This window comes from Candidatus Pelagibacter bacterium nBUS_25 (assembly GCF_051200975.1).
Taxonomy (GTDB): Bacteria; Pseudomonadota; Alphaproteobacteria; order Pelagibacterales; family Pelagibacteraceae; genus Pelagibacter.
The window spans coordinates 689,185-746,855 of sequence record NZ_CP172846.1; the positions used below are offsets into that span (position 1 = coordinate 689,185).

Here is a 57,671-nt window from a genome sequence, read left to right on the forward strand (position 1 = left end):
GAGTTAAGTTTTCATTTTTAAATATTTCTTTATAAGCATCATTTAAAGTCAATATTTCTTTATTTGGAATATTTTTTCTTCTAAGGCCAATTAGATTTAAACCTTGTAATACACTTCTATTGCCATGTGCTATTCCATATGGGATTATGTCTCTCACAACACCGCACATTCCACCAATCATTGCAAATTTACCCACTCGAGTAAATTGTTGCACTGCAGAATTGCCACCGATAATTACATTATCTTCAATTTCAGCATGTCCACCTAATGGAACATTATTTGCTAAAATAACATTATTGCCAACTATACAATCATGAGCAATATGAGAAGAGACCATAAATAAACAGTTATTACCAATCTTTGTTAGCGCGCCACCTCCTTTTGTGCCAGGATTAATGGTAACATACTCTCTAATCTTATTATTGTCTCCAATTTCAAGCCTTGTTTCTTCGCCAGCAAATTTTAAATCTTGAGGATCATTTCCAATAGATGAAAAAGGATATATTTTGTTATTTTTGCCAACTTTAGTATTACCAATAATACTTACATGAGATTGTATTTCTGAATTTTCATCAATTTCAACATTAGGACCAACTATTGAATAAGCTCCTATTTTTACATTAGATGAAATTTTTGCTTTAGGATCTATAATTGCTGTTTTATGTATCATCTATTTTCTCTCAAAAAATCTCTGATATTTTTTGCGGGATAACCCATCACCTTTGTATTATCAGGAATATCTTTTATAACCCCAGATCCGCCAGCTATTTCAACATTATTACCAATTTTTAAATGTCCTGAAATGCCTGCTTGACCACCAATTTTTACATTATTACCAATTATTGAGCTGCCAGCAATTCCTACTTGACCAGCTATAATTGAATTTTCACCAATCTTTACATTATGAGCTATATGAATTTGATTATCTAAATAAGTATTTTTTCCAATGACAGTATTAGACATGGAGCCTCTATCTATAGTGGAGCTACATCCAATTTCACAATCATCTTCAATGATAACAATTCCCATATGTGGATATCTTAAATTTTTGTTTGTGTTTGGGTAAAAACCAAATCCATGTTTTCCTATAATGCAGTTGTCTAAAATTTTGACATCATTTTTAATTAAACTATTTCTGATAATGTTATTAGAGCCAATAGAACAATTGTCTCCAATAACAACATTTTTTTCAATAATGGTATTATGACCAATTAAACAATTCGCCCCAATTGATACATTATGACCGATTAATACGTTTTTACCAAATTTAACTTTGTCATTAAATTTAGTGTTATAAATTTCTTCAATAGTATTATCAAAATCATCGTTTATGGAGTCTGGATAAAATTTAGCAGTAATGGCAGAAGTTGAAACTAAAACGTTATCAACAATTATTGGTTTACAACTTTTGGGTAATTCATTTTTTAAATTTTCTGTAGTTATGCAGAAAGAAGCTTTGGTAGCATTTGCAGCTAATCTATATTTTTTTGAATGAAAGAAAGTAATTTCATTCATGTTTGAATTCTGTAAATCTTTAATGTCATTAATAATTAAATTGTTACTATTTTCCTTTATTTCAAAATTCAATTCATTTAATATTTGATTAAGTTCAAAAGGACCATTATTTTTAAAAAAAGGATTTGACATATTTGCTTTTAACAAAGCAAAATAAAATTAGTTATCAATATTTATTGCTATTTATTTCTTATCTACAATTGTAGCAGACCATATTGCGTCAGCCATTTTTATATCATCAACAAATGCTTCACCTTTATACTTCCAAACTCTACCATGGGATCTTATTGCTTCAATTTTTAATAAGAGTTTACAATCTGGTATAACTGGGTTTCTAAATCGAGCTTTTTCAACACCCATAAGAAAAACAAGCTTATTTTCATAAGTAGATTTATCTATACCATGGGCGGTAAGAGCTGCGGCTGTTTGACCAAAAGCTTCAACAATTAAAACACCTGGCATTACAGGTTGTCCAGGAAAATGGCCCTGAACAAAAAAACTGTCTTTCTTTACATTAACAACACCAGTAGCAGAGGTTAATTTTTCAATATCATGAAGCTCATCTATTAACAGCATAGGATCTCTATGAGGCAGTAAATTTTCAATTTCTTTTTTATTTAAATTTATCATTTATTTAATTTCGATAGTCTTAATTTGATTATCAATAAGTTCAATCAAATTATTTGTAATGTCATAATCTCTACTGGCTATAAAAACATTTTTTTTATCTAATAACATGTATATAGAGTTATCTTCCATATATTTTTGTATTATTGGATTAATTAAATTTATAAAATTCATAATATTTCTATTTTTTTTAACTTTAAAATTGTCAATTTCTTTAATCTTTTCTTTTCTATATTTTTGAAATTTTAACTGCAATGATTTTAACTCTTTATTTATTTCTTCTTGTGAAATTAAATTTTTTTTTGCTAATATAATTTTTTCTTCATTTTTAAAATCTTTATCACTAGATTTAAATTTACTTATCTTTAATTCTTCTTCCTCTTTAAGTGAGCTCAATAGTGATTTTCCAGTCAGAGTATTGGTAATGATATAATCCATATCTACATAAAAAACTTTTTCTTCAGCATTTAATGAATTTAAAGAAAAGGTTAAGAAAATTAAAAAAATAAAAATTTTTTTAGAAACGTTCATTAAAAAGTTGTTCCAAGATTAAATCTAAAGGTTTCAGTTTTGTCTCCAGTTTTCTTTGTAATTGGATAAGCTAAAGTAAAATTCATTGGACCTACTGGACTCATCCAATCAAGCGCAACACCAACAGAAGATCTAATACCCTCACCTTCGACAGATGATTTATAGTCAACACCCCAAATATCTGCTGCATCAGCAAAAATCAAAAAGTCTAAATTTTGTGACTCTGCAAGTATTTGTGGAATGTTTGATGTAAAATTGATTGAGTAGGCATAATTTCCACCAATATAATCATCACCATCTTTTGGACCAACTCTACCAGCTTCAAATCCTCTTAGCCTACTTGATGGAATAGTAATTCGTTCAGATAATTTAATGTCTTTGTTGTTTATAGAATTTGCTGTTTCAAGATAGAATGAAATAGATGAGAAATTTTTTTCAAAAAAATCAAAATAATGAGAGTAATTATAATAATTTTTTAATGTATTGGTGTCACTGATAATTGGCAAATCTAATGAGTAAAAAGATTTAAATCCTGAACTAGTTTGAAATTTTTGATTTCGTTTGTCGTAATTCATATTAAATTTAATAAAAGAGTCATAATAATTGCCTTCTTGAGCTTGCTGTTGTGCTGACGCAGTACTGTTTGTTTCAATTACTTCATAAAAATTTGAACTATTAACACCTAAATAAAAATCATTAAGATATTCGAAATTTGTACCAATACTTACGCCTGTTTTATTAGATTTGTAACCAAATGTTTGATAGTAATCGTTTTCAATTGCTTCAGCAGAGACATAAAGAGATTTATCAGAATTTTTATAATTTGGATTTGTAACAGAAAATTTACCTTTAAACGTACTACTTGATAAATTAAAATTTGCATCAAGTCCAATTCCATTACCTAAAAAATTATTTTCCTTCACACCAAAACCAAATGAGCCCCCGGATGTACCCACACCTGCTGCTGCAAAAATTTCACCTGTAGCTTTTTCATCTACAAAAATATTAATTGTTTTTGTTTTATTGTCACTATTGTCTAATATTTTAGAACTCACAGATTTGAAAAAATTTAGACTTTTAATATTATTAATTGATTTATTTGTTAAAATATCACTAAACGGGTCACCTTCATCAAGCATTAATTGGTTACGAATTACATTTTCAGAGGTAATAGTATTTCCATAAATATTTATTCTATCCACATAAAATTTTTCACCTTCTTTGACTGAAAATTCTAAATTGATCAAGTTTTTGTTAATAGATTCAGACACGCTAGCTTTTATAAACTGATACTGCTCAAGACTTGTTATTGTATCAATTTCATCAAGAATCTTATCAATCATATTTATAGAATAAGGTTTTCCTTCAATTTTCTTGAACAATTTTTTAATTGAGATGAAATTTTTTTCATCAAAGTCGGTAGGTAGTAGTAAATTTAAATTACCAAAAAAAATTTTTGGACCAGCATCAATATTAAATATAAGCTCAAAACTATTGTCATTAATAAGTTTTGCATAAGATGAATTAATTTTAACATTATAATAACCATTATTCTTATAAAAATTTTTTAAAAGTCTTTCATCAAATAGTACCGAATTTTGATTTAAATACTTTCTGCCTGAAATAAATTTCCAGAATTTATATTCTGTACTTGTTACAACTCTACTTAGCTTTTTATCTTTAAAAACTTTATCGCCAATGAAAATAATCTTTTTAATTTTTGATTTTTCCCCTAAATCAATATTGTAAGTAATATTTACCAAATTATTTTTTGTTTGTTCGACTAATATTTCCAAATTAGAACTATAATAACCTAAATTTTTTAAAATATTATCAATCTTAAACTTCTCTTTCTTAATAATGCTTTCATTATAAGAGGATCTAGACTTAACAGATGTTTCTTTCTCAATTATATTTAGGATTTATCGCTTTTTACACCGTTATAATAAATGTTTTCGATGATAGGATTTTCCAAAACATATATAGATAAAATTTTATTTTCAAACTTTACATTAATATCCTTAAAAAAATTTGTTTCATAAAGATCTTTTAAAATTTTATTTAATTCAGCATCATTTATTTTGTCATTTACATTTTTTGAAATAAATAATTTAATTGTTTCACTAGAAACACGGTCATTTCCAGTTATCTTAATTTCATTTATGGTGTTTGAAAAAACATTAGATGAAAAAAATAATAAGATCAAAATAACTAATGAAAAATATTTGCGAATTGATTTCATGATATTTAATTAATCATTTTGTTGATTTTTTTTTTAATAAGTGTTTTTAAAGAAATTATTGAGTCAATATTACCTGGTTTTTTATAATAGTAAATTTTAAATTCTTTCATATTAATTAATCTTTGAAGTAGTATAAATATATCAGTAAAATCAATTTTTTTTAGTAAAAAAAGATTCACTAATTCGTCGTTAGCCAAAACAATAATTGTCTCTAATAAAGTTTCTTTATTATGAAGTTTTTTAATCATTTTGATTGAAGGAAATTTTCTTGTATCAACCTTTTTAAAATTAAGAAAATTTAATTTCTTTATGTTTAATTGATCTGTTTTGATAGTTTTAACATGAGAATCATATAATGAATTAAATATTGGTATTTTCATATCTGTATCATGTGCAATTATTTTTATCATACCATCATTGAATTTGGTTATTGCGTGAACATATGATGAGGGATGAACCAATATGTCTAATTGTTCATATTTAAGATTAAATATTTTTTTTGCTTCAATAATTTCAAAAACTTTATTCATCATTGTGGCGGAGTCTACAGAAATTTTTTTTCCCATATTCCAGTTAGGATGTTTTATTACTTCAGAAATTTCAACAGCTTTAAATTTAGATTTTGGAATATTATTTAATGGTCCTCCTGAAGCTGTTAGAAAAATTTTGTCTATATTTGAAATTTTATTTATACCTAATGAGTAAAAAATTGAAAAATGCTCAGAATCCACAGGAATAAAAGACGTATTATATTGTTTGAGATTTTTTTTAATAAGATGCCATCCACAAATAATTGACTCTTTATTTGCAATTGCAATTTTTTTTGTATGTTTAATAATCTTTACTGTTGGCTCTAATCCATAAATTCCAGATATCGCACTCATTACATAATCAATTTTTTTTTTAAAAATAATATTAAAATCATTATAATTATTAAAAATTTTTATTTTATTTAATTTCTTTTTTTTTAATTCTAGATATGATTTTTCATCAGTTATTATTAAATTTTTAACATTAAGAATTTTTGCTTGTTTAAATAATTCTTTATAATTTTTATCAGCGGTAAGTAGTATTGTATCAAAGTTTTTTTTGTCTTTTTTAACTATATTAATCAACGATTTGCCAATTGAGCCAGTTGATCCAAGTATTGCTATTTTTTTCTTCATCTAAATTAATTTTAATAAAAAATAAGATAATGGCACAGCAAAAATAATTCCATCCATTCTATCCAAAATTCCTCCGTGACCAGGTAAAATTTTTCCTGTATCTTTAACTTTTGCTTTTCTTTTTAAAAATGAGATAGATAAATCACCTAGTTGACTGGCTAAGGAAACTGTTAAATTAAACATAATAAAACTTAAATTAAATTCTAAATCAAAGTATTCAAAATTTAAAAAAATCATTAGTGGGATAATAGAAGATATAAAAGAGCCTATTGTACCAGATATTGTTTTATTAGGACTAATTTTAGATAATTTTTTGCCACCTATGGTTTTACCAAATACATAACCACCAATATCAGTAAAAAAACATATACTGATGATATAAAGAAAAAAAGTGGGGCCTTTCAATACATGTATTATGTATGAAAAATTACAAAATATAAAAAAAATGTAACAAAAGGTTAGTAAATTTAAAATTAAAAATTTAAAATTAAATTTTTTAATAGCATATTTTTTTTCTAATGAATTATGACATGATAATTTTGAATACATTTTATTGGCTTCAATACAAATTATAGTGCTTATAATTAATAAAGATAAATTAAACACATATTGATGACCAAAATTAATAATAAGAAATAAAATTAACAAAATAAATGAAGTGAAAATTCTTTTTGATAAATTTTGTGACATTAAATATTTCCAAAATTTCTTTTTATTTTTTTAAATTTTTTGATTATTCTTAAATAATCTTTCTCACTAAAATCTGGCCATAATTTTTTTTCAAAAAAAATTTCTGTGTAAGCCAATTGCCATAATAAAAAATTGCTCAATCTTTGTGTATTACCTGTTCTGATTAATATCTCAGGGTCTGGGGTATTTTTTGTTTGCAAATATTTTGCTAAATTGTCTTCATTAATTCTATCTTTATTTTTACTTATTTTTTTAAACGCGTTTATAATTTCAGTTTTTGAACCATAATTTAATGCAAGATTAATTTGAAGAATTGAGTTTTTAGATGTTTTTTTTTCAGAAAAGTTTAAAAGTTTATTTAATTTTTTTGAAAAGTTTTTTTTTCCAATAATATTAAGTTTTATATTTTGTTTATCTAGATCGTTAATTTTACTAGTTAAGAAATTTTCAAGCAAACTTAATAAATAGTTAATTTCTTGTTTTGGTCTACTCCAATTCTCTGTAGAAAAAACATATAATGTAAGATGTTTAATTTTCTGTTTAACAAACTCTTTAATAATTTTCTCTACAGTTTTTAAACCAGCTTTATGACCTTCGTTTCTTGAACTTTTGTGTTTTAAACCCCATCTACCATTACCATCCATTATAATAGCCACGTGATTAAGTGGGTTCATCTTATATGGTCATTATTTCTTTTTCTTTTAAAGAAACCTTTTCATCAACAATTTTAATATGTTCATCTGTAATTGTTTGAACATTTTTTTCTGATGATTTTTCTTCATCTTCACCAATTTCTTTAGACTTTAAGAGTTTTTTTAATTCTTCATTTGCTTCTCTTCTAATATTTCTTATAGAAACTTTGCATTTTTCACCAATAGATTTAATTAATTTTTTTATTTCTGTTCTTCGCTCTTCATTAAGTTCTGGCACAGGAAGCCTAATTAATTGACCGTCTATTTGTGGATTTAAACCTAGGTCAGACTTTTTAATTGCTGCATCTATTAATGGCACATTGCTAGCATCCCAAACTTGAATATTTATCATTCTAGGTTCTGGTGTAGTTATGCTTCCAACTTGGTTTATAGGCATTTGTTGACCATAAACATCAACTTTAACTAAATCTAACATCGCAGCATTTGCTCTGCCTGTTCTTAAGGAAGATAGTTCTTTTGAGAATACCTCAATGGCTTTATCCATTTTGACATTGTATGACTTTTCGTCAAACATTTATTCTCCAATCTTTATTCTATAAAACTCTTTTATTTTTAAATCAGCAATTGAAAGTTCTTTTACTATATCTTGCACTTTCTTTTTAGGTTCCATAACCCATGCTTGAGATAGAAGAGAATTTTCTTCTTTAAACTTATTCATCTTACCTAAGCTAATTTTTTTTGCAATATCCTCTGGTTTTCCTGAATTTTTTAATTCTTCAGTTACAAGTTCTTGTTCTTTATCAATAACTGATTGGTCAATTTGGTCAGATGTAAGTGCTAATGGGTTAGAAGCAGCAATATGCATTGATAATTGTTTACCAAAATTTTTAACTGTATCTGAATTATCTTTTGTTTCTAATGAAACAATTACTGCCAACTTTGAAATATTATCTTTCACAACTGTATGTAAATAATGATTATTTACAGTTCCAGCGTTCTCTATTGTTTTTGCCTTACCAATTGTAATTTTTTCACCAATTTTAGCAATTAAAGATACCACATTATTTTCTACAGTTTCACCATTTTTCATTTTAGAACTTTTAAGAGCATCTAAATTAGAGTTTTTTTCGTTATTTAAATCACTAAGTTCTTTAACAAAATTTGTAAAATCCTCATTTTTAGCAACAAAGTCTGTTTCACAATTAACCTCGATAACTGATGTTTTGATATCGTTACCACTCACAGCAACAACTCCTTCTTTAGCATCTCTAGACATTTTTTTTGAGGCTTTTGAAATTCCTTTTACTCGTAAAATTTCTATTGCTTTATCAATATCACCACCCGACTCTTTTATTGCAAGGTTGCAATCTTTAAATCCGGCACCAGTTGCTTCTCTTAATTTCTTAACATTTTCAATATCACTCATATTAATTTAAAGTCTCCTTTTTATCTTTAGAAAATTTTTGTTCTAGTTTTTCTCTGTCAATTTCTTGAACTGTTTTCCCTTGAGTTGTTTCTTTAGTTTCCTGAAAAGTTTCCTTTTTAGGTTCAGAAGCTGGAATTGAGCTCTTAGCATTATTAATAGTTTCCTTAATTAAATTGCAATAAAGATCTATAGATCTACGAGCATCGTCATTTCCTGGTATTGGATAATCAATATTGTCTGGATTAGAATTACTATCAAGAATAGCAATTATAGGTATTCCTAATTTAACCGACTCTGCAATCGCTAGTGACTCATAATTTGTATCGATTATAAAAACCAAATCAGGAGTTTTTTTCATTTCAGCTATGCCACCCAATGATCTTTCAAGCTTATCTTTTTTGACACTCATTTTAAGAAGCTCTTTTTTTGTGAAACCTCTATTTTCAGCAACCAAATCAGCTTCATATTTTTTCATTTTTTTAATTGAACCAGATATAGTTCCCCAGTTAGTAAGCATACCACCAAGCCACCTGTAATTTACAAAGTACTGGTCTGTTTCTTTGGCTACTTCAGCGATAGCTTCTGATGCTTGTTTTTTTGTTGAAACAAATAAAATTTTGCCATTATTCGCAATTGTTGAATAAATTTTCTCTAAAGCTACTTTAGTTAGCTCTAATGTTTGGGTTAAATCCATTATATGGATTGAGTCTCTTTTTCCAAAAATGTATTTTTTCATCTTTGGATTCCATCTTAAAGTTTTGTGACCAAGATGTACGCCTGCTTCTAATAATTGTTGTATTGTTATGTTAGGTATTTTCATATTTATTCCCGGTTAAGCCACCACAGTAATTTCCAATTAAGGACCGGAGGTATAAAACCAACAACTGTGTGCGTGTTAATTTAAATTAGGGACTATTTACTAATAATTGATGAAATTAACAAGTTTTATTTAGCTTATAGAGCTAGATATTTTCCTTTTTCTCAAAAGATTTAAGGATTTTCGATCAAGATTCCTTGTGTTTTTAAGTTTAAATTTCAAGATTTTGTCATCAACACAAATATTAATATTTACCTCTGTTTTACCATCTTCTATCAAAATTGTTGAAATTGCCTCAAGATTTTCTTCGGAATTAACCTCTAATGACACTTCGTTAATTGGACTATTAAACATATCCATCATAGATCCTATTTTTTGGACATTAATTCTTTTAAATCTATTTTCATCATTTGATATACTTTTAATTAAAGTTAGTAGTAAAGAATTACCTTCTTTTAAAATTTCACGATTTAATTCTAAAATATCTGAAAAAATAAATATTTCAAAAACGCTAGTTAAATCAGTTAATTTTAAAACAGCATAGGAATTACCTTTGGCAGTTTTTCTTTCTTGAACTTTTAATAAAGTGGCAGCAATATTTGCATCTTTAATTTCATCGCTAGAATTAAAATTTGAATAATCGATGATTTTATAATCATCAAAAATTTCTATAAATTGATTTAAAGGATGATCTGAAATAAAAAAACCTACTGCCTCAAATTCTTTAGACAATCTTTCTTCAAACTTCCAATCTTCTATTTCGTTAATAATATTATTTTGTGATGTTTCATCCTCAGAAAATAAATCTATTTGATTTGCTGATTTATTTTCAAATATATTTTTAGTCTTTAGAATAAAATTTGGAATAGAGTCAAAAAGTGATTGTCGGTTATTATTAATATTATCGAAAGCACCAGCTTTAACTAAACCCTCTAACTGTAATTTATTCATATCTTTTGGGTTAACTCTGTTTAAAAAGTCATTTATAGATTGAAATTCACCATTTTCAGTTCTTTCCTTAACAACATTTGATATAGCTTCAAATCCTACAGCCTTAATACCTCCTAAAGCGTAATAAAATTTATCATCAATTGTTTTAAAATCTGCAAAACATTCATTAATATCAGGTCTTGTAATTTCAATATTTAATCTTTTTAATTCTTCATAAAATTCACTTAATTTATTTTGATTAGAAATATCCATTGTCATTGATGCAGCAATAAACTCTTTAGGATAATAAGTTTTTAAGAAAGCTGTTTGATAAGAAATAATTGCATAAGCAGCAGCATGACTTTTATTAAAACCATACTCAGCAAAAGGTTCAATCTTTAAAAAAATTCCTGCCGCAACATCTTTTGCTATTCCATTTTTCAATGCACCAGCAATAAAACCTTGTTTTTGTTTTTCTAATTCTGATCTTTTCTTTTTTCCCATTGCTCTTCTAAGAAGATCGGCTTGACCTGCTGTAAATCCAGATAATGTTTGGGCAATTTGCATTACCTGTTCTTGGTATATAATTACACCATAAGTTGGTTTTAAAATATCCTCTAATAAAGGGTGTAAATAATCTGGGGTTTGTCTTCCATGCTTACAATCATTATAAGTAGGAATATTGCTCATAGGACCAGGCCTATAAAGAGCAACTAGGGCAATAATATCCTCTATATGATTGGGCTTCATTTGAATTAAAGCCTCTCTCATTCCAGCACTCTCAACTTGAAATAAACCAACAGTATTACCGCTAGATAATAGATCAAAAACTTTTTGATCCTCGTAACTAATATTTTCTATGTCAAAATCTTTATCAATTTTTTTTACTAATTTTTGAGTGTTATTAATAACTGTTAATGTTTTTAGTCCTAAAAAATCAAATTTTACTAAACCAGCATTTTCAGCGGAATACATGTCGAATTGCGTAGACGGTAATAATAAATTAGCTGAAACATCTTTATATAATGGAACTATTTCTGTAAGTTTTTTATCTGCAATAACAACACCAGCAGCATGTGTAGCAACATTACGGTTTAATCCCTCAAGTTTTAATGAAAGATCTGTTAATTTTTTTACCCTAGGGTCTTCATTTACAAGTTTTTGTAACCTTGGTTCACCAGCAATACACTGAGATAAACTTTGAGGTCTAGATGGATCGAAAGGAATCATTTTCGATATACTGTCAACAAAACCGTAAGGCAAACCTAAAACTCTACCTACGTCTCTAATTACCATTCTTGCTTTTAACTTACCAAAAGTAATAATGTGAGCAACACTATCTTGATATTTTTTTGTCAAATATTCAAAAACTAAATCTCTTTTTTCCTCACAAAAATCTATGTCAAAGTCAGGCATAGAAATACGATCAGGATTTAAAAATCTTTCAAAAATTAAATTAAATTTGATAGGATCAACATCTGTAATTGAAAGACACCAAGCTACCAATGACCCAGCACCTGAACCTCTGCCTGGTCCTACAGGAATATCATTATTTTTAGCCCATTTAATATAATCTGATACAATAAGAAAATAACTAGAATATTTCATTTCAATTATAATTGACAACTCATGTTCTAATCTATCTTTATAATCTAAGTATTTTTTATTAGTCTCAAGGTCATTAGCTTTAATTCTAAAAGTTTTATCAAATTTTATCCTTAGTCCATGTAAAGAATCTTTTTTTAAAACATCATCTGCATTTCCTCCTTTATCAGAACTAATATTTGGTAAAATTGGATTTGAAAATAAAGGCCTAAAATTACATCTTAGTGGAAAATTATAGTTATTTTCTAATGCTTCTGGTAAATCTGCAAATAATTCTGTCATTTCAGAATTGTTTTTAAAATAGTGTTGATTACTTAGTTTTATTCTTGATTTTTCATTAACATAAGTTTTGTTTCCAATACATATCAATGCATCATGTGCTTCATGCATATCTTTATCTAAATAAAAAACTTCATTTGTTGCGATTATTGGGATTTCTAATTCTAAAGATTTAGTTAAATTAAATTTTTCAAAACCTAGTTCATTCTGATCATTATGTCTTTGTATCTCTATATAAAAACGATCACCAAAGTTTAATTTTAGTTTTTTATATAATACAAGGATTTCACTGAATTTTCCTTTATTAAATAGTTCGCCAAATAATCCAAAAACAGTACCTGAAAAAATAGCAACACCAATGTTGTCATCTAACAATTCGTTAAAATCAACATGCGGATCAGATAGCTCATCATTTTCAAGGAATGAGTTTGAAGATAACTTAATTATTCTTTTATAACCCTCTTCATTTAGGGCAAATAATGGTAATAAACCAACATTGTCACCATATTTAAAATTAATTTGAGTGCCAATTATTGGTTGTGTTCCAACTTTTGAAATTTTTTCAGCAAATTCTAATGCTCCACATAAATTTGATGTATCACAAAGAGCTAACGATTTAATTTTATTTGATTTTGAGAAATCTTGTAAATCATCTATTTTTACAGCTCCCTCACAAATTGAATATTGCGAATGCATTTTTAGATGGTTAAAATTTTGGCTAGAAGACTCAGGCATTAATAGTTTTTACACTACCATCTACAATCTCCAAAAGGCAATCTGCTTTATTGGCAAAAAATCTATTATGAGTTGCAAATATAATAAGTCTATTGGGTTTTTTTTGGTTTTTTAAAAGTTGGAATATTTCTTTTGCAGTATTTAAATCTAAACTTCCAGTAGGTTCATCTGCAAGAATTATTTCAGGGTCATTAATAATTGCTCTTGCAATAGCTACACGTTGACACTCTCCACCAGATAGTTGAGATGGAAAATGATTTAACCTATTTGATAAACCTATTTTTCTTAACAAATCTTTTGCTTTTATCAAGGCAGAGTCTTTATCATTATTTATAGATAAGTTTGCTAAGTAAACATTTTCTATTGCTGTAAAATCAGGAAGCAAATTATTTTGCTGATAAACAATGCCAATATTTTTGGCTCTAAAAATATCATTTTTTTTATTATTTGTGAAGTTAACTAAGTCGTCATTAAACTCAATAGATCCTAGAGTGGGTCTATCTATTAAAGATATCAAATTAAGTAATGTTGATTTTCCTGATCCAGATGGACCCATTAAAGCATACATTTTCCCTCTATCAAAATTGTATGAAAGATTATTTAAAACTTTTATTTTCTTTTTAGTATTAAAATATTTAGAAATATTTTTTAATTTTAAAAAATTATTCATATTTTAATGCTTGAATTGGATCTAAATTAGCGGCTTTAAATGCTGGAAATATCGAAACAATAATTGTTATCAATATTGAGCAAATTGCTATCAATAGGATTGATGAGGGATTAATTTCTGATGGCATAGTACTTAAAAAATATATTTCCTCAGGAAATAGACTGATATTAAAAGTTGAACTTAAAAATTGTCTAAAATTTTCTATATATAACGAGAATGTTACACCTAAAAAAATTCCAAAAATTGTTGCTGAGGTACCAATTATTAAACCAATTAAAAAAAATATTTTAACAATTGATTTATTTAAGATACCAATTGATTTTAAAATTGCAATATCTCTTGTTTTATTCTTAACTAAAATTGTTAATCCAGAGATAATATTGAATGCAGCAACAATAATTATTAAAGACAATATTATAAACATTACATTTCTTTCTACCTTTAATGCTGAGAATAAAGAGCTATTCATATCTGCCCATGTATAAATAAATTCTTGATCAAAAATTTTTTGAACTATTTGTTTTTGTGACTCTATATTTTTGGGATCTTTTAAATAAATTTCTAAGTTTCTATCTTTTTTTTTAAATCCGAAAAAATCATCTAAAGTATCTAAATTAATAATAGCTATATTGTTATCAAAATCTGCTAATCCACTATTAAAAATTGAAGTTATTTCAAAAGTTTTTTGTTTGGGCATACTTCCAATGATGGTTTCAACTCCTGATGGCGACATAAGAGTAATTTTATCTCCTATTTTAAGATCCAAACTAAAACTTAATTCATTCCCTATAGATATAGAGGCTTCATTTAATCTAGATTTATCACCTTTAAATTTTTCATTTTTAATTATCGTTAAATTAGAAAATTCTTTAGATTGATAACCTCTTAAAACTATTCCTTTTGAAGTATTATTTTTTAAGATAATGGCTTCACCTGAGTTACTGAAAATTAGATTTTTAGTGATAAATTTTAAATTATTATTATTTAATTTGTTATGATCAATTCCATTATTATCATAAGATTTTACTGTTATATGTGAATTAAATCCTACTATTTTATTTATTAACTCTGTCCTAAATCCATTCATAACAGACATAACAATTATAAGAACCGCAACACCAAGACTAATTCCTATGAAGGAAAAAATAGATATAACATTTAAAAAGCCATCTTTTTTTCTAGCTTTTAAAAATCTAAAAGTAATTTCTTTTTCTAACGTAGAAATCAATTTGAAACTTTTTGTTTTGTTATAATTTCAATTATTTTTTCTAAATTTAAATTTTGAGTTTCACCACCAGTTTCTTTAAATTCCAGAAGATCGCCCTCAGATTTTTTTCCAATAACAATTTGATATGGAGCTCCAATTAAATTCATCTTTTTAATTTTTGATGAATAGTTTTCATCAGTATCGTCAATAATTGCGTCAATATTATTTTTTATTAGTTCAGAATTTATATTATTAGCTTTTTCAAGAGCAGAGTTATCATTTTTATTTATCATAGGAATAAGCGCAATATCATAAGGTGCAACAGACAATGGCCATTTCATGATTTCATTTTTATCGTCGTATTTAGCCTCTATAATAGCCCCTACCAGTCTTGATACACCAATTCCATAAGAGCCCATCTTAACAAAATCTTTTTTACCACCTGGAAGGTCAACAGCAGCACTCATTGCTTTTGAATATTTGTCACCAAAATAAAATATATGGCCTACCTCTATCCCTTTTGTTATCAATCTATTTTCTTCTGAAACAATCTTTTCGAATTCTTCTTTATTGAATTTTTCATCCGTAACTGAATAAAACTGTTCATATTTTTTACGCATTTGTTCCAAGGAAGATTTTTCTAAATTAGTACCTTCGCTAGTTAAGTCAAAAATTCTTTTATCAGTAAAAATTTTACTTTCACCTGTGTCAGCTAAAATTATAAACTCATGTGATAAATTTCCTCCTATAGGACCAGTGTCAGCAGCCATAGGTATAGCTGTTAATGATAATCTTTTAAAAGTTCTCAAATAAGATAAGAAAAATTTATTATAAGAGTAAAATGCATCTTCATCTGTAACATCAAATGAATATGCATCTTTCATATAAAATTCCCTACCTCTCATAATTCCAAATCGAGGTCTAATCTCATCTCTAAATTTCCATTGTATGTGATACAGAAGCTGAGGTAATGATTTATATGATTTAAGTGAAGATCTAAAAATCTCAGTTACTTGCTCTTCGTTAGTTGGTCCGTAAAGCATTTCTCTATTCTGACGATCTGTAATTCTGAGCATTTCTTCTCCATAATCATCATATCTTCCACTTTCTTTCCAAATTTCGCTCGATTGAATTGTTGGCATTAAAATTTCTTGTGCACCAATCTTATTTTGTTCTTGCCTTACAATGGCTTCTATTTTCTTCATCACCTTAAACCCAAGTGGAAGCCAAGAGTAAATACCAGCTGAAGCTTGTTTAATCATTCCTACTCTCAACATTAATTGATGAGATTTTATTTTGGCTTCAGAAGGATTATTTTTTAATATTGGAATAAAAGATTTTGATAAAAGCATCTTAATTAATAATATTTCTTAAATTTAAATATTCAAATTTAATTAATAAATAAATTATAATAAAAATAATAGTTGTAATTCCAGTACAATATAGGAATTTTTTCAGCATTTTAGGATTTTCTGGAGAACCAGGGTCTTCACCCTCAATTTTAACAGATTTTGATCTACTTACATCAATTGGTAATATAGCAAAAAATACAATCCACCATATAATTATGTAGATTATAGCTAATCCTGTAATACTCATTAAATTCTTACTAGATTAATATTTGTAAAAGGTTTTTTTCCAGTTTTTTCTTTTGAAAATTTTCTACAAGCAATTTTAAGAGCGTCAATTAAATTATGCTCTTGTTGTTTACTTCCTAGTCTAAAGGTTCTGGTAATTTTTTCGATCTCATCTTCTAAGCCATAAATGAATTCCTCAGTATCATCAACTGGAATGCCTCTAAAAGTTAAAACTGGTCTTTTATGAATATTACCTTTTGGAGTAATTAATATGGTCGCCTCAATATATCCATTTGCACTTAAATTTTTTCTATCTTTGATTGATTGTGCATCCTCCACTACACTTATGTTTCCATCAACATAAAGTCTACCACTAGGAGCTTTATCATATACTGCAGGTTTTCCTGGATAAAGCTTAACAATATCACCATTTTCAACTTGAACAGGGTTTGGTACATTCATTTCTTTTGCAAATTTCATGTGTTCAATCATATGCCTGTGTTCACCATGAACAGGGATAGCACACTGTGGTTTTACCCATTCATACATCTCTCTTAAATCGTCTCTATTTGGGTGACCTGAAACGTGAACAAATTCATTTTCTTCAGATATAACTTCAATGCCATCTTTAACTAATTGATTTTGTAAATTGTATAATTTTTTTTCATTACCAGGAATAATTTTAGATGAAAATATGACAGTATCATCTTTTTCAATAAATACATCTGGATGAGTGTATTTAGCAATTCTCATCAATGCTGCCATGGGTTCACCTTGACTACCTGTACAAAGATAAACTATCTTTTCTCTTGAAATATTTTTCGCCTCTCGTGGATCAATTGGTTCAATAACATCTTTTAAATAGCCACATTGTTTGGCTGCTTTAAATATTCTGTGCATTGATCTTCCAACTAGAGATATTTGTCTGCCAGTTTTTTCCGCACAATAAAAAGCTGTTTCTAGTCTAGCAACATTGGAGGCAAAAGAAGCAATAATAATTCTTTTTTTTAAACTGCTCATAATGTTTAGCATGCTTTTTCTAACATCTAATTCTGAACCTGCTTTACCCAAACTAAAAACATTTGTTGAGTCACATATCATTGCAAGAACACCTTCGTTACCTATTTCTTTCAATCTATTAGAATTAATGTTTCCGCCAATCAAAGGTTCTGGATCAATTTTCCAATCACCAGTATGTAAAATTACACCTGCTGGTGTTTCTATTCTTAAACCATTTGGTTCTAAAATTGAGTGAGTTAGTGTTATGTATTCAATTTTAAATGGATTTAAATCAATTGTTCCATTTAATTGTACTATTTTTAGATATCTGGTTATATCAATATGTTTTTCTTTGAATTTTTCCTTGATTAAAACAGCAGTGAATGGAGTTGCAAATATATTGCATTCAAGTTGTGGCCAAAGATGAGCTATAGCGCCAATATGATCTTCATGGGCATGTGTTAAAACAATTCCCAAAAGATCTTCCTTTTTATCAACAATAAATCCTGGGTCAGGATATATTAAATCAATGCCTGGAAGTGTGTCGTCAGCGAAAGTAACACCTATGTCAACCATAATCCATTTGTGCTCTCCTGGTTTACCATAAGCAAACAAATTCATGTTCATGCCTATTTCTCCAGATCCACCTAGTGGACAAAATAATAATTCGTCTTTCATGTTATTTAATTAATTTTGAAATCCTAATTAGACCGTTAATTGTAATCTCTTTATTGTGATAAACTTTCGTTTTTATTGATTTTTTAAATAAGTTAGAAAATCCTCCAGTAATTATTACTTTAAAAGACTTTCCAGTCTCTTTCTTAATTAAATAAATGATATTGTCAATTAAACCTGCATACCCCCAAAAAAAACCAGATCTGACTGCTGAGATTGTGTCATTACCTATGACATTTTTTATCTTTTTCAAATCAATTTTAGGGATTAGCGTAGCTCGATCTGACAGTGTATTTAAAGAAAGTTTCACACCAGGCGCAATAATACCACCAGAATATGTATTTTTTATCAAAACATCAAAAGTAGTAGCTGTTCCAAAATCTAAAATAATAAAGTTATTCTGACTATTTGTTAAACTAATTGCATTTGTTAACCTGTCAGAACCAACCTGTTTATAATTTGCTTTAATGTTTATTAAAGATTTTAAGTTTAAATCCTTTACTTCAAAACATCTAATTTTTATTTTTTTGGATAAAAATTTCTTAATCATATTAAATGATTTGGGCACAACACTACAAAATAGTACTTTATTTATTTTTTTATAATCAATCTTAAAATTAATGAATAATTTTTCTAATTTTATTTGATTTATATCTTTGGTTGAAAAAGTTAATTTCTTTGTAATCTTATTATTAAGTGAGACTAAAAAAATTTTAGTTTCAGTGTTACCTATGTCTCCAAGAATATACATTATTTAATTATTAATTTATTTTATACATTTTTAATAAATTTTTTTCAAAAATTACTTTAAGTTTGTTCTCTATTTCTCTTTTATTAATAGATTTATCGATCAATTCATACAAGCTAGTAGTTGGATAATTTTTAATTCTAGGACTTTTCTTAATATTTATGCCAATGCCTATAATCAAAAAATTTTTATCAAAAATAGAAATTGTTTCTTGTAATATTCCACATATCTTTTTTTTTTGAATTAATAAATCGTTAGGTTTTTTAAATGTAATATCTTTTTTATAATAGTTTTTTAATAATTTTTTTATTAATAAACAATTAATTTTTGTTAATCTTGATATGGTTATGTTAATATTCTCTAATTCATAAAAAAAACTAACAAATAAGTTGCCTTTATGTGAAATCCATTTTTTTCCATATTGACCCCTACCCATTGTTTGTGCATCAGATACCACCATCCCATATTTATAATTTGAGTTTTTAATAATTCGAATTGCTGTGTTATTTGTGCTTTTAACTTTTTTGAATTTAAATTTTTTAAATTTCATTAAATAATATTAATTCTTGATACTACATCAATCAGTTGACTTGGAAAAATGAAGTATAGGAGAATTAATATTGTTGAAAGAGTAAGTGAAAATTTTAACCATAAACTATGGTCATCATCATATTTTTCTTTCTCTTTATCAAAGTATATTATTTTAATAATTCTTAAATAGTAAAATGCTGCAACAACAGTTGATAGCAAACCTACAATCGCTAAAAAATACATTGATTGTTCTATAACAGCTTTAAAAATATAAAATTTTGCAAAAAAACCAGCTAGTGGAGGAATTCCTGCTAAAGAAAATAATATAATTAGTAAAGATAGAGATAATAGAGGGTGATTTTTTGATAAGCCTGAAAGATCATCAATTTCTTCGTAATATTGATTGTTTCTTTTTAGCATCAATAAACATGAAAATAGAGCTAAGTTCATAACAACATAAATTGATATGTACACAATTGAGCTTTGAATACCTTCGTTAGACCCTGTTGCTAAGCCTGCTAATGTATATCCTATATGACCAATTGAACTGTAGGCTACAAGCCTTTTTATATTTGTTTGACCAATAGCCGCTATTGCACCAAAAAGCATCGAAGCTATAGATAAAAATATTATAATTATTTGCCATTGATCGATTAAATTTAAAAAAGGTACATACAAAAACCTTATAAATACTGTTAAAGCAGCAATTTTAGGCACCATCGTAAAGAATAAAGTAACAGATGTTGGTGAACCTTCATAAACATCAGGGGCCCACATATGAAAAGGTACCGCTGAAATTTTGAATGCAAGTCCAACTAAGATAAATACAATACCAAAAGTTAACACATATTCGTTTGAATTTAGTTGATTTGAAATTACATTAAAGTTTGTTGAGCCTGAAAATCCATAAATTAATGAACAACCATATAGAAGTAAACCAGATGATAAGGCGCTTAAAACAAAATATTTCAAGCCTGCCTCTGATGATTTTAATTGATCTCTATTAAAAGAAGCTAACACATAAAGAGCTAAAGATTGAAGTTCAAGACCCATGTAAAATACCATTAAGTCATTTGAGCTAATCATTACCATCATACCCAAAACCGAACTTAATATTAGAACTGGATACTCAATCTTATAAATTTTAAATGTTTTAAGGTATGAAGATGAAATTACTAAGACTAAAAAAGCCCCAAGTAGTGTAATAATTTTCATTAGTGAAGACATGTGATCAATGACAACACTATTGTTAAACAAAGTTATTCGATCGATACTAAAGGTTTCGTTAAGAGTAATTATTGCAGTTATTAAAAGAACTATAAATGAGATGTTAAAAGTAAGTTTTGAACTATCTTTTTTAAAAACACCTAAAACTAATAAAAACATAATTGAAAGTGAAATAAATATTTCAGGTAATACTAAATTTAGGTTTTCCATTTTATTTATTAATCAAATTTGAATTATACATATTAATTAGATCAGTAACCGAAACTTCAATTGTGTTTATCAATGGGTCAGGATAAAAACCAAAAAACAATGTTGGTATAGCTAAACATGCTAAAATAAAATACTCAGATTTATTTAGATCTATCATTGATTTAAGATCCTCATTGATTAATTTTCCAAAAACAACTCTTTTGTATAACCATAACATATAAGCAGCCCCAAGAATTACTCCTAAACTAGCTAAGACAGCGACTAAAAAATTATCTTTGAACACCCCCATTAAAATTAAAAACTCTCCAACAAAACCACTTGTTCCAGGTAAACCAAGCGCAGCAAGAGTAAATAACATGAACAAAATTGAGTATTTTGGAATGATAGACACTATTCCACCATACGAGCTGATTAATCTTGAATGCATTCTATCGTAGACAACTCCAACACATAAAAATAAAGCAGCAGATACCAAGCCATGACTGATCATTTGAATGATACTTCCTTCTATACCTTGTTGTTGAATAGTAAATATTCCTAAAGTTACAAAACCCATATGTGCTACAGAGGAATATGCAATGAGTTTTTTCATGTCTTCTTGCATTAAAGCTATTAGAGATGTGAGAATTATTGCAATTACACTTAAAGTGTAAATTAAAGGTGTAAAAATTTCTGACGCAACAGGAAAAAGACCTAATGAAAATCTTATAAATCCATATCCAGCCATTTTTAGCAAAATCGCTGCTAACAAAACTGATCCAGCGGTAGGAGCCTCTACGTGTGCATCTGGCAGCCAAGTGTGCACAGGCCACATAGGTGTTTTTACAGCAAATGAGCTAAAGAATGCTAGCCACAATAAATTTTGATATTTTGGATCTATACCAAGTTCGTAAAGTTTAGTTACATCTGTAGTGCCTGAAATCCAATAAATTGAAATAATAGCAACCAACATTAATACAGAGCCAAGAAGTGTATATAAAAAGAATTTAAAAGCTGAATATACTCTTTTTGGACCACCCCAAATACCAATAATTAAAAACATTGGAATTAAACCTGCTTCAAAAAATAAATAAAAAACAACTAGATCAAGAGCGCAAAAAACTCCAATCATGAAGCTTTCCATAATCAGTATTGCAATTAAAAAATCTCTTAATTTAGTTTTGATCGAACTGTTTACCGATATGATACATAAAGGTGTAATAAATGTGGTTAAGATAATAAATAAGATTGAAATTCCGTCTACACCAACTTTATAATTTATAAAATTCTCAATCCAAATTCTTTCTTCTATAAATTGAAAGTTAGATGAAGACTGATCAAAAGAGGCCCATAGATAAATAGAAATTGCAAAATTAACCACTGATGTAAATAAAGCAACATATTTAACAGTTGAGTTGTTACCTTCTTTATCTTTGGTAAAAAATAAAAAAAGTGCACCGACAGTTGGTAATAAAATCAAAGATGAAAGAATTGGAAAGTTCATTATTTAACAATCAAAAAGGTTAATAAAGCTGAAAAGCCCAAAAGCATTACAAAAGCATATTGATATATGAAGCCACTTTGAAATTTGTTTGCCTTTATTGAACATTTTTTTATAAAAGATGAGATGCCGTCTGGTCCAAAACCATCAATTAATTTTCCATCACAAAATTTCCAGAAAAATAAACCTAATTTTTTTGATGGATTGATAAAAATGACTTCGTATAATTCATCAAAATACCATTTATTAATTAAAAATTTATATAAGGGCTTATTCATATTTGCTATTTGATTTGGCAATTCTTTGTTTTTAACAAATAAATAATAAGCTATTGGAATTGACAGCAATACTAAACAAGGAGTCATCAACAAAAACCAGGTTGGGGGATGCTCTAAGCTTAATGGTTTTAAAAATTTAATCGACTCAGCCCAGAAATAATTTTCTCCACCATGACCAACAAATAAGTCTTTGAATAAAAAACCTGCAAATATAGCTCCAATAGATAATATCACTAAAGGTATCAACATTATTAAAGGGGACTCGTGTGTTTCCTCAATACTTACTTTTTTATTATTATAATTTCCGTGGAATGTTTTAAAAATTAATCTCCATGAATATATTGAAGTTAAAAATGCTGTAAAAATTCCAATTCCTGCAGCATAATATCCAGTAGTATTTCCCTTCAAATATGCAAATTCAATAATGGCATCTTTTGAATAGAAACCTGATAGAAATGGAAAACCGGTAAGAGCAAGTGTTCCAATAATCATTAATGCATATGTATAAGGCAATTTTTTCCAGACGCCTCCCATATTGTTGATATCTTGTTCATCTTTAAATGCATGAATTACAGAACCTGAGCCTAAAAATAGTAAAGCTTTAAAAAATGCATGAGTAAATAAATGAAACATCGCCACGTTATAAGCTCCCACCCCGGCTGCAAAAAACATATAACCTAGTTGACTACAAGTTGAGTAAGCAATAATTTTTTTTATATCGGTTTGTACTAATGCAACTGTGGCTGCAAAAAAAGCAGTCGTCATTCCAACAATTGTTATCAAGTTCAATATTAATGGAGAATATTCATAAATTGGTGAACATCTTACAACCAGAAAAACTCCCGCTGTAACCATTGTTGCAGCATGAATTAATGCAGAAACGGGTGTTGGACCCTCCATTGCATCAGGTAGCCATGTATGAAGTAAAATTTGTGCTGATTTACCCATCGCTCCAATAAATAAAAGCAAACAAATCAAGTCTATTGCTTTAATTTCGAAACCTAAAAAAGATAAATTTTTATCAATAACAGTTGGAATTTGTTGAAAAACTTCTGAGTAATTGACTGTTCCAAATAAATAAAAAATTAAAAATATTCCAAGAGCAAAGCCAAAATCTCCCACTCTATTAACAACAAAAGCTTTAATTGCTGCAGCATTTGCACTTTCTTTTTTAAACCAAAAACCAATTAAAAAATATGAACATAAACCAACTCCTTCCCAACCAAAAAATAATTGAATAAAATTATCTGAAGTAACCAACATCAACATTGCAAATGTAAACAATGAAAGATAAGCCATAAATCTTGGTTTATGTGGATCGTGTGACATATAACCAATTGAATAAATATGAACTAAAGATGAAACAGAAGTAACGACAACTAACATTACTGCTGATAATGGGTCAATCAACATGGACCAATTAACATCTAGCGATCCTGAATTTATCCAAGTTGCTATAACAATATTTTCTTCATATTGATTAACTATAACTTGATATAAGACAAAGATTGATAAAAACGCAGATATTGAAACGAAAACACTTGTAATAATTTCAGAGTTTCGATCACCTATATATCTTCCAAAAAAACCTGAAATGATTGAAGCAATTAGGGGAAGAAATAAAATAGAAATTTCCATAATTATCCTTTCAACTTATCTATTTCTTCAACACGAATTGTTCCCGAATTTCGATAGTACACTACAATTATTGCCAGTCCAATTGCAGCTTCTGCAGCTGCCACTGTTAAAATAAATAAAGTAAATACTTGTCCAGTAAGGTCACCTAAAAAAATTGAAAACGCCACTAAATTTATATTAACTGCAAGCAATATCAACTCTATGCTCATTAATATAACAATAATATTTTTTCTGTTTAAAAAAATACCAATAATACCAATTGAGAATATAACTGCTCCTAATGTTAAATAATGTCCCAAACCAATCTCAGTCATCGATTTTCACTCCTTTATTGGTTTCAACATCTAAAACCTGAACACCTTCAGATCTTTCTCTTGAAATTTGTTTTAAGTAACTTTGCTTTTTAACTCCTTCTCTTTTTCTAAAAGTTAAAACAATAGCACCAATCATTGCTACTAATAAAATCATTCCACTTAATTGAAATACATGAATATAGTCTGTGTATAAAATCTGTCCAAGCGCATGAGTATTACTCACATTAAAGGTATTTAATGAATTATTTATATCAAATAAATCAGGCTTATATTTCCAACCACCAATAACAATTATTAATTCAAAAAATATGATCGTACTAATGATCAAACCTACGGGAATGTGCCCTGAGCTTTCTTGTGAGGCAAACCACTGGTTTTTTTGTTGAGCAACGTTTAACATCATCACTACAAATAAAAACAACACTGCTACAGCACCTACATAAACAATTAACATTATCATTCCTAAGAATTCAGCACCTATCATTATAAAAAGACATGAGATACTTATAAAATCTAAGATAAGAAAAAAAACAGAATGGACAGTATTTTTAGAGACTGTAACCATAATTGCTGAAATTACAGCTATAATTGAAAAAGTATAAAAGAAAATTGAGTGAGCTATCATAGATTTATCTGTATGGATTATCAGCTTTGATATTTGCAGCTAAAACATTCTCCCATCTATCTCCGTTATCTAATAGTTTATCTTTAGTATAATAAAGCTCTTCTCTTGTTTCTGTAGAAAATTCAAAATTTGGACCTTGAACAATCGCATCAACTGGACATGCTTCTTCACATAAACCACAATAAATGCATTTCATCATATCAATATCGTATCTTGTTGTTTTTCGGCTTCCATCATCTCTAGCGGCTGACTCTATTGTTATAGCTTGAGCAGGACACACAGCTTCACATAATTTACAAGCAATACATCTTTCCTCACCATTAGGGTACCTTCTTAACGCATGTTCCCCTCTAAAACGTGGGCTTATTTTTCCTTTTTCAAATGGGTAATTAATAGTTTTCTTTGGTTTGAAAAGTTCTTTAATTGCAATAATTAAACCTCCAACAAAGTCTGTCATAAATATTGTTTTAAAAAATCTTGAAATTTTCATAATTAATTTGTTGGTAGTAAGTTAAAGTAAAATAAATAACTAGCAGTCAGCACAACCCAAGTTAAAGATAAAGGTAAAAAAACTTTCCAACCAAGTCTCATTAATTGATCATATCTATATCTAGGAACAATAGCTTTAACCAAGGCAAATAGGACAAATAACAATAAAATTTTTAATATAAGCCAAATCGCTCCAGGCACCAATGTAAATGGATAAATTTCTATTGGGGACATCCAGCCACCTAAAAACAAAATAGCACCCATAGCACACATTAATAAAATATTTGCATATTCACCTAGCCAAAACATTGCATACATCATTCCAGAATATTCTGTTTGATAACCAGCGACTAATTCTGCTTCTGCTTCTGGTAAATCAAAGGGAGGTCTATTTGTTTCAGCTAGAGCTGAAATAAAAAAAATAACAAACATGGGAAATAATGGAATAACGAACCATAAATTTTTTTGAGCTTCAACAATATCATTTAAATTTAATGATCCCACACATAATAGAACGTTAATGATTATAACACCTATAGAAACTTCATAAGAAACCATTTGAGCAGCAGATCTTATAGCTCCAAGAAAAGGATATTTTGAATTTGATGCCCAACCTCCCATTATAATTCCATAAACACCCAAAGAAGAAACCGCAAATAAATATAAAATACCCACATTAATATCTGCTAAAACTTGTGTTGAACTAAATGGTATTACAGCCCAGGCAACTAAAGCTAGGGTCATAGTAACAATTGGTGCTAAAATAAAAATTACTTTATTTGAGCTAGATGGAATAATAATTTCTTTAAATATGTACTTAAGAGCATCTGCTAACGATTGAAGTAAACCAAATGGTCCAACCACATTTGGACCTTGTCTTTTTTGAACAAAAGCCCAAACTCTTCTATCAAGCCAGACTATCATAGCAACAGATACAAGAACTGGTACTAACAAAAAGAGTATTTTGTAAATTTCTTGAAAAACAATATTTAAATATTCCATCCTAACCCTCTGTGCCTGTAGATTGATAATTTAATTTTGAATTATTGCATTCAACCATAGTTTTTGAAGATCTAGCTATAACGTTTGAAAAATAATAATCTTTTACATTAATTTTTAGAGTTTCATTTGTGAATTTACTTTCATCAAACTCAGTATTGTTATCACCTGTGTTTTTTTGTTTTTCTTTTTGTAAATTGAGATAATTCAACATGCTGCTTTCTAATTCATCTTTATCATTAAATAATTTTCTATTATTCATTAACTCAGCAAGCTCATTAATAATTTGCCAATCTTCTTTTGCATCTCCTGGAGGATATGATGCCTTATAAGCTTTTTGAAGCTTGCCCTCTAAATTTGTAAAATATCCATCTTGCTCGGTGTATGCAGAACCAGGTAAGATAATATCGGCTATTTCAGCACCTTTATCACCATGACTACCTTGATAAATAATAAATTCATTTTTCTTATCAAAGTTTAAATTGTCTTGCCCAACTAAATAAATGACATCAAATTTGTGGTTTTGTAAATCTTCTAATAGATTGTTCTCTTCATTTACTAAACCCAGATCATAGTTGCCAACTGTTGCTGCGTCACGAGATAAAATATTAAACGGATTCCAATCCTCACTAACTTTTTTATTTTTAACAAGAAAATCTTTAATTTTATTAAAGAAATACATTGATGAATTTAAGTTAAGTAATGATTCACCTAATATTACCATTGGTTTATTTGCACTTATAATTTGTTTAGATAGATCATGTTTTCCATCAAAAATATCTTTCAGTGTTTGAGTTTGCCCATCTAAACTTTCATAAGGAAAAGTTAAGTCACCTAAATCATTTAATGAAATAATTTTAGTATTATTGTTTAAATAAGATTTTCTAATTCTTGCATTTAATATTGTTGCTTCATATCTTGGATTTGTTCCAATTAAAAAAATAAAATCAGATTCCTCTATGCCATTTATTGTTGAATTAAACAGATAATTTTCTCTTTTGTTTGTATTTACAAATCGATTATCTGATCTAGATTCATAATTTTGTGTGTCAAGAGTACGATCAAAAAACTCTTTAAAGATATATCCTGTCTCCATGTTACATAAATCACCTACAAAGCCACAAACTTTTTCTTTTGTAGTATTTTCAATTTTTGATTTAATAATTTTGTAAACTTCGTCCCAAGAAGCTTTTTCAAACTTGCCATTATACTTTATAAAAGGTGTGTCTAGTCTTTGACTTAATAAGCCGTCACAAGCATATCTTGTTTTATCAGAAATCCATTCTTCATTGATATCCTCGTTTATAATTGGCAACACCCTTTTTACCTCCCAATCATAAGTATCAACTCTTATATTTGATCCAATTGCATCCATAACATCTATGGACTCTGTCTTTTTAAGTTCCCAAGGTCTTGCTTCAAACACGTAAGGTTTTGAAGTTAGGGCGCCAACTGGACATAAATCTACTACATTAGCTGAAAGCTCAGATTGCATCGATTGTTCTAGATACGTTGTAATTTGCATATCTTCACCTCTTCCAATTGCACCAATTTCTGGAACTCCAGCTATTTCAGTTGCAAACCTTACACATCGTGTACAGTGAATACATCTTGTCATCTGAGTTTTAATTAAAGGACCCATATTTTTTTCAGGGACTGATCTTTTGTTTTCTTTAAATCTTGATTTATCTACCCCATAAAACATAGATTGATCTTGAAGATCACATTCTCCACCTTGATCGCAAACTGGACAATCTAGTGGATGGTTAGCAAGTAAAAACTCCATTACACCTTTTCTTGCTTTTTCAACAAAGGCTGTATTTGTTTTTATATTCATTCCTTCTGCTGCAGGCATTGCACAAGATGCTACTGGTTTAGGAGATTTTTCCATTTCAACTAAACACATTCGACAATTTCCTGCTATTGAAAGTTTCTCATGATAACAAAATCTTGGAATTTCAACTCCAGCTATTTCACATGCCTGAAGAACTGTTAAACCCTCTTCAACTTCTACATCAATATTGTTTACTTTTAGTTTAAGCATTTTTTTTATCTAATAAGTGTTGATCCACTAAGTAAGGAATTGTGTTCTTTTTCTTTACAATTAGATCTAAATTATTTCTTTCTTCTATTTCTTTTTTAAAATGTCTCAAAAGTCCTTGTACAGGCCATGAAGAACCCTCACCAAATGCACAAATTGTATGACCTGCAATTTGATTTGTAACATCACCTAGCATATCAACTTCATCTCTACTAGCTTCTCCTTTTGCCATACGCTCAAGCATTCTCCACATCCAACCAGAACCTTCTCTGCATGGTGTACATTGTCCACAACTTTCGTGTTTATAAAATCTTGCAATCCTTGCCATACATTTAATGATGTCCTGATCTTTGTTAATAACGACGATACCAGCGGTACCTAATCCACTTTTTTCAGCCATCAAAGAATCAAAATCCATAGTCAATGTTTCACATTTTTTTTTGGGTATAAGTGGCATTGATGAACCACCAGGTATTACGGCTTGTAAGTTTTCCCAGCCACCAACAACGCCGCCTGCATGAACTTCAATTAGCTCTTTTAGAGGAACGTTCATTTCTTCTTCAACATTACAAGGGTTATTTACATTACCTGAAATACAAAAAATTTTAGTGCCTGTATTTTTTTCTCTACCAAGTGACGCAAACCATTTGCCACCTCTTCTAAGAATAGTTGGCACAACAGCTATAGTTTCAACATTATTAATAATTGTAGGACATCCGTATAGACCTATTAAGGCTGGAAAAGGTGGTTTTAATCTCGGTTGACCTTTTTTGCCTTCAATACTTTCAAGCAAGGCTGTTTCTTCACCACAAATGTATGCTCCTGCACCATAATGAATATAGATATCTAAATCCCACCCCGTGCCAGCTGCATTTCTACCTATTAATTTTTTTTCATAAGCTTCATCTATTGCTGCTTGAAGTTTTTCACCATCAACAAAATATTCACCTCTAATATAAATATAGCAAACATGTGCTTGGACTGCATAAGCTGCAATCAAGCAACCTTCTATTAATTTATGAGGTTCAAATCTTAATATATCTCTATCCTTACATGTGCCAGGTTCAAATTCATCCCCATTAATTACTAAATAATGTGGTCTTGATCCAACTTCCTTAGGGGCAAAAGACCATTTCAATCCTGTAGGAAATCCTGCTCCACCTCTTCCTCTTAATTGAGAACTTTTAACTTCATTGATTATCCAGTCTCTTCCTTTGTCAATCAAATCTTTAGTGTCGACCCAATCTCCTCTTTTCTGAGATGAGGTAACATCTGAACCCATATCGTTATATAAGTTTTGAAAAATTCTATCGTTGTCTTTAAGCATTTTTTAAATCCATAAGTGTTTTTCTATTATTTTCAGGCTCATTATTTACACGACCTCTATAGGAACCCGGTTTAGGTTTTTCACCATTTAAAATCTTTTCTAATATTTCCAAAGTTTTTTCTTTATCAAGATCTTCATAATAATCATCATTGATCTGCATCATAGGAGCATTTACACAGGCCCCAAGACACTCAACTTCCATCCAAGAACAACTTTTATCACTTGATAGCTCTGTTTCATTTTCAGAGATTTTTTCTTTACAAGCTTCAACTAGCTTATTTGCACCTCTAATCATGCATGGTGTAGTTGTGCAAACTTGCACAAAAAACTTTCCAACAGGAGATAAATTGTACATTGTGTAAAAAGTAGCAACTTCATAAACTTTTATGTAAGGCATCTCTAAAAATTTAGCTATGCATTTCATTGCAGCTAATGGTATCCAGTTATTATTTTGCCTTTGAGCAATATAAAGTAAAGCCATCACTGCACTTTGTTGTTTACCTTTTGGATATTTAGAAACAATAGTTTTGACAGCTTCTAAAGATGAAGAATTAAACTCAAAAGTTTCTGGTTGATCTTTAGCTGGTCTTCTTAAACTCATCTATCCACCTCTCCAAAAACAATATCTAAAGAACCTAAAACAGCTGGGACATCAGCTAACATATGGCCTTTTATTAAATAGTCCATTGATTGAAGGTGTGAAAAACCTGGCGCTCTAATTTTGCATTTGTATGGTTTGCTTGACCCATCTGAAATTAAATATACACCAAATTCACCTTTCGGAGCCTCCACAGCAGTATAAATTTCATCTTTTGGTACTCTATAACCTTCTGTAAAAAGTTTAAAATGATGAATCAAAGCTTCCATAGATTGTTTGATTTCTTTTTTAGATGGAGGACTTATTTTTCCATCTAATGACTTTATGGGTCCTTTTTCCATCTTTGCTAAACATTGTTTTATTATAAAAACACTTTCCTTCATCTCTTCAATTCTGCACAAATATCGATCGTAACAATCTCCATTTTTTCCAACAGGAATCTTAAAATTTAATTGATCATAACAATCATATGGTTGAGATTTTCTTAAATCCCAAGGTATCCCCGATCCCCTTACCATAACTCCTGAAAAAGAGTAATCCAAAGCATCTTCTTTAGATACAATTCCTATATCTACATTTCTTTGTTTAAAAATTCTGTTATCAGTTAATAAATTTTCAAGATCATCAATAATTTTTGGAAATGTTTGACAAAATTTTCCAATATCATCTTCTAGTCCAGTTGGTAAATCTTGATGAACTCCCCCAGCTCTAAAATAATTTGCATGAAGTCTTGATCCAGACGCTCTTTCATAAAAAGTCATCAATGTTTCTCTTTCCTCAAATCCCCACAATGAAGGAGTTAAAGCCCCAACATCTAATGCCTGTGTGGTTACATTTAAAATATGACTTAAAATTCTACCTATTTCACAAAACATTACTCTTATGTATTGAGCCCTAATAGGTACATCGATATTCAATATCTTCTCTACAGCAAGAGCAAAGGCATGCTCTTGGTTCATAGGAGCAACATAATCTAATCGATCAAAATAAGGTACTGCCTGCATATAAGTTTTATTTTCAATTAATTTTTCAGTTCCTCGATGAAGTAAACCTATGTGTGGATCAGCTTTTTCAACAACCTCTCCATCTAGCTCTAAGATTAACCTAAGAACTCCATGGGCGGCAGGATGCTGTGGTCCAAAGTTTAAGTTTAAGTTTTTAATTTTTTTTGTCATTATTGTCTATTTCATCTTTGATATATTTTGTACCTTCCCAAGGACTTTCATAATCAAAATTTCTGTAATTTTGCTCTAATTTTACTGGTTCACTAATAACTTTTTTTTGATCTTCACTATACCTAACCTCAGTATGGCCAGTTAAAGGGAAATCTTTTCTTAAAGGGTGACCTTCAAAACCATAATCTGTTAATATTCTTCTAAGGTCTGGATGATCTTTAAAAGACACACCGTACATATCAAAAACCTCTCTTTCCATCCAATTAGCAGCTGGAAAAATACTTGTTAATGATTGAATTATCTCGTTTTCATTTATTGAGTAACTCATAATAATTCTTTGATTAAATTCATGACTTAAAAATAAATAAACCATTTTAAATCTTTGAGTATTCTCTGGGTAATCTACAACTGTGATATCTATAAGTTGTCTAAATTTTGTTTCTTGGTTTGTTTTTACAAAAAGTGTTACATCAATTAAATCCTCTTTATCAATTTCTATATACAATTGATTGTGTTTTATGTTCGTACTATTAATTTTAGTAGTTAACTCTGAATTTATCTTTTTTTCTAAATCTATTAAGTTATTCATAACTATCTAATGAAAGAGCCTTTGTTTCTTATTTTTTTTTGAAGCTGTAATATTCCATATAATAAAGCCTCAGCAGAAGGTGGACATCCTGGAACATAAACATCAACTGGTACAATTCGATCACAACCTCTAACTACAGAGTAAGAATAATGATAATAACCCCCTCCATTTGCACAACTACCCATCGATATCACATATCTTGGCTCAGGCATTTGATCGTAAACTTTTCTTAAAGCTGGAGCCATTTTATTAGTAAGCGTACCTGCAACAATCATAACATCAGATTGTCTTGGAGATCCTCTTGGTGCAGCTCCAAATCTCTCTAAATCATATCTTGGCATTGCAGTTTGCATCATCTCAACCGCACAACATGCAAGACCAAATGTCATCCAGTGTAGCGAACCTGATCTAGACCAGTTTATTAAATTATCTAATGAAGTCGTTATAAATCCATTCTCACTAAAATCTTTAGCGAGTTGTTTAAATTCTTCTGGAACTTGATCTATTTTATTATTCATTATGATTAATTTTTATTCCCAGTCTAAAGCACCTTTTTTCCATTCATAAATAAAACCAATTGTAAGTATGAACAAAAAAATCATCATTGAGGAAAATCCCAATATACCAATATTTCCTAGTGAGATAGCCCAAGGAAACAAAAATGCAATTTCCAAATCAAATATAATAAATAAAATGGCCACTAAATAAAACCTAACATCAAATTCCATTCTAGAATCTTCAAAAGGTTCAAACCCACACTCATAAGCTGATAGTTTTTCTGGGTCAGGTTTTTTTGGTGAAAGTATAAAATTTACAACAACAAAAGCACAACTAAGTCCTAATGCTATAATTAAAAATAGAATTATCGGTAAGTAATCTTTTAAAAATTCAGATAACATGGAAGTCTATATACCAGTTTTTATCCTTAGTTGAAGAGCTGATACGTCACATTTTAATTGATATTATAAGAGCAAATTGAAGAAAAGTGGCGGGAGTGAAGGGACTCGAACCCTCGACCTATCGCGTGACAGGCGATCGCTCTAACCAACTGAGCTACACCCCCACTTTTATTATTATGGTGGGTAGTAAAGGACTCGAACCTTTGACCCCCTCGGTGTAAACGAGATGCTCTACCAACTGAGCTAACCACCCACAAAATATGGCTACTTATTACATCAACGGTTTGATAAAGTAAATTAATTATTATTGAATACTAGCTTGAGATTTATCGTCTTTTTTAGATATATCAACCTCAACCCACTCAGTTCTTTTAAGTTCCTTTGTTAAAGCAACTTTTAAAACTTGATCAGCATATTCAACTGGTGTGATCTTAATATCATCAATTATTTTTTTTGGCATATCTACCAAGTCTTTTTCATTTTCTTTTGGTATCAATACCTCTTTAATTCCGGCTCTATGAGCTGCTAAAAGTTTTTCTTTTAATCCACCTATTGGCAAAACTTGTCCAGTCAAAGTCACTTCCCCAGTCATTGCAACATCTCTTCTAACTGGAATTCCAGTAATTGATGAAACTATGGATGTAACCATTCCGATACCCGCTGATGGGCCGTCTTTTGGTGTCGCTCCTTCTGGCACGTGAATATGAAAATCTTTTTTTTCAAATAGCGGTGGAATAATTCCGTATTCTAAACATTTAGATCTTACAAAAGATTTAGCAGCTTTAACAGATTCTTGCATGACATCTCCAAGCTTACCTGTAATTTGCATTCTACCTTTACCAGGCATAGTCACAGTTTCAATTTTCAAAATTTCTCCACCATACTCAGTCCATGCTAGGCCAGTTACAATACCCACTCTGTTTTCAGATTCTAATTCACCAAATTTAAATTTAGCAATACCTAGAAAATCAGATAAATTTTTATTATTTATATTTACTTCCTTCTCTTCACCTGCAACTATTTTTTTTACAACTTTTCTTGCTAGTTTTGATATTTCTCTTTCCAAATTTCTAACGCCAGACTCTTTTGTATAGCCTCTAATTACTTCTTTAATGATATCGTTTTCTAATTTCATTTCTTTATCTTTCACACCATTATCTTTAATTTGTTTAGGTAAAAGATATTTGTTAGCAATACTTATTTTTTCATCCTCTGTGTAACCAGCAAGTCTAATTACTTCCATTCTATCTAAAAGCGGTGGTAGAATATTTAATGTATTTGCAGTTGTAACAAACATTACATCAGACAAATCATAATCAACTTCTAGGTAATGATCATTAAACGTTGTATTTTGTTCTGGATCTAAAGCTTCTAATAAAGCAGATGAAGGATCTCCTCGATAATCATTTCCAATTTTATCTATTTCATCTAATAAAATAAGTGGATTTTTAGTACCAGCTTTTTTCATCATTTGTATTATTTTTCCTGGTAACGAACCAATGTAGGTCCTTCTATGCCCTCTTATTTCTGCTTCATCTCTCATTCCACCAACAGACATTCTAACAAATTCTCTATTAGTTGCTTTAGCAATGGATTTACCTAACGAGGTTTTACCAACACCTGGAGGTCCAACTAAACATAAAATTGGTCCTTTAATCTTTTCCATTCTTTTTTGAACTGCTAGAAATTCAATTATTCTTTCTTTAACTTTTTCTAGTCCAAAATGATCTTTATCTAGAATATTTAAGGCTTTCGTTAAATCAATATCAACTTCACTTTTTTTGTGCCAAGGAAGTTCCGTCATCCAATCAAGATAATTTCGTACAACAGTTGCTTCTGCCGACATTGGACTCATATTCTTTAATTTTTTGAGCTCTTGTAAGCATTTCTTTTCAACTTCTTTAGGCATTTTAGCTTTTGTGATAGCTTTATTAAGACTAGTAGTTTCATCTTTACCATCTTCAATTTCACCTAATTCTTTTTGAATAGCTTTTAACTGCTCATTTAAATAATATTCTCTTTGAGTTTTCTCCATTTGAGTTTTAACTCTACCTCTAATTCTTTTTTCAACACCTATGATGCTTGTTTCGTTTTCCATTATTTTGATAATGGCATTTAGTCTTTTCTTAACATCTACTGTTTCAAAAATTTGTTGTTTTTCAGAAATAGTTGCGTTGATATGAGATGCTATATTGTCAGCAATTTGAGAAGGATCTTTTAGCTGTTTAATCGTATTAATGGTTTCACTTGAAACTTTTTTATTAATGGAAGTTAGCTTTTCTAATCTTCTTAGTGCAGTTGCCGCAAGTGGGTACAGATCTTCGTCCTTAGCGACAACATCATTATAATGAGCGTAGTCACAAGTTATAAATTTATCGTTATCTTTAAAATCTAATATTTTTACTCTTTTGATGCCCTCAACTAAGACTTTTACAGTTCCGTCAGGTAGCTTTAAAAGCTGCAGAATACTTCCCTCACATCCATACATAAATATGTCTGTTTTTTTAGGGTCATCAATTTCAGAGTTTTTTTGAGTAACTAAAATTATTTTTTTATCTTTTTTCATTACCTCATTTAAAGCTGAAATAGACTTGTCTCTTCCAACAAACAGAGGGATTACCATGCTTGGGAACACAACTATGTCCCTTAAAGGTAATAATGGTAATGTGATTTTAACATCCATAGCTTTAATATGGATATTATATTTTATATTGCAATAGGTTTTTGTTAGTTATTAGGAATATTAAGCCGCTGATGGCTTGTTGGTCTTTGTTTTGCTTTCCCCTTTAGTATGAACCAATATAGGTTGAGACTGTCCTTTAGCGGCTCCTGCGTCAACTATAACCTCTTCTATGTTGTCTTGACTTGGCAAATCATACATAGTTTTTAGCAAAATATTTTCTAAAATTGATCTTAAACCTCTTGCACCTGTTTTTTTCTTAATTGCTTTTTGAGCAATTTCTTTTAATGCATTTTCTTTAAAAGTTAACTTTGCTCCATCAAGTTTGAATAATTCTTGATATTGTTTTGTTAATGAATTTTTTGGTTCTTGTAAAATTTTAATCAATGATTTTTCATCTAAATCTTCAAGTGTTGCTATCATGGGTAGTCTTCCAATAAATTCTGGGATTAAACCAAATTTTAATAAGTCTTCTGGCTCAAGTGTTTTCATCCACTCACCTGTTTTTTTGTCTTGAGTATTTTTAACATCGGCACCAAAACCTATTGATGTACCTTTATCTCTTTGAGAAATAATTTTATCCAATCCAGCAAAAGCACCTCCACAAATAAATAATATATTTGTTGTATCAACCTGTAGAAATTCTTGTTGTGGGTGTTTTCTGCCTCCTTGGGGCGGAACACTTGCAACTGTTCCTTCCATAATTTTTAGTAGAGCTTGTTGAACACCTTCACCTGATACATCTCTAGTTATTGATGGGTTTTCTGATTTTCTACTAATTTTGTCAACCTCATCAATATAAACAATTCCTCTTTGTGCTTTTTCAACATTATAATCTGAAGCTTGTAATAATTTTAAAATTATATTTTCAACATCTTCACCGACATAACCTGCCTCTGTTAAAGTTGTTGCATCTGCCATTGTAAATGGGACATCTAAAATTCTAGCAAGAGTTTGTGCCAATAATGTTTTACCACAACCTGTGGGACCAACTAACAAAATATTAGATTTTGCAAGCTCAACATTTTTACTTGTTTTGCTCTCATAATTTAATCTTTTGTAATGATTGTGAACTGCAACAGATAAAACTTTTTTTGCATGTGGCTGACCAATTACATAATCATCTAAAACTGAACAAATTTCTTTTGGTGAAGGAAGTCCATCTTGATGTTTTACAAAAGTATCTTTGCTTTCCTCTTTGATAATATCCATGCATAATTCAACACACTCATCACAAATAAATACTGTAGGACCAGCAATTAATTTTCTAACCTCATGTTGGCTCTTTCCACAAAAAGAGCAGTAAAGAATATTTTTATTATTTGTTGTCATAATATTTTTTTAACGAATCAATTAAATTACTGTATTATAGAAGACTCCTACTAATCAAGTTTGGATTATATCGCATCCAATATATGGTGGTTTAAGATCTTTTTTCTACTACTTCGTCTATTAGGCCAAAGTCTTTAGCAACTTCCGCAGTCATAAAGTTGTCTCTTTCTAGAGCAGACTTAACTTCATCCACAGATTTACCTGTATGTTTTGAATAAATTTCATTTAATCTTTTTTTTAATGAAGAGACTTCATTTGCATGTATTTCAATATCCGTTACTTGACCCTGAAACCCTGCTGAAGGTTGGTGAACCATAACTCGTGAATTTGGAAGTGAAAATCTTTTACCCTTTGTTCCAGCGGCAAGTAAAAAAGATCCCATTGAAGCTGCTTGTCCAATACATAAGGTTGAAATATCTGGTTTAACGTATTGCATAGTGTCATAAATTCCAAGACCAGCTGTAACAAGACCGCCAGGACTGTTTATATATAAATAAATTTCTTTTTTAGGATCTTCAGCTTCAAGAAATAATAGTTGGGCAGTAACTAATGATGCTACGTTGTCGTTAATTTGACCTGTTAAAAAAATAATTCTCTCTTTTAAAAGTCTTGAATAAATATCATAAGCTCTTTCACCCTTATTGGATTGTTCGACAACCATTGGGACTAAAGTGTTCATGTGTTCAGAAATATCTATTGTCATAAGTTGATTCGTCCTAACTTATACAACTTGAGATTACTTTTTGCTAACTTTTTTTGCTACTGGCTTTGATTTTGAAGCTTTTGAAGGTGATTTTTTTTCCTTACTAGATTTTGCTTTAACTTTTTTATCTTCGTCATGTTCATGTTCATGGTCATGATTATGATCATGTTTATGTGCATCTTTTAGAATCTTTTCTGCCTCATCTTTAGAAATCTCTTTTTTATTTGGCTTAGCTTTTTCTTTAATCAAATTAAGAATTTTTTCTTCATAAACTGTTCCTCTTAAACTAGCTACAGCCGAAGGATTTTTTTGATAAAAATCCATTACCATCTTTTCTTGACCTGGCATCATTCTAAGTTGTTTTTGAACCTCAGCTTGAATTTCTTGCTCAGATACTTGAACTTTATTTTGTTCACCAAATTCATTTAATATTAATCCAGTTTTTATTCTAGTCTTTGCTGTTTCTGTAAATTTAGTTTTATTTTTCTTAGCTTCCTCTTCAGGCATTCCTTGTGAAAGAATTTTAATTTCTTCTTCAATTAAATTTTCAGGAATTTCATCTACTTTAATTTTTTCAATTTCTTTTAATATTTGATTTTTAGATAATTGATCTAATGAATTTTTATATTCATCATTAATCTGTTTTGATATTAAGGTTTTAAGATCATTTAAATCTTTAGCACCCAAGTTTTTTGCAAAATTATCATCAATTTTTACTTCTTCAGGGTTTTTTACATTTAAAATTTTACAATTGAATTTCGCAGATTTATTTACCAATTCTTTTTCAGGAAAGTTTTCTGGTAAAACTGCATCTACAATTTTTTCATCATCTTTTTTGACACCAATAAGCTGTTTGTCAAAACCTTTTAAAAACAAATCTTTCCCTAGTGTTAATTGAGTATTTTTACCTTCGCTACCTTTAAACTCTTTTCCATCTACAGTAGCTTGATAATCCAATGTCACTAAATCACCCTCTTTTGCTTTGGTTTCAGCACTTGCCTCTTTAAAGCTAGGTTGATTTTTAGCTATTTCTTTAATTCTTTTATCTGTTTCGCTATTATCAATTTTAACAGAATATTGATCAAATTTTATACTTTCTATAGATTTAACATCTACTTTCGGTAATTCAGTTACAGACATAACATATTCTAGCTCTTTATCTTCACCGTAAATTTTTAGATCTAATTTTGGTTGACCTGCTGGTTTAATTTTATTTTCTTCAAGAGCCTTTGTTGATGTATCTTTTAATACTTTATCTAAAACTTCTCCAAATACAGCTTTACCGAATTGTCTTTTTAAAACTTCTCTTGGAACTTTTCCTGGACGAAAACCTTTTAGATTTACAGTGCCTTTAATCTCTTCATATTTTTCATCCATATAAGAGTTCATTGTCTCTTTATCGATAAAAACTTTAACGTCTTTATTTAAACCTTTTATATTTTCTACAGTTACTTTCATAATATTTAAATGGTAGGGCGAAAAGGACTCGAACCTTCACATCCGAAAATATTGGTTCCTAAGACCAACGCGTCTACCAATTCCGCCATCGCCCCACAAATTACGTGGTTTTATATATTATTGAAACTATTTGTCCAATGACAATTGGTCAAAAATTAACTATTTATCACTTATAATTAACAAAATTTTTAAAAATGATAATTTCACCCTGTATTAGTATTTGTAAAACTGATCCCTCCACAGGTTATTGCTATGGCTGTGGAAGAAATAATGATGAAAAGAAAATTTGGAAATCTGAGGATACGACAGATGAATGGAAAAAAGAAAATCTAAATCATATTAAAGATAGACTTAGCGGGTGGCAGCTAGATAGCTTTAATGATTCGTATCAACACAAAATCAATAATGGAATTTCGCTATTTAAAAAAAATTTAAAAAATGAATAAATCAACAATTATAATTATAATTTATATTATAGGATTAGTTTTTGGTGCCCTAGTATTAAATATCTGGAGTGCCCAAACTAGCCCTAAAGCTTTAATAGGCATAGGCTGGACAGCATTATTATTGATAGGATTATTTTTAACTGAAAAAGATGAAAAAAATTAAATTTTTAAATTTTCTTTGTTTACTGTGGTTAACTTTATTTACTACTAATAATGCAATTGCAGAAATTATCATTCTCAGTTCTTGTGATAATAAAAAAGATGGCTTCTTAAAGAATGAATACATTTTAGATTTAGAAAAATCATTAATGACAAGAAATTATGTTTACAACAATAAAACGTTCAAAAAATATCGAGTTACTGATCTTTCTGTAAAGAAAGAAAACACGTTAACAAAATTTATATACCAAGAGGATAATAAAATTCTTACTGATAAAATAGGCTATCCCCAATTTTATACACAATTATTATTTGAAATAGGCAATCCAAACATTATGATAAAAACAGTAATTAATAATGAAGAAGGAATTTCATTTATGTCTTTGTGTAAAAAAGTTGAAAGATTTGAAAAGGAAAGTTAATTTTTCTTTTTATTTTTTTTTATTGAATTTTTGTTTTTAAAATTAAATCTACTACTATTTGTAATGCTACTTCTATGTTTTGCGTAGGCTTGCTTTTGGGCTTGTTTCATTGCTTTTTTAGAAGACATAATATCTATAATCTATTATTCTATTTACAATCAATATCAATTACTTAAATGAAATATAAATTTAATAGACTGAATAAAACAATTATTAAATGTAAAAAATGCCCAAGATTAACTAATTTCATTAAAAAAATTTCTACAGAAAAAAGAAAGCAAAATATTAATGAAACTTATTGGGGAAAGCCAGTTACCGGTTTTGGAGATTTTAATGCAAAACTTTTAATATTAGGATTGGCACCTGCCGCTCACGGCGGTATCAGAACTGGGAGGGCTTTTACAGGAGATAAATCAGGTGAATTTTTATTTAAGTGTTTGCATAAAGCAAAAATATCCAACCAGCCAACCTCTGAAAATTTAAAAGATGGTCTAAAAGTTTACTCTACATATATAACAAATATTTTAAAATGTGTTCCACCTGGAGACAAGCCACTAAATAATGAATTAGATAATTGCTCTAATTATTTTGATGCTGAGATTTCAAACCTAAAAAAATTAAAAGTTATTATCACACTTGGAAAAGTTGCTTTTGATAATTGTCTAAAGTTTTATAAAATAAAGTGCAATCTCAACAAAAAAATGAATTTCAAGCATGGTAGGTTATACATTATGCCTGACAATGTGACGTTGATACCATCATATCATCCAAGTCCACGAAATGTTAATACTAGATTAATATCACAAAAAATGATGGTAGATTTATTTAATAAAGCAAAAAAGATATCTACAGCTTAATACTATCACAAAAGTAAGGTTTAAAATTATCAAATATAATTTCTGGTACTTTAACCGGCTTACCCTTTTCATTCACAAAAACTAAATGAACCTGAGAATTAACAATTATAATTTCTCCTTTGCTAATAATTTGGTTCATAAAGAAAGATGTTTTGGTGACAGATTTAATAAAAGATCTAATTCTTAATTCGTCCTCTAAATGAGCTGACTTTTTATACTCAATATTACAAGACTTTACGATTATAAGCGCTCCAAATTTATCTTTTATTTGTAAATTGCTTAATCCAATAGCTGTCAATGCCTCTGTTCTGGCTCTCTCTAAATATTTAAGATAATTAGCATAATAAACGACCCCACCAGCATCAGTATCTTCATAATAAACTTTTACATCGTGATAAAAATTTTCATGCATTAGACAATTATACCAAAAAAAAAAATATTTTAATACAAACTAAGGTATAAATATCTAATGAAGGTTTATATTTTTTGGCTTATAGGAGTGGTCATTTGGAATTTTGGTTTCCCCAATGCTCTCCCAATAGCAGATGTTATTGCAGCTATTATTTTATCTTTGATAAGTATAAGGTTAAAAAAATCAATAAAATCTTAATTTTTATAAGTACATTTTTTTTAAAGAATTTTAGCAAAGATTTTTAATCAACTTAGAGCTCTTATCTGTTAATTGAGATAAAAAATAATTTATTTTTTTTTAATAACTGTCTTATATATATGCCACAACACAATCAATATTGTTGTTGCTAATATACATGCTGTAAGAGTTCTGTCCCATAAAAAAGTCCAAGAGCCATCACTTAATAATAGAGATCTTCTTAAATTTTCTTCCATTAACCCACCAAGGACAAAGGCTAAAATAAGTGGTGGCATTGGAAAATCATATAACCGCATAAAAGTAGCAACAACTGCAATTCCTATCATCAAATAGATGTCAAAGTTATTAAATGACATTACATAAATTCCAGTTATTGAAAAAAATAAAATTAAAGGAATTAAATAATTTTTTGGTATTGCTAAAATCCTAGCGATATAAGGAATTAAAGGTAAATTCAGAATAAGTAATATTACCATTCCAATATACATCGACATTATAACTGACCAGAAAATTTCAGGATTAGTTACATAAAGTCTTGGGCCAGGCTGAATACCAAATCCTAATAGAGCTCCTAACATTACAGCAGTAGTACCACTTCCTGGTATTCCTAAAGTTAGTAATGGAACAAAAGCTCCTGAACATGCTGCATTATTTGCTGTTTCAGGTGCAGCTAATCCATGAACACTTCCTTTACCAAATTTTTCTTTTTCTTCATCACTTACTAAATTTCTTTCCATTCCATATGCTAAGAACGATGCAATAGTTGCTCCAGCCCCAGGTAATACTCCGATTAAAAAGCCAATAATTGAATTTCGAGGAATGGTTTTTAACATTTTAGTTCTTTCTTCTTTATTAATCTTAATTGAACCAAGTTCTGTTAAAGATACTTGTTTTGCAGCTGCAGTTGGATCGTTACGTTTTAAAATAATAGTGAGTGCTTCACTCATTGCAAAAGTTGCCATAACAACAAGAACAAAACTTATTCCATCTGTTAAGTTCATATTATTAAAAGTAAATCTTGTAATGTCAGATAAACTATCTTGACCAACAGATGCTAACATTAAACCAAGCACTACCATCATCATCGCTTTAATAAATTGTCCTTTAGATGAAAATGCAGCAATAGCAGTTAAACCTAAAATCATTAAGGCAAAATAATCAGGCGATCTAAAAGATAAACTTACTTTTGATAAACTGGGTGCCATAAATAATAAATAAATTGCAGCAAGTGTTCCACCTGCAAAAGAACTCCAGGCAGCAATTGCTAAAGCTTTTCCAGCTTTACCTTGTTGTGCCATTGGATAACCATCAAATGAAGTTGCTACCGTTCCAGGAACTCCTGGAGCATTTAATAATATTGAAGAAGTAGATCCTCCAAATACAGCTCCATAATAAACACCAGCCATTAAAATTAAGCCAGTTGCTGGATCAAAACCGTAAGTAATAGGTATCATTAAAGCTATCGCAGTCATTGGTCCAAGACCAGGAAGCATTCCAATGATTGTTCCAAAGAAACAACCAATCATTACCATAAATATATTTTGAAATGTAAGAGCTGTTTTTAATCCAATTAAAATTCCTTCTATCATCCCATCACTCCTAACATTTGAAGAAATGGATCTCTTAAGTAAATGTCGAGCATACCGTGTAAAAGATACATAAATACTGCAACAAATGGAAAGGAAAGCATAAACATTAATACCCATCTTCTCTCACCTAAAAAATAATAAGATGCCATTAGAAATAAAGAGGTAGTTAAAAAATACCCAACTTTTAAAATTAAGGCCCCATAAATTATTGCAATTAAAACTAAGATAGCAGTTTTTTTGTACTCTAAAGTTCTATGCTCAACTTTAATTGTGTTTGGGTCAGGTAAAATTACTTTAAGGCCTGAAAAAAATAATCCAGCATAACCTAAGTAAATCGGAAAAGTCCTAGCATTAAAAGGTGCATTTTCATCAAATGCAAAAACTTGAATTTGGTAAGCTGTATATAAATAAAATGCAGAAAAAATAAAAAAGAGCAGTGATATAATTTTTGTAGTATTTATATTCACTGCTCTAATTTTAAATAATCCTAAGGATTATATAACTCCTAATTTCTTCATAAGAGCTGTCATTTCTTCTGTTTGTTTTTCTAAGAAAGAAACAAACTTGTCACCTGGATTATAAATATTAACCCAAGCATTTCTTGCTCTAACAGTTTCCCATTCAGAAGTTTTTTGTACATCGCCTAGCATTTTAGCAATTGCATTTTTATCTGCACTGCTCATACCTGGAGGACCAAAAAATCCTCTCCAGTTTACGAATTGTACGTCATAACCTTGTTCTTTAAGAGTTGGCGCATCTGGAGCATCAGAAACTCTTGAAGGAGCAGTAATACCAATAATTCTTACTTGATCTCTTGCACCCATCAATTCACCTAAACCTGTAGAGATAATTTGAGTCTCTCCAGATAAAAGTCCAGCTAACGCTTTTCCACCAGCATCATAAGGAATATAAGCTACATCATTTGGATTAGCACCAGCAGCTTGGAAAGCTAAAGCACCAATTAAATGGTCCATACTTCCTCTTACTGATCCACCTGCCATTTTAATAGAACTTGGATTCTTTTTGTATGCATCAACTACATCTTTAAAGTTTTTGTAAGGTGAGTTTTTTGCAACAGCGATTGCACCATAGTCACCAATTACACCAGCGATTGGCACAACATCTTTATAAGATAAAGTACCACTTCCACTCACATAACCTTTGTGTCTAGTGATTGATCTTAAAACTAATGGTGTAGATTGAACTAAAACTGTATTTGCAGGTTTAGTATTAATCATGAAAGCTAAAGCTTTACCACCACCACCACCTGACATATTTTCAAATGATGCACTTTTTATCATACCAGCTTTTGTTAAAGCTTCTCCAGTACCTCTAGCAGTTCCATCCCAACCACCTCCAGCACCACCACCGATTACGAAATGAATTTTATCAATCGCAATTGAACTAGTTGTAGTTGCTGAGAATAATAGGATTACTGAAAATAATACTGAAAATATTTTTTTTAAGTTTTTCATTATTTTTCCCTCTATTAGTTTTTTTTGTTACTTAATTAATATTTTAAAGAAATGTCTAATAATAATAATACTATTGTTCTATCTGACAGAACATATTATTCTATTTAATAGAATTATTATGAAATTTAACAAAAATGTTATTGGTGTTGATGCAGTAAACAAAGCCTTAGAAATTCTAAATTGCTTCACTGAAAAAAATGAAGCTTTAACTGTAACCAAAATAGCTAATATTACCGGAGACCACAAAAGTAGAATTTCAAGAATATCTAAATCACTTGAAAATTTTGGATACATTAGAAAAATAAAAAGTGGTGAATTTAAAATTGGTCATACAATCCCAAGATTATTTGAAATTTATGAGAGTAGTTTTAATTTAAAAAATTCTATTAAAGCTGAATTAGATTTAATATCATCCAAAACAAAAGAGACGGCAAGTTTTTTTGTTAGACAAAATGATGTAAGAGTATGTATCCAATCAAGTTCACCCAATAAATCAATAAGACACCAAGAGGTTATTGGAGATAAAAAACCTATAAAGAAAGGTTCAAGTGGTCATGTCTTGTCAGCTTATAATAATTTAGAAATCAAAGATAAAGATAATGTTTTAAAAAATGGATATGCTATGACTTTTGGAGAAAGAGATTCAGAAATGGCATCTATCTCAGTTCCTATATTTAGAAAAAAAAATCAAATTCTTGGTGCATTAACTGTTGCAGGTCATATTTCTAATTTTAATAAAAAAAACTGTATTAGCTTTCTAAATGTTCTTAGATCCTCTAAAGTTAAAATTGAAAAGAATTTAATTCAAACTCAATAATGTTAAAACAAATCAATCAAATTTTCACAATAAAATTTATTTCTGTTTTGATTATTTCTTTTCCTAGTGCAATTATTGCTGATTATTTTAATATTCCTCTAGCTTGGTTTTTGGGCCCAATGATTGTCACATCAATTGCTGCATTATCAGGTTTAAAAATTATCATGCCAAAAATTGTATTAAGCTTTATATTGATAATCTTAGGTTTGCATATTGGAAATTACATTGATCAAAATTTATTTAATCAAATAAGTAATTGGATTTGGACTTCACTAATTATGCTAATCTATATAATAATTAGCATTTTAATTGTTGCTAAATACCTTCAAAAATTTGCAAGTTATGGTGAAAAAGCTTCAATATTTTCAGCAGCTCCCGGTGCATTAGGTCCTCTAATGATTTTAGCTGAAAATGAAAAAACAGATTTATCTCAAGTTGCAACTTCACACTTAATAAGATTGATAATCATAATAACTGTAATTCCATTTATTATAGTAAATAACACTGGCAACGATGTTTTATTAAATGATGACTTCAATTATTTAGGTCAAAATCACTTAAATTTAATTTTACTTATTTTTGCATCGTTATTTTTTATTTTTTTTTTGATAGAATTAGAGTTCCAGCAGCTTTGCTCTCTGGTACATTATTTGCCAGTGGCTTGTTACAAATTACAGATATAGCATCATATAAATTACCAGATGAAACTATAAATTTTTGTCTACTAATCCTTGGTTCTTCGGTTGGGTGTAGATTTGCAGAAAAAACTGTTAAAGAGATAGCTAACAATTCACTTCATAGTATTGTTGCAACAACTATATTGGTGGCTTTGGGATTATTCGCAGCTTATGTTGCAACTTTTTTTGTTGATACAAATATTTTAACTTTAATATTATCTTTTAGTCCTGGTGGAATTTATGAGGTAGCAGTGATAGCAATTGCTTTTGATCTAGATCCAGACTTTGTCGCTTTTCATCATATAATAAGATTACTTTTTATACTTTTCACTGTTCCTATATTTTTAAGAGTATTAGAAAAAATTAAGAAATAATCTCTGACAATCTTTCAAAAACTTTTTCTGCTGATAGTTTAGATAACTCTGGTGCTTGTATTGCTTTAAAGTTTTCTCTTTCAATGCTAACTTTAAAAGGAGTTGTGTGAGATCCAAATAAAGCAATTCCTTTTGATCCTAAATGAGCTGACATATGAGCAGGTCCTGTATCATTTGCAACAACAAATGAACTATCTTTAATTAATGCTGCTAATTGAGAAATGTCTAAAGCTTTACCATTATCTAAAACACAAACTGCATTAATACTTGATGCATCTTCAATTTCATCAGGTCCAGGGGCAATAACTACTTTAAATTTATTTTCTAATTTTTCATTAATTATAGAAATTAAATCATTATAGTAAGGCCATTTTTTTGAGATTAAATGAGGGGAGCAAAAAGGAAAAAGCACAATATATTTTTCCAATTGATGGTAATTCTTTATTTGAGATATATCTGATGGACTCCATGAAAAGTCAGGGGTTAAAGTGTGACTGGTATTAATTCCAGAACTTTTTAATTGATGATCAAATCTAGATAAAACTGAGTCTTTATCGAAATCTTCTTTTGTAGTTCCTTCAGGTAATGTGGTTTCGGTAGATGACCATGTGTCTTTTGTAGCATTAGGAAATAATATTCTTTTATAAAAAGCTGTTCTACTAGAGTTTTGTAGATCATAAACTTTGGTGAATTTATATTTCTTAATATTTCTCATCAATGAATATAAATAGATGAGATTATATTTTGGCAATCTCTTATCCAATATAACGTTAGAAATATGTGGATTTTTTTTAAATAAATCAAAATATGGTTTGGTTGTTAGCAAGTGAACTTCATCATCTTTGTGATATTCAGAAATATCTTGAATTGCCCCACAAGCTTGCGCTATATCACCTAAAGAACCATGTTTAATGATTAAAATATTAGACATATTAATAACAACTTAACATAGTATATTTTTTTATGAATAAAATTCTAGTTGAAGTGTCGGTTGGTGAATTATTAGACAAAATTTCTATCCTAGAAATTAAAAAAGAAAAAATTAAAGATCCTGAAAAAATCAAATTTATATCTAACGAACATTCAATTTTAAAAGATCAGCTCGAAAAAAATGTTAAAACAGATGAAAAATTAAAAAAACTATTTCAGGATTTGAAAGAAATAAATGCAAGGTTATGGGTTATAGAAGACGATAAAAGAGATTGTGAAAAAAATAAAGACTTTGGTGATAAATTTATAAGATTATCTAGAGATGTTCATTTTTTAAATGATGATCGAGCAAAAATTAAACTTGAGATCAATAATCATACTGGATCAATTATTAAAGAGATTAAAGAATATACTAGTTACTAAAAATTTTAGGAAACCAATCTTCACGCATTAAATCACCGGTTTTTAAATTAATTTCATCAAATGGTGGGGACGTGGGTCCTCCTCTATCAATATACCTAACATCATCAGCAATAAATCTCATTGAAAATGCTCTTCGAGATTTAGAACTGTTATTTCCAGTTGAGCCATGTACGGTCTTAAAATTAAACAACACTGCATCACCTAAATTAAGTTCTGGGATTAAAATATTTTTTTCAAATTGTTCTAATGGAGGTAAATCCATAAAAGAGCTATCGTCTTGATACCAAGATCTATTATTAGACCATTTTGTAGGTCTAATTAACTTTTGCCATTTATGAGAACCTAAAATCAATTTAAGGTTATTGTCTTTATCAACTTCATCTAAAGGTATCCAAAAACTTCCTGTATCACTTCCATCAACACAATAATAAGGCATATCTTGATGCCAAGGTGTTTCTTTATGTGTGCCAGGGTCCTTAATAAAAATATGTTCATGAAAAATTTGAGATGATTTAGAATTTGTTGCTTCAGTAACAATCTGAGCTCCAAGTGAATTAAAAATACAATCTTTAAACTCTTCTATTCTTTCCCAATTGCAATAATCCTCAAAAAATCTACCCTTGTTATCATCTACATTCTCTCGTCCATATTTGCTTGGGTTATCTAAAACTTTTTGAAACCCTTTTCTTAATGGCTCTATCCAATCTTTAAAAATGTCTTTTACAATTATAACTCCAAGATTTTGGTAATCTTCAATCTGTTTTTTTGAAAGATGCATTTAAAATTTTATTGGAAACTATATTTTTTTTCTAAATATTTTATTAAATTATGAATCAAAAAAGTCATAAATAAATAAATTCCACCTGCTACAATAAATACTTCTATAGGTTTAAAAGTTGTTGAAATTATATATTTTGCAACTCCTGTTAAATCCATCAAGGTTACAGTACTTGCTAACGATGTCCCTTTCATCATTAAGATTATTTCGTTGCCATAGGCAGGTAATGATTGTCTGATGGCAATTGGAATTTGAATTTTATAAAAAATAATTTTACTTGATATACCTAAACTTTTTCCGGCCTCAATAATACCTGGTTTAATAGTTTGAAATGCTGATCTTAAAATTTCGGATGTATAAGCGCCCGTATTTAATGCAAAAGCTATAATTGCACACCAATAAGGTTCTTTTAAAATTATCCATAAAAATGTTGATCTTAAATACTCAATTTGACCTAAGCCAAAATAAATAATAAAAATTTGAACTAGTAAAGGAGTTCCTCTAAATACATAGGAATAACCATAAGCAAATTGATTAATAAAAATATTCTTATTCATTCTTAAAATTGCAAAAAATAAACCTAAAAACATTCCTATTATCAACGAGACAGATAAGAGTTTTAATGTAATTAAGGTTGCGTTTAATAACTTTGGAAAACTAATAAACATTAAATCAAAATCCATTAATAACCCCTACTGTACTTAGCTTCTAATCTGTTGATTAATTTCATGCTTAAATATGTAAGCAATAAATATAACACGGCAGCAAATGAGTAGAAGAATAATGGATCTCTAGTTGAACCTGCCGCTATATAAGATTGTCTCATAATTTCAACTAGTCCTGTGACTGAGATAAGAGAAGTATCTTTTAAAGTAATCTGCCAAACATTACTTAAGTTAGGAATGGCCAATCTTAACATTTGAGGCAATATTATTTTGTAAAACTGCACAAACCTACTTACGCCTAAAACTTTAGCAGCCTCAAACTGACCTTGATCTATTGATTGTATAGCTCCACGAAAAACTTCAGTTGAATATGCACCAGAGATTATACCAATTGCAACTGAACCAGTAATAAACGCATTAATTTCAATATATTCAAAATATCCAAAAATGGAAGCTACATACATGATTGCACCACTTCCTCCAAAGAAAAATAAGTAAATTACAAGAAGTTCGGGAACACCACGGATTACCGTTGTGTAAAGATTACCAATTAAATTTAAAGATTTATATTTGGATAATTTTAATGGTGTAAATATTAATGCAAAAATAAAACCTATTAACATTGCTGTGACTGAGACAGCTATTGTCATTAAGGTTGCGTAAAATAGTTCATCACCCCAACCAGTTTTTCCAAATGCGAGAAGTTCCATATAGATTGGCGACTATATATTTACAGTCGCCAAATCTTAAATTAATTACATAGATGCGTCAAAACCAAAGTGTTTAATAGCAAGTTTGCTAATAATTCCTTTTTTTCTAGCTTGATCTATAGCAGAGTTAAAATCATTGATTAATTTTGAATCAGATTTTCTAATTCCTACACCAACTCCATTTCCAAATGCTCCTCCAGAAAAGGTAGGTCCAGTTAGCACAACAGCTTTACCAGATTTTTCAGCATAATCTGTGAATGCTACTGCGGCTGCTAATGCAACGTCACATCTTCCAGATGTTAAATCTAAGTTTACCTCATCTTGTGTCTTGTAAGTTCTGACATCAATTTTACCTACATCACCAGATTGTAAAAAATTTTGGTGAATTGTTCCAGTTTGTGTACAAACAGTCTTTCCAGAGAGAGCTCCAGTTAGTGTCTTAAGAGCTTTATCTACATTTGCTCCTCCTAAAGATAGATTAACACCCTCTGGGGTATCTAAATTTTCTAAACTCGACCCTTTCATTACGGCAAGAGAAGCTACTTCATCAGCATAACCTTGTGAAAAACTAATTGTTTTCATTCTTTCTTCGGTTATTGACATTCCAGCCATGATAGCATCAAATTTTTTTCCTGTAAGAGCAGGTATCATTCCATCCCAATCCTGTTCAACAATAGTACAATCATGTTTCATTATAGCACAAAGCTCTTTTGCTAGCTCAACCTCAAAACCTATAAGTTTGCCTGAGGCATCTTTAGAGTTCCATGGAGGATAAGCACCTTCGGTTCCAATTTTTATTTTGTCTGCATAAACATTTCCAGCAACTAATAAAGAAGCCAGAACTGTCAAAATAGTTTTCTTAAATATATTCATTATTTTCTCCTTTAATTTGGAGGAAGTATTTCACAATTTTAAAAATTAAAAAAGAAAAATTAATGGTTAATTGACGAGGAGAAATTCCAAGAACAATCAAAACTAGGTATATAAACTCTAGATAATTTAGTATTTCCAAAATGATGGTTAAATACATTTAGCCAGTTATCAACTTGTTTAGGTTTTTTATCTTGACTGCCTACCTGAGCAGTAATCACACCTTTTGGTTTTAATATTCTAATCATTGAGTCCATATTTTTAGCAGCAAGATCTATACAAAATTGATCATCATTAAGATCAACAAAAATATGATCATAAGTATCGTCCTCAACTGATGTTATGCTTTTAAATGCATCGCCCCACACACATTTAACTGAATTTTTTTCTGTAGCTTTGTTGCCTATATCTCCAAGATGTTTGTTACAAACATCCACAACTTCTGGATCAAGCTCAAACCAGTCTATAAAATTAAAATTTTTAGAAATGCACTCTCTTGCAACACCACCATCACCACCTCCAATGATTGCAGCTCTTTCGTTGTCTTTATTTAAATGAAGACCTGCACCAACAAAAGTTGAGCTGTATAAATGCTCATCAGTTGCAGCAACTTGTATTTCTCCATCAATAAATAATGATTTACCAAATTGTTCTAATTCTAAAATCTCAATATGTTGACCGACTTTTGATTTAAAATCCTCAAGAACATCATTTACCACATATGACTTTTGTAATCCTGGCGAACTATAAATGTCATGATAAAGAGATCTTGTATCTCTATTAAATTCTTTTTTAACAATTCTTTTATGAGCAAATTCTTTTTTTATTATATTAATTGCAACTGATGGGCTAACTTTTCCACAAGTAAAAAAATCAAAACTAATTATCCCTTTTTCAGGAAATGTATGAAAACTAATATGGCTTTCTGCTAATAATGCTAAAATTGTAAAACCTTGAGGCTCAAATTTATATTTAGAAATATTAAGAATTGTTACATCAGCTGCTTTTGCAATATCATTAATAACTTTTTCAAATAAAGAAGGATTGTATTCTTTAGTAGTTCCAATAATGTCTAGAGTTATATGCTCTCCAACTTTAGTCATTAATTATCCTCTCTTATAGTTTTTTGCTTTGGATAATACTTTTTTCATTTCTTTTTTCGAAAGAATTTTAGGCCTACCCAATTTTAGGCTCGTTATATACTGAAGTGATATATTTTCAACCTCTTCAGCTAACTCAAAAGCTTTTGGTAAATTTTCTTCAAATGCAATCTGACCGTGATTACTGATTAAACAAGCTTTTCTGCCTTTTAAAGCTTTTAAAATATTTTTAGACAACTCTCTTGTCCCATAAGTTGCATATTTTGCACATTTAATATCGTGACCTCCTGCCATAGCAACCATGTAATGAAAAGAAGGAATGCTTTTCTTGTGAGCAGCAACAGCCGTTGCATTGGTTGAATGAGCGTGAACTACAGCTTTCGCCTCTTTTTTATTTAGATAAATATCTTGGTGGAATTTCCACTCTGAAGAAGGAATTCCTTTTTTTTTGTCAAAATTTCCTTTAAGTGAAACAAAAACTATATCGTTACCTTTTAATGATGAGTACCTTTTTCCAGATGGAGTAATCAAAAAGCCATCTTTAAATCGAGCAGATATGTTGCCAGATCTTAATGCTGAAAGTTTTTTACTATTAAGCATTTTAGAGTATTTTATAATTTCAGATTTTAAATTTTTCATTTAAATAAATTTTTAAGACCTTCTAATGAAGCTTCACATATGCCTTTTTCTGTGATTAAACCTGTTACATATTTTGCTGGAGTAATATCAAAAGCTAAATTCATCGCTTTACTTTTGCTTGGATAAATTAAAACCTTTTTAATTTCATTATTTTCATCAATCCCCTCTACATGAGATAATTCCTCTGAGTTTCTTTCCTCAATAGGAATATTTTTAGAATCTTTTATATCCCAATCTATTGTAGAGCTAGGAAGAGCAACATAAAAAGGAACGTTGTTATCATATGCTGCTAATGCTTTCAGGTAAGTTCCAATTTTATTGCAAACATCTCCATTAGATAAAGTTCTATCAGTTCCTACAATACACAAATCAACCTCACCTCTTTGCATTAAAATTCCACCTGTATTGTCAGCAATTATAGTATTTGGTATTTCTTCCTCATTTAATTCATAAGAAGTTAAATTTGCACCTTGGTTTCTTGGTCTAGTTTCGTCCACCCAAATATGGACTGGAATACCTTTTTTTTGCGCATGATATATGGGAGAAGTAGCTGTTCCCCAATTAATCGTTGCTAACCATCCGGCATTACAGTGAGTTAAAATATTAACTGTATCTTTCTTCTTATTATAAATTTCTTCAATTATTTTTAACCCATTAATACCTATATTTTCACAAAACTTTTCATCTTCATCACATATTTCTTTAGCTTCCTTTAAAGCTGTATTTAAAATTTTATTACTATTAATCCCTAATAATTTTTTCATCATACGATTTACTGCCCATTGTAAATTTATTGCCGTAGGCCTAGATCTAATCAATTCTTCTGCAATTTTTTTTAAAAATTCATAATCAGTATTTTCTTGAGCGGCTAGAGCTATTCCATAAGCAGCAGTTCCTCCAATAAGAGGTGCTCCTCTTACCTCCATTACTTTAATGGCATTAATTGCGTCTTTAACTGTTTTTAAATTTTTAACAACAAATTGATGTGGAAGCTTAGTTTGGTCAATTATTTTAACAACATCATCTTCATACCAAATAGTTCTATATTCTTTATTTTGAATTTTCATTTAGATAGAGCTCTACCTGCTACTGTTTTAAGTCTATCTAATGTTTTTTTTGTTCTTTTTTCAGGCGCTGTTATTATTGCTACATCTAAACAATTATTTGTTGGGTCTTTTGGATCAATATGATCTTCAAAATTATTAATTAAATTTTTAATCATTACTTTTGCTTTTTCAGCATTTCCTAACAGAACTTTAATAACTTGTTGAACATCAACATTTTCATGATCAGGATGCCAACAATCAAAATCAGTCACCATTGATACTGAAGCATATCTAATCTCAGCTTCCCTCGCTAACTTTGCTTCAGGCATATTAGTCATGCCAATAACATCTGCTTTCCATGATCTGTATAAATTAGATTCTGCTAATGTTGAAAACTGTGGTCCTTCCATAACAATATAAGTTCCGTTTCTTTGATAATCTATATTTGATTTTTTAATTGCAGCCTCACATGCATTCATCAATCCGTTTGACGTTGGGTGAGCCATTGAAACGTGAGCTACAATTTCATCATCAAAAAAAGTTTTTACTCTTGAAAAAGTTCTGTCAATAAATTGATCAACGATAACAAATTTTCCTGGCGGAAGATCTTCTTTTAGCGATCCTACTGCAGAAACAGAAACGATATCTGTTACGCCTAATTGTTTAAGGGCATCAATATTTGCTCTAAAATTAATATTTGAAGGTGAAATAAAATGACCCCTTCCATGTCTTGGTAAAAAATAAACTTCTTTATTATTGTAGTTTGTTTTTAATATTTGATCTGATGGTTTTCCCCATGGAGTATTTAAATCTAGTAATTCTCTATTTTTGAACTCTTCCACATCATAAAGACCACTTCCACCGATTATTGCTAATTTATTAGTTGTCATAAATAAAAATTTAATTATTTATACTTTTATATTTAACTATTATGAATTTAAAAGATTTTATTAGATCTATACCTGATTACCCAAAAAAAGGTATTTTATTTAGAGATATAACTACTTTAATTAAAGATGAAAAAGCTTTTGCAGAAACTATTAATCAAATTGTGGAGAGATCAAAAAAGTACAACTTTACAAAAATTGCAGCAATAGAGTCTAGAGGCTTTGTGTTTGCGTCAGCAGTTTCTTATGTTTTAAAAAAACCATTCATAATGCTAAGAAAAAAAAATAAATTACCTGCCGATGTTCATTCTGTTGATTTTGAACTTGAATATGGAACAGCTACAATTGAAGTTCACAAAGATTCTTTAGATGAAAATGATAGTGTTCTAATTATTGATGATTTAATTGCAACTGGTGGCACTGCTGAAGCAGCTGCTAAACTTGTAGAAATTTCGAAAAGTAAAGTCGCAGCTTTTGTGTTTGTAATTAACTTATTTGATTTAGGTGGATCTGATAATTTAGTGAAAAATAATTATAAAGTTGAAAATTTAATAGATTTTCCGGGACATTAAATGGTAGCGGGAAGTGGGATCGAACCACTGACCTCAGGCTTATGAGTCCTGCGCCATGACCCTGCTCTACTCATCTAGAACAATTACTCCTGTAAATGCTCTCTTTCCTTTCTAGTGATATTGAATCAAATTATAGAATCTTAGTCAAGAACCAATGTCATTGACGCTTATATGGAGCAATAGTGGTACCAGTCCGATTTAAAAATAAAAAGTTTAAGTAACCCCATCCTACCTAAAATTCAAAAAATGTTACTTCTACTCTAGCCTTTAATACTGTATTTGTTTCATTCATAGACCTAAAAAATTTTTCAAAATTTCCAAACCTTTTGGTATGAAGATTTGTTAATTAATCAGGATTAAAGAAGACTGAGGCGTGGCTAAAATTGAAAGGTTTTTATTCATTAGTCTTCTACTTAATTAAACTTTTAAAAAATTTTTTTAACATTAATACCAACATTACTTTCAGAATTAACATTAAAACTATTTTGTAATTCAATATTGTAATTTAAATCCCACCCAGACTTGGATTGCTGATCGTATTGTATTGAAAATTGTGAAGTGTTTTCATTTGTTAAATTGGAATGAAAACTTAGTTCTGCATTTGGTTTAATTAAGTAAGATCCCGCTAAATTCATAGTATTAGTATAACCTGAATCAATTTCTTCATTTCTCTCAAAACTTGCAGTATAGAACATATTTTTTCCAATATCTAAATCTGTTCCAATGGTGACTCTATAATTATCTGATGATTTATTTTCACCTTTATTTGTATAATTAGTATTTGGATATGCTTTATAATAGGAAACTATTGTATCATTTGAGTCGGTACTTCCTCTTCCATATTCAAAACGACTAAATGGTTTAAATTTTAAATTGTTAATTTCATACGAATTATTAATTAGAAAACCCAATGATGATTTACTATTTTCAATTTTCATTTCATTATATTTTAGAGCTGAAATTTTACCATTTTCTAAATATTCATCTAAAATAGTATATCCTAGATCGATTCTTCCATAAGGAGATATATTTAAATCTTTTTTTATAAATTCACCTCCATAGACAATTGATCCAAAAATTTGATTACCATTTCTGTCGCCATTTAAAAATCCTGCTTCATGTTTTCGTTTTGAGTCAATTTTTAAACTACTAATACCTATATTCGTATCAATAAAAGTTTTATTATTAAATGGAAAGGTTGCATAAGAAGATAGGCTAAACATATCTGTTTTTAGGTTAGTGTCAGATGTACCTATATCTACATCATCAAGACCAACTCTAAGTGCAAAACCATACATTCTTCTATTGTTTACTTTTTTATCAACACCAATTGTAATACCCGTTGTTTGAATTTCTTGCAGTGAAGCAAGTGTGGTATTGTCTATTTCACCCAATGTAACGGTACCTTCGCTCCAAAAAGCCCAATTATTGTTAAATAAATCTTTTGTACGATTTATATATTTATCAAAATTTAACGCAGTGGCAATTTCTGTATATTCTTCATCACTAAATTTAATTTTGATTCCTTGTTCAGATAAATTATTAACATCTCTGTTTCTTCTTAACCACTCCATTCTATTCAATACAGCATAAGATGATTGTTCTATAAAACGTTTAGAAGTTTCTCTTTGAGCATCTATTAAAGCAATAACATCCTTTTCATTAAATGGATTTTCTAAATCCTCTTTTAAAAACTCTGCAGTAAAAGTTTTACTTGAAGCTGGAATAACATTATCCGCAAAATCTTCTACCGTTGCACCAATTGCTGCATATATTTTTTGTGCACTTGTAAAATTGCTGACAGGATCAATTGTAATAATAGTTTTTGCAGAATTAATTGTTGCAACAAATGGAATATCAGCTCCATTTTCATCTGTATCTTTTAATGTCATTAAACTTGCAACATCGGAATTTGTTAAAGCTGTGTTATCTAAATTTCG

Annotated in this window: 60 protein-coding genes, 3 tRNA genes and 1 pseudogene (2 of these 64 only partly in view); 8 read left to right on the plus strand and 56 right to left on the minus strand. The window is 29.2% G+C overall.

Annotated elements, in window-relative coordinates; genetic code table 11:
- The 41 genes from lpxA to ACIJYH_RS03915 form a co-directional block, all read right to left on the minus strand.
- Window positions 1–670, minus strand: partial view of an acyl-ACP--UDP-N-acetylglucosamine O-acyltransferase gene (gene lpxA / locus ACIJYH_RS03715; RefSeq protein ID WP_435162282.1) — the 5' portion only. Its footprint begins 113 nt before the window's first position; the window shows 670 of its 783 coding nt (coding positions 1–670); it begins with the start codon at window positions 668–670; its stop codon lies off the left edge, out of view.
- Window positions 667–1,647 carry a UDP-3-O-(3-hydroxymyristoyl)glucosamine N-acyltransferase gene (gene lpxD / locus ACIJYH_RS03720; RefSeq protein ID WP_435162284.1) on the minus strand — a complete coding sequence of 327 codons (981 nt, stop codon included), beginning with the start codon at window positions 1,645–1,647 and terminating at the stop codon, window positions 667–669. Before lpxD ends, lpxA begins: the two co-directional genes overlap by 4 nt.
- A 51-nt stretch (window positions 1,648–1,698) precedes the next feature.
- Window positions 1,699–2,145, minus strand: coding sequence for a 3-hydroxyacyl-ACP dehydratase FabZ (gene fabZ / locus ACIJYH_RS03725; protein ID WP_435162286.1), 447 nt, complete (start codon window positions 2,143–2,145; stop codon window positions 1,699–1,701).
- Window positions 2,146–2,673, minus strand: a complete 528-nt coding sequence (locus tag ACIJYH_RS03730; protein WP_435162288.1) for an OmpH family outer membrane protein — start codon at window positions 2,671–2,673, stop codon at window positions 2,146–2,148.
- On the minus strand, window positions 2,673–4,595 hold the full coding sequence (gene bamA / locus ACIJYH_RS03735; RefSeq protein WP_435164247.1) for an outer membrane protein assembly factor BamA: 1,923 nt from the start codon (window positions 4,593–4,595) through the stop codon (window positions 2,673–2,675). The genes ACIJYH_RS03730 and bamA overlap by 1 nt, the downstream gene beginning before the upstream one ends.
- Window positions 4,589–4,915 carry a POTRA domain-containing protein gene (locus tag ACIJYH_RS03740; protein WP_435162290.1) on the minus strand — a complete coding sequence of 109 codons (327 nt, stop codon included), beginning with the start codon at window positions 4,913–4,915 and terminating at the stop codon, window positions 4,589–4,591. Before ACIJYH_RS03740 ends, bamA begins: the two co-directional genes overlap by 7 nt.
- Before the next feature lie 5 nt (window positions 4,916–4,920).
- Window positions 4,921–6,081, minus strand: coding sequence for a 1-deoxy-D-xylulose-5-phosphate reductoisomerase (locus ACIJYH_RS03745; RefSeq protein WP_435162292.1), 1,161 nt, complete (start codon window positions 6,079–6,081; stop codon window positions 4,921–4,923).
- Complete coding sequence (locus tag ACIJYH_RS03750; protein WP_435162294.1) at window positions 6,082–6,771, minus strand: phosphatidate cytidylyltransferase; 690 nt, start codon at window positions 6,769–6,771, stop codon at window positions 6,082–6,084.
- The gene (gene uppS, locus ACIJYH_RS03755) at window positions 6,771–7,445 is read right to left on the minus strand and encodes a polyprenyl diphosphate synthase (RefSeq protein ID WP_435162296.1); all 675 of its coding nucleotides are present in this window, start codon (window positions 7,443–7,445) and stop codon (window positions 6,771–6,773) included. The genes ACIJYH_RS03750 and uppS overlap by 1 nt, the downstream gene beginning before the upstream one ends.
- Window position 7,446: 1 nt before the next feature.
- Window positions 7,447–7,998, minus strand: a complete 552-nt coding sequence (frr, locus tag ACIJYH_RS03760; protein ID WP_435087307.1) for a ribosome recycling factor — start codon at window positions 7,996–7,998, stop codon at window positions 7,447–7,449.
- Entirely contained in the window at window positions 7,999–8,850 is an 852-nt protein-coding gene (gene tsf / locus ACIJYH_RS03765; RefSeq protein ID WP_435162298.1) for a translation elongation factor Ts, read from the minus strand.
- A 1-nt stretch (window position 8,851) separates the two neighbouring features.
- Window positions 8,852–9,670 (minus strand): 30S ribosomal protein S2, encoded by an 819-nt coding sequence (gene rpsB / locus ACIJYH_RS03770; protein ID WP_435162300.1) that lies wholly within the window; start codon window positions 9,668–9,670, stop codon window positions 8,852–8,854.
- Between the two features lie 129 nt (window positions 9,671–9,799).
- Window positions 9,800–13,216: a DNA polymerase III subunit alpha gene (gene dnaE / locus ACIJYH_RS03775; protein ID WP_435162302.1), complete on the minus strand. Its 3,417-nt coding sequence runs from the start codon at window positions 13,214–13,216 to the stop codon at window positions 9,800–9,802.
- Entirely contained in the window at window positions 13,209–13,886 is a 678-nt protein-coding gene (locus tag ACIJYH_RS03780) for an ABC transporter ATP-binding protein (RefSeq protein ID WP_435162304.1), read from the minus strand. Before ACIJYH_RS03780 ends, dnaE begins: the two co-directional genes overlap by 8 nt.
- The gene (locus ACIJYH_RS03785) at window positions 13,879–15,114 is read right to left on the minus strand and encodes a lipoprotein-releasing ABC transporter permease subunit (protein ID WP_435162306.1); all 1,236 of its coding nucleotides are present in this window, start codon (window positions 15,112–15,114) and stop codon (window positions 13,879–13,881) included. Before ACIJYH_RS03785 ends, ACIJYH_RS03780 begins: the two co-directional genes overlap by 8 nt.
- Window positions 15,111–16,445, minus strand: a complete 1,335-nt coding sequence (proS, locus tag ACIJYH_RS03790) for a proline--tRNA ligase (protein ID WP_435087317.1) — start codon at window positions 16,443–16,445, stop codon at window positions 15,111–15,113. Before proS ends, ACIJYH_RS03785 begins: the two co-directional genes overlap by 4 nt.
- A 1-nt stretch (window position 16,446) precedes the next feature.
- On the minus strand, window positions 16,447–16,692 hold the full coding sequence (locus tag ACIJYH_RS03795; RefSeq protein ID WP_435162308.1) for a DUF1467 family protein: 246 nt from the start codon (window positions 16,690–16,692) through the stop codon (window positions 16,447–16,449).
- Window positions 16,692–18,347, minus strand: coding sequence for a ribonuclease J (locus tag ACIJYH_RS03800; RefSeq protein WP_435095281.1), 1,656 nt, complete (start codon window positions 18,345–18,347; stop codon window positions 16,692–16,694). Before ACIJYH_RS03800 ends, ACIJYH_RS03795 begins: the two co-directional genes overlap by 1 nt.
- Before the next feature lies 1 nt (window position 18,348).
- Window positions 18,349–19,095: a type III pantothenate kinase gene (locus ACIJYH_RS03805; protein ID WP_435087322.1), complete on the minus strand. Its 747-nt coding sequence runs from the start codon at window positions 19,093–19,095 to the stop codon at window positions 18,349–18,351.
- A gap of 10 nt (window positions 19,096–19,105) precedes the next feature.
- Window positions 19,106–19,642, minus strand: coding sequence for a biotin--[acetyl-CoA-carboxylase] ligase (locus tag ACIJYH_RS03810; RefSeq protein ID WP_435162310.1), 537 nt, complete (start codon window positions 19,640–19,642; stop codon window positions 19,106–19,108).
- Complete coding sequence (gene nuoN, locus ACIJYH_RS03815) at window positions 19,642–21,060, minus strand: NADH-quinone oxidoreductase subunit NuoN (RefSeq protein WP_435162312.1); 1,419 nt, start codon at window positions 21,058–21,060, stop codon at window positions 19,642–19,644. Before nuoN ends, ACIJYH_RS03810 begins: the two co-directional genes overlap by 1 nt.
- 1 nt (window position 21,061) lies before the next feature.
- The gene (locus tag ACIJYH_RS03820) at window positions 21,062–22,543 is read right to left on the minus strand and encodes an NADH-quinone oxidoreductase subunit M (protein ID WP_435162314.1); all 1,482 of its coding nucleotides are present in this window, start codon (window positions 22,541–22,543) and stop codon (window positions 21,062–21,064) included.
- Complete coding sequence (gene nuoL / locus ACIJYH_RS03825) at window positions 22,543–24,456, minus strand: NADH-quinone oxidoreductase subunit L (RefSeq protein WP_435162316.1); 1,914 nt, start codon at window positions 24,454–24,456, stop codon at window positions 22,543–22,545. The genes ACIJYH_RS03820 and nuoL overlap by 1 nt, the downstream gene beginning before the upstream one ends.
- 2 nt (window positions 24,457–24,458) lie before the next feature.
- Window positions 24,459–24,770: an NADH-quinone oxidoreductase subunit NuoK gene (gene nuoK / locus ACIJYH_RS03830; RefSeq protein WP_271507758.1), complete on the minus strand. Its 312-nt coding sequence runs from the start codon at window positions 24,768–24,770 to the stop codon at window positions 24,459–24,461.
- Window positions 24,763–25,395, minus strand: coding sequence for an NADH-quinone oxidoreductase subunit J (locus tag ACIJYH_RS03835; RefSeq protein ID WP_435087331.1), 633 nt, complete (start codon window positions 25,393–25,395; stop codon window positions 24,763–24,765). Before ACIJYH_RS03835 ends, nuoK begins: the two co-directional genes overlap by 8 nt.
- Before the next feature lie 4 nt (window positions 25,396–25,399).
- Complete coding sequence (gene nuoI, locus ACIJYH_RS03840) at window positions 25,400–25,885, minus strand: NADH-quinone oxidoreductase subunit NuoI (RefSeq protein WP_435087333.1); 486 nt, start codon at window positions 25,883–25,885, stop codon at window positions 25,400–25,402.
- Between the two features lie 2 nt (window positions 25,886–25,887).
- Complete coding sequence (gene nuoH / locus ACIJYH_RS03845) at window positions 25,888–26,886, minus strand: NADH-quinone oxidoreductase subunit NuoH (protein WP_435162318.1); 999 nt, start codon at window positions 26,884–26,886, stop codon at window positions 25,888–25,890.
- Between the two features lies 1 nt (window position 26,887).
- On the minus strand, window positions 26,888–28,927 hold the full coding sequence (gene nuoG, locus ACIJYH_RS03850) for an NADH-quinone oxidoreductase subunit NuoG (RefSeq protein ID WP_435162320.1): 2,040 nt from the start codon (window positions 28,925–28,927) through the stop codon (window positions 26,888–26,890).
- Window positions 28,920–30,251: an NADH-quinone oxidoreductase subunit NuoF gene (nuoF, locus tag ACIJYH_RS03855; RefSeq protein WP_435162322.1), complete on the minus strand. Its 1,332-nt coding sequence runs from the start codon at window positions 30,249–30,251 to the stop codon at window positions 28,920–28,922. Before nuoF ends, nuoG begins: the two co-directional genes overlap by 8 nt.
- Window positions 30,244–30,852 (minus strand): NADH-quinone oxidoreductase subunit NuoE, encoded by a 609-nt coding sequence (gene nuoE / locus ACIJYH_RS03860; RefSeq protein ID WP_435162324.1) that lies wholly within the window; start codon window positions 30,850–30,852, stop codon window positions 30,244–30,246. Before nuoE ends, nuoF begins: the two co-directional genes overlap by 8 nt.
- Window positions 30,849–32,024, minus strand: a complete 1,176-nt coding sequence (locus ACIJYH_RS03865; protein ID WP_435162326.1) for an NADH-quinone oxidoreductase subunit D — start codon at window positions 32,022–32,024, stop codon at window positions 30,849–30,851. Before ACIJYH_RS03865 ends, nuoE begins: the two co-directional genes overlap by 4 nt.
- Entirely contained in the window at window positions 32,008–32,613 is a 606-nt protein-coding gene (locus ACIJYH_RS03870) for an NADH-quinone oxidoreductase subunit C (protein ID WP_435162328.1), read from the minus strand. Before ACIJYH_RS03870 ends, ACIJYH_RS03865 begins: the two co-directional genes overlap by 17 nt.
- Window positions 32,614–32,615: 2 nt before the next feature.
- The gene (locus ACIJYH_RS03875; RefSeq protein ID WP_435087343.1) at window positions 32,616–33,131 is read right to left on the minus strand and encodes a NuoB/complex I 20 kDa subunit family protein; all 516 of its coding nucleotides are present in this window, start codon (window positions 33,129–33,131) and stop codon (window positions 32,616–32,618) included.
- Window positions 33,132–33,143: 12 nt separating this feature from the next.
- Complete coding sequence (locus ACIJYH_RS03880) at window positions 33,144–33,512, minus strand: NADH-quinone oxidoreductase subunit A (protein WP_271484297.1); 369 nt, start codon at window positions 33,510–33,512, stop codon at window positions 33,144–33,146.
- Window positions 33,513–33,599: 87 nt separating this feature from the next.
- Window positions 33,600–33,676: transfer RNA gene (locus tag ACIJYH_RS03885), tRNA-Asp, on the minus strand.
- Window positions 33,677–33,689: 13 nt separating this feature from the next.
- A tRNA-Val gene (locus ACIJYH_RS03890) sits at window positions 33,690–33,765 on the minus strand.
- A 51-nt stretch (window positions 33,766–33,816) separates the two neighbouring features.
- The gene (gene lon / locus ACIJYH_RS03895) at window positions 33,817–36,195 is read right to left on the minus strand and encodes an endopeptidase La (RefSeq protein WP_435162331.1); all 2,379 of its coding nucleotides are present in this window, start codon (window positions 36,193–36,195) and stop codon (window positions 33,817–33,819) included.
- A 60-nt stretch (window positions 36,196–36,255) separates the two neighbouring features.
- Window positions 36,256–37,524, minus strand: a complete 1,269-nt coding sequence (gene clpX, locus ACIJYH_RS03900; protein ID WP_435162333.1) for an ATP-dependent Clp protease ATP-binding subunit ClpX — start codon at window positions 37,522–37,524, stop codon at window positions 36,256–36,258.
- Between the two features lie 91 nt (window positions 37,525–37,615).
- Entirely contained in the window at window positions 37,616–38,227 is a 612-nt protein-coding gene (clpP, locus tag ACIJYH_RS03905) for an ATP-dependent Clp endopeptidase proteolytic subunit ClpP (RefSeq protein ID WP_435087350.1), read from the minus strand.
- 33 nt (window positions 38,228–38,260) lie between these two features.
- Entirely contained in the window at window positions 38,261–39,685 is a 1,425-nt protein-coding gene (tig, locus tag ACIJYH_RS03910) for a trigger factor (RefSeq protein ID WP_435162335.1), read from the minus strand.
- A gap of 10 nt (window positions 39,686–39,695) precedes the next feature.
- A tRNA-Leu gene (locus ACIJYH_RS03915) sits at window positions 39,696–39,780 on the minus strand.
- 99 nt (window positions 39,781–39,879) lie between these two features.
- Between ACIJYH_RS03915 and ACIJYH_RS03920 the strand changes: the two genes are divergently transcribed.
- The 3 genes from ACIJYH_RS03920 to ACIJYH_RS03930 are packed head-to-tail and all read left to right on the plus strand — an operon-like array spanning window position 39,880 to window position 40,712.
- On the plus strand, window positions 39,880–40,131 hold the full coding sequence (locus tag ACIJYH_RS03920; RefSeq protein WP_435162337.1) for a DUF1289 domain-containing protein: 252 nt from the start codon (window positions 39,880–39,882) through the stop codon (window positions 40,129–40,131).
- Window positions 40,124–40,294, plus strand: a complete 171-nt coding sequence (locus tag ACIJYH_RS03925) for a hypothetical protein (protein ID WP_435162339.1) — start codon at window positions 40,124–40,126, stop codon at window positions 40,292–40,294. Before ACIJYH_RS03920 ends, ACIJYH_RS03925 begins: the two co-directional genes overlap by 8 nt.
- Window positions 40,281–40,712, plus strand: coding sequence for a hypothetical protein (locus ACIJYH_RS03930; RefSeq protein WP_435162341.1), 432 nt, complete (start codon window positions 40,281–40,283; stop codon window positions 40,710–40,712). Before ACIJYH_RS03925 ends, ACIJYH_RS03930 begins: the two co-directional genes overlap by 14 nt.
- Here ACIJYH_RS03930 and ACIJYH_RS03935 read toward each other — a convergent pair.
- Complete coding sequence (locus tag ACIJYH_RS03935) at window positions 40,709–40,840, minus strand: hypothetical protein (RefSeq protein ID WP_435162343.1); 132 nt, start codon at window positions 40,838–40,840, stop codon at window positions 40,709–40,711. The genes ACIJYH_RS03930 and ACIJYH_RS03935 overlap by 4 nt on opposite strands.
- A 48-nt stretch (window positions 40,841–40,888) precedes the next feature.
- Here ACIJYH_RS03935 and ACIJYH_RS03940 point away from each other — a divergent pair, with 48 nt between their 5' ends.
- Window positions 40,889–41,569: a uracil-DNA glycosylase gene (locus tag ACIJYH_RS03940; RefSeq protein ID WP_435162345.1), complete on the plus strand. Its 681-nt coding sequence runs from the start codon at window positions 40,889–40,891 to the stop codon at window positions 41,567–41,569.
- Here ACIJYH_RS03940 and ACIJYH_RS03945 read toward each other — a convergent pair.
- From ACIJYH_RS03945 to ACIJYH_RS03960, 4 genes are all read right to left on the minus strand, one after another.
- Window positions 41,559–41,981 (minus strand): YbgC/FadM family acyl-CoA thioesterase, encoded by a 423-nt coding sequence (locus ACIJYH_RS03945; protein ID WP_435162347.1) that lies wholly within the window; start codon window positions 41,979–41,981, stop codon window positions 41,559–41,561. The two genes, ACIJYH_RS03940 and ACIJYH_RS03945, sit on opposite strands and share 11 nt — an antisense overlap.
- A gap of 287 nt (window positions 41,982–42,268) precedes the next feature.
- Window positions 42,269–43,768, minus strand: a complete 1,500-nt coding sequence (locus ACIJYH_RS03950) for a tripartite tricarboxylate transporter permease (protein WP_435162349.1) — start codon at window positions 43,766–43,768, stop codon at window positions 42,269–42,271.
- Window positions 43,765–44,235 (minus strand): tripartite tricarboxylate transporter TctB family protein, encoded by a 471-nt coding sequence (locus ACIJYH_RS03955; RefSeq protein WP_435162351.1) that lies wholly within the window; start codon window positions 44,233–44,235, stop codon window positions 43,765–43,767. Before ACIJYH_RS03955 ends, ACIJYH_RS03950 begins: the two co-directional genes overlap by 4 nt.
- A gap of 27 nt (window positions 44,236–44,262) precedes the next feature.
- On the minus strand, window positions 44,263–45,243 hold the full coding sequence (locus ACIJYH_RS03960) for a tripartite tricarboxylate transporter substrate binding protein (RefSeq protein ID WP_435162353.1): 981 nt from the start codon (window positions 45,241–45,243) through the stop codon (window positions 44,263–44,265).
- 118 nt (window positions 45,244–45,361) lie between these two features.
- Between ACIJYH_RS03960 and ACIJYH_RS03965 the strand changes: the two genes are divergently transcribed.
- Both ACIJYH_RS03965 and ACIJYH_RS03970 read left to right on the plus strand, forming a co-directional pair.
- On the plus strand, window positions 45,362–46,060 hold the full coding sequence (locus tag ACIJYH_RS03965; protein ID WP_435162355.1) for an IclR family transcriptional regulator: 699 nt from the start codon (window positions 45,362–45,364) through the stop codon (window positions 46,058–46,060).
- Window positions 46,060–47,111 (plus strand): annotated as a pseudogene (locus tag ACIJYH_RS03970) (AbrB family transcriptional regulator). Before ACIJYH_RS03965 ends, ACIJYH_RS03970 begins: the two are co-directional and overlap by 1 nt.
- On the opposite strand, the gene ACIJYH_RS03975 reads toward ACIJYH_RS03970, so the two are convergent.
- Entirely contained in the window at window positions 47,101–48,042 is a 942-nt protein-coding gene (locus ACIJYH_RS03975; RefSeq protein WP_435162357.1) for a glycosyltransferase family 9 protein, read from the minus strand. The pseudogene ACIJYH_RS03970 and the gene ACIJYH_RS03975 sit on opposite strands and share 11 nt — an antisense overlap.
- Before the next feature lie 32 nt (window positions 48,043–48,074).
- Between ACIJYH_RS03975 and ACIJYH_RS03980 the strand changes: the two genes are divergently transcribed.
- A complete protein-coding gene (locus tag ACIJYH_RS03980) occupies window positions 48,075–48,464 on the plus strand; it encodes a DUF6165 family protein (RefSeq protein WP_435162359.1) in 390 nt (129 codons plus the stop codon).
- On the opposite strand, the gene ACIJYH_RS03985 is transcribed toward ACIJYH_RS03980, so the two are convergent.
- The 8 genes from ACIJYH_RS03985 to ACIJYH_RS04020 are packed head-to-tail and all read right to left on the minus strand — an operon-like array spanning window position 48,454 to window position 55,162.
- Window positions 48,454–49,242, minus strand: coding sequence for a phytanoyl-CoA dioxygenase family protein (locus tag ACIJYH_RS03985; RefSeq protein WP_435162361.1), 789 nt, complete (start codon window positions 49,240–49,242; stop codon window positions 48,454–48,456). The genes ACIJYH_RS03980 and ACIJYH_RS03985 overlap by 11 nt on opposite strands.
- 8 nt (window positions 49,243–49,250) lie before the next feature.
- Window positions 49,251–49,925 carry an ABC transporter permease gene (locus ACIJYH_RS03990; RefSeq protein WP_435162363.1) on the minus strand — a complete coding sequence of 225 codons (675 nt, stop codon included), beginning with the start codon at window positions 49,923–49,925 and terminating at the stop codon, window positions 49,251–49,253.
- The gene (locus ACIJYH_RS03995; RefSeq protein ID WP_435162365.1) at window positions 49,925–50,617 is read right to left on the minus strand and encodes an ABC transporter permease; all 693 of its coding nucleotides are present in this window, start codon (window positions 50,615–50,617) and stop codon (window positions 49,925–49,927) included. The genes ACIJYH_RS03990 and ACIJYH_RS03995 overlap by 1 nt, the downstream gene beginning before the upstream one ends.
- A gap of 45 nt (window positions 50,618–50,662) precedes the next feature.
- Window positions 50,663–51,490 carry a transporter substrate-binding domain-containing protein gene (locus ACIJYH_RS04000; RefSeq protein WP_435162367.1) on the minus strand — a complete coding sequence of 276 codons (828 nt, stop codon included), beginning with the start codon at window positions 51,488–51,490 and terminating at the stop codon, window positions 50,663–50,665.
- Window positions 51,491–51,549: 59 nt separating this feature from the next.
- A complete protein-coding gene (gene speD / locus ACIJYH_RS04005; RefSeq protein ID WP_435162369.1) occupies window positions 51,550–52,590 on the minus strand; it encodes an adenosylmethionine decarboxylase in 1,041 nt (346 codons plus the stop codon).
- A gap of 3 nt (window positions 52,591–52,593) precedes the next feature.
- Window positions 52,594–53,226, minus strand: coding sequence for a class II aldolase/adducin family protein (locus ACIJYH_RS04010; RefSeq protein WP_435162371.1), 633 nt, complete (start codon window positions 53,224–53,226; stop codon window positions 52,594–52,596).
- Window positions 53,223–54,293: an S-methyl-5-thioribose-1-phosphate isomerase gene (gene mtnA / locus ACIJYH_RS04015; protein ID WP_435162373.1), complete on the minus strand. Its 1,071-nt coding sequence runs from the start codon at window positions 54,291–54,293 to the stop codon at window positions 53,223–53,225. The genes ACIJYH_RS04010 and mtnA overlap by 4 nt, the downstream gene beginning before the upstream one ends.
- Window positions 54,290–55,162: an S-methyl-5'-thioadenosine phosphorylase gene (locus ACIJYH_RS04020; protein WP_435162375.1), complete on the minus strand. Its 873-nt coding sequence runs from the start codon at window positions 55,160–55,162 to the stop codon at window positions 54,290–54,292. Before ACIJYH_RS04020 ends, mtnA begins: the two co-directional genes overlap by 4 nt.
- Window positions 55,163–55,203: 41 nt before the next feature.
- Here ACIJYH_RS04020 and ACIJYH_RS04025 point away from each other — a divergent pair, with 41 nt between their 5' ends.
- Window positions 55,204–55,731 carry an adenine phosphoribosyltransferase gene (locus ACIJYH_RS04025; RefSeq protein ID WP_435162377.1) on the plus strand — a complete coding sequence of 176 codons (528 nt, stop codon included), beginning with the start codon at window positions 55,204–55,206 and terminating at the stop codon, window positions 55,729–55,731.
- Between the two features lie 425 nt (window positions 55,732–56,156).
- Here the strand turns inward: ACIJYH_RS04025 and ACIJYH_RS04030 are convergent, their stop codons facing one another.
- Window positions 56,157–57,671 carry the end of an Ig-like domain-containing protein gene (locus ACIJYH_RS04030; protein WP_435162379.1) on the minus strand. It continues 5,055 nt past the right edge of the window, so the window shows 1,515 of its 6,570 coding nt (coding positions 5,056–6,570); its start codon lies beyond the right edge, outside the window; the stop codon is at window positions 56,157–56,159.

What these genes read in the sequence shown, in the direction of transcription:
- lpxD (WP_435162284.1), bottom strand. Translation starts at nt 1,647, where the DNA reads ATGTCAAATCCTTTTTTTAAAAATAATGGTCCTTTTGAACTTAATCAA.
- fabZ (WP_435162286.1), bottom strand. Translation starts at nt 2,145, where the DNA reads ATGATAAATTTAAATAAAAAAGAAATTGAAAATTTACTGCCTCATAGA.
- ACIJYH_RS03730 (WP_435162288.1), bottom strand. Translation starts at nt 2,673, where the DNA reads ATGAACGTTTCTAAAAAAATTTTTATTTTTTTAATTTTCTTAACCTTT.
- ACIJYH_RS03740 (WP_435162290.1), bottom strand. Translation starts at nt 4,915, where the DNA reads ATGAAATCAATTCGCAAATATTTTTCATTAGTTATTTTGATCTTATTA.
- ACIJYH_RS03745 (WP_435162292.1), bottom strand. Translation starts at nt 6,081, where the DNA reads ATGAAGAAAAAAATAGCAATACTTGGATCAACTGGCTCAATTGGCAAA.
- ACIJYH_RS03750 (WP_435162294.1), bottom strand. Translation starts at nt 6,771, where the DNA reads ATGTCACAAAATTTATCAAAAAGAATTTTCACTTCATTTATTTTGTTA.
- uppS (WP_435162296.1), bottom strand. Translation starts at nt 7,445, where the DNA reads ATGAACCCACTTAATCACGTGGCTATTATAATGGATGGTAATGGTAGA.
- frr (WP_435087307.1), bottom strand. Translation starts at nt 7,998, where the DNA reads ATGTTTGACGAAAAGTCATACAATGTCAAAATGGATAAAGCCATTGAG.
- tsf (WP_435162298.1), bottom strand. Translation starts at nt 8,850, where the DNA reads ATGAGTGATATTGAAAATGTTAAGAAATTAAGAGAAGCAACTGGTGCC.
- rpsB (WP_435162300.1), bottom strand. Translation starts at nt 9,670, where the DNA reads ATGAAAATACCTAACATAACAATACAACAATTATTAGAAGCAGGCGTA.
- dnaE (WP_435162302.1), bottom strand. Translation starts at nt 13,216, where the DNA reads ATGCCTGAGTCTTCTAGCCAAAATTTTAACCATCTAAAAATGCATTCG.
- ACIJYH_RS03780 (WP_435162304.1), bottom strand. Translation starts at nt 13,886, where the DNA reads ATGAATAATTTTTTAAAATTAAAAAATATTTCTAAATATTTTAATACT.
- proS (WP_435087317.1), bottom strand. Translation starts at nt 16,445, where the DNA reads ATGCTTTTATCAAAATCTTTTATTCCAATATTAAAAAATAATCCTTCT.
- ACIJYH_RS03795 (WP_435162308.1), bottom strand. Translation starts at nt 16,692, where the DNA reads ATGAGTATTACAGGATTAGCTATAATCTACATAATTATATGGTGGATT.
- ACIJYH_RS03800 (WP_435095281.1), bottom strand. Translation starts at nt 18,347, where the DNA reads ATGAAAGACGAATTATTATTTTGTCCACTAGGTGGATCTGGAGAAATA.
- ACIJYH_RS03805 (WP_435087322.1), bottom strand. Translation starts at nt 19,095, where the DNA reads ATGTATATTCTTGGAGACATAGGTAACACTGAAACTAAAATTTTTTTA.
- ACIJYH_RS03810 (WP_435162310.1), bottom strand. Translation starts at nt 19,642, where the DNA reads ATGAAATTTAAAAAATTTAAATTCAAAAAAGTTAAAAGCACAAATAAC.
- nuoN (WP_435162312.1), bottom strand. Translation starts at nt 21,060, where the DNA reads ATGGAAAACCTAAATTTAGTATTACCTGAAATATTTATTTCACTTTCA.
- ACIJYH_RS03820 (WP_435162314.1), bottom strand. Translation starts at nt 22,543, where the DNA reads ATGAACTTTCCAATTCTTTCATCTTTGATTTTATTACCAACTGTCGGT.
- nuoL (WP_435162316.1), bottom strand. Translation starts at nt 24,456, where the DNA reads ATGGAAATTTCTATTTTATTTCTTCCCCTAATTGCTTCAATCATTTCA.
- nuoK (WP_271507758.1), bottom strand. Translation starts at nt 24,770, where the DNA reads ATGACTGAGATTGGTTTGGGACATTATTTAACATTAGGAGCAGTTATA.
- ACIJYH_RS03835 (WP_435087331.1), bottom strand. Translation starts at nt 25,395, where the DNA reads ATGATAGCTCACTCAATTTTCTTTTATACTTTTTCAATTATAGCTGTA.
- nuoI (WP_435087333.1), bottom strand. Translation starts at nt 25,885, where the DNA reads ATGAAAATTTCAAGATTTTTTAAAACAATATTTATGACAGACTTTGTT.
- nuoH (WP_435162318.1), bottom strand. Translation starts at nt 26,886, where the DNA reads ATGGAATATTTAAATATTGTTTTTCAAGAAATTTACAAAATACTCTTT.
- nuoG (WP_435162320.1), bottom strand. Translation starts at nt 28,927, where the DNA reads ATGCTTAAACTAAAAGTAAACAATATTGATGTAGAAGTTGAAGAGGGT.
- nuoF (WP_435162322.1), bottom strand. Translation starts at nt 30,251, where the DNA reads ATGCTTAAAGACAACGATAGAATTTTTCAAAACTTATATAACGATATG.
- nuoE (WP_435162324.1), bottom strand. Translation starts at nt 30,852, where the DNA reads ATGAGTTTAAGAAGACCAGCTAAAGATCAACCAGAAACTTTTGAGTTT.
- ACIJYH_RS03865 (WP_435162326.1), bottom strand. Translation starts at nt 32,024, where the DNA reads ATGACAAAAAAAATTAAAAACTTAAACTTAAACTTTGGACCACAGCAT.
- ACIJYH_RS03870 (WP_435162328.1), bottom strand. Translation starts at nt 32,613, where the DNA reads ATGAATAACTTAATAGATTTAGAAAAAAAGATAAATTCAGAGTTAACT.
- ACIJYH_RS03875 (WP_435087343.1), bottom strand. Translation starts at nt 33,131, where the DNA reads ATGAATAATAAAATAGATCAAGTTCCAGAAGAATTTAAACAACTCGCT.
- ACIJYH_RS03880 (WP_271484297.1), bottom strand. Translation starts at nt 33,512, where the DNA reads ATGTTATCTGAATTTTTAAAAGATTACTTACCGATAATTCTATTTTTA.
- lon (WP_435162331.1), bottom strand. Translation starts at nt 36,195, where the DNA reads ATGGATGTTAAAATCACATTACCATTATTACCTTTAAGGGACATAGTT.
- clpX (WP_435162333.1), bottom strand. Translation starts at nt 37,524, where the DNA reads ATGACAACAAATAATAAAAATATTCTTTACTGCTCTTTTTGTGGAAAG.
- clpP (WP_435087350.1), bottom strand. Translation starts at nt 38,227, where the DNA reads ATGACAATAGATATTTCTGAACACATGAACACTTTAGTCCCAATGGTT.
- tig (WP_435162335.1), bottom strand. Translation starts at nt 39,685, where the DNA reads ATGAAAGTAACTGTAGAAAATATAAAAGGTTTAAATAAAGACGTTAAA.
- ACIJYH_RS03920 (WP_435162337.1), top strand. Translation starts at nt 39,880, where the DNA reads ATGATAATTTCACCCTGTATTAGTATTTGTAAAACTGATCCCTCCACA.
- ACIJYH_RS03925 (WP_435162339.1), top strand. Translation starts at nt 40,124, where the DNA reads ATGAATAAATCAACAATTATAATTATAATTTATATTATAGGATTAGTT.
- ACIJYH_RS03930 (WP_435162341.1), top strand. Translation starts at nt 40,281, where the DNA reads ATGAAAAAAATTAAATTTTTAAATTTTCTTTGTTTACTGTGGTTAACT.
- ACIJYH_RS03935 (WP_435162343.1), bottom strand. Translation starts at nt 40,840, where the DNA reads ATGTCTTCTAAAAAAGCAATGAAACAAGCCCAAAAGCAAGCCTACGCA.
- ACIJYH_RS03940 (WP_435162345.1), top strand. Translation starts at nt 40,889, where the DNA reads ATGAAATATAAATTTAATAGACTGAATAAAACAATTATTAAATGTAAA.
- ACIJYH_RS03945 (WP_435162347.1), bottom strand. Translation starts at nt 41,981, where the DNA reads ATGCATGAAAATTTTTATCACGATGTAAAAGTTTATTATGAAGATACT.
- ACIJYH_RS03950 (WP_435162349.1), bottom strand. Translation starts at nt 43,768, where the DNA reads ATGATAGAAGGAATTTTAATTGGATTAAAAACAGCTCTTACATTTCAA.
- ACIJYH_RS03960 (WP_435162353.1), bottom strand. Translation starts at nt 45,243, where the DNA reads ATGAAAAACTTAAAAAAAATATTTTCAGTATTATTTTCAGTAATCCTA.
- ACIJYH_RS03965 (WP_435162355.1), top strand. Translation starts at nt 45,362, where the DNA reads ATGAAATTTAACAAAAATGTTATTGGTGTTGATGCAGTAAACAAAGCC.
- ACIJYH_RS03975 (WP_435162357.1), bottom strand. Translation starts at nt 48,042, where the DNA reads ATGTCTAATATTTTAATCATTAAACATGGTTCTTTAGGTGATATAGCG.
- ACIJYH_RS03980 (WP_435162359.1), top strand. Translation starts at nt 48,075, where the DNA reads ATGAATAAAATTCTAGTTGAAGTGTCGGTTGGTGAATTATTAGACAAA.
- ACIJYH_RS03985 (WP_435162361.1), bottom strand. Translation starts at nt 49,242, where the DNA reads ATGCATCTTTCAAAAAAACAGATTGAAGATTACCAAAATCTTGGAGTT.
- ACIJYH_RS03990 (WP_435162363.1), bottom strand. Translation starts at nt 49,925, where the DNA reads ATGGATTTTGATTTAATGTTTATTAGTTTTCCAAAGTTATTAAACGCA.
- ACIJYH_RS03995 (WP_435162365.1), bottom strand. Translation starts at nt 50,617, where the DNA reads ATGGAACTTCTCGCATTTGGAAAAACTGGTTGGGGTGATGAACTATTT.
- ACIJYH_RS04000 (WP_435162367.1), bottom strand. Translation starts at nt 51,490, where the DNA reads ATGAATATATTTAAGAAAACTATTTTGACAGTTCTGGCTTCTTTATTA.
- speD (WP_435162369.1), bottom strand. Translation starts at nt 52,590, where the DNA reads ATGACTAAAGTTGGAGAGCATATAACTCTAGACATTATTGGAACTACT.
- ACIJYH_RS04010 (WP_435162371.1), bottom strand. Translation starts at nt 53,226, where the DNA reads ATGAAAAATTTAAAATCTGAAATTATAAAATACTCTAAAATGCTTAAT.
- mtnA (WP_435162373.1), bottom strand. Translation starts at nt 54,293, where the DNA reads ATGAAAATTCAAAATAAAGAATATAGAACTATTTGGTATGAAGATGAT.
- ACIJYH_RS04020 (WP_435162375.1), bottom strand. Translation starts at nt 55,162, where the DNA reads ATGACAACTAATAAATTAGCAATAATCGGTGGAAGTGGTCTTTATGAT.
- ACIJYH_RS04025 (WP_435162377.1), top strand. Translation starts at nt 55,204, where the DNA reads ATGAATTTAAAAGATTTTATTAGATCTATACCTGATTACCCAAAAAAA.